Source organism: Faecalibacterium langellae, assembly GCF_002549775.1.
Lineage (GTDB): Bacteria > Bacillota > Clostridia > Oscillospirales > Ruminococcaceae > Faecalibacterium > Faecalibacterium langellae.
In genome coordinates this window covers 227,788-284,264 of the sequence record NZ_NMTR01000021.1, presented here as the reverse complement: position 1 = coordinate 284,264, position 56,477 = coordinate 227,788, and the positions used below count along the sequence as shown (strand labels likewise).

The 56,477-nt window shown below is 61.3% G+C and carries 52 protein-coding genes (1 of these 52 running past the window's edge); 18 read left to right on the top strand and 34 right to left on the bottom strand.

What is annotated here, in order from left to right; all coding sequences use genetic code 11:
• A protein-coding gene (gene pyk / locus CGS49_RS09905; protein ID WP_097801675.1) for a pyruvate kinase crosses the window boundary here: on the top strand, positions 1-749 show its 3' end. 1,006 nt of this gene lie to the left of the window's left edge; the window shows 749 of its 1,755 coding nt (coding positions 1,007-1,755); its start codon lies beyond the left edge, outside the window; it ends in the stop codon at positions 747-749.
• Between the two features lie 18 nt (positions 750-767).
• Positions 768-1,220: an S-ribosylhomocysteine lyase gene (locus tag CGS49_RS09900; RefSeq protein ID WP_097801674.1), complete on the top strand. Its 453-nt coding sequence runs from the start codon at positions 768-770 to the stop codon at positions 1,218-1,220.
• 86 nt (positions 1,221-1,306) lie between these two features.
• Here the strand turns inward: CGS49_RS09900 and CGS49_RS09895 are convergent, their stop codons facing one another.
• The 13 genes from CGS49_RS09895 to CGS49_RS09830 all read right to left on the bottom strand — a co-directional run bounded on the left by CGS49_RS09895 (position 1,307) and on the right by CGS49_RS09830 (position 17,812).
• Positions 1,307-2,074, bottom strand: a complete 768-nt coding sequence (locus tag CGS49_RS09895) for a copper homeostasis protein CutC (protein WP_097801673.1) — start codon at positions 2,072-2,074, stop codon at positions 1,307-1,309.
• Positions 2,075-2,203: 129 nt separating this feature from the next.
• Positions 2,204-3,049, bottom strand: coding sequence for an HAD family hydrolase (locus CGS49_RS09890; RefSeq protein WP_097801672.1), 846 nt, complete (start codon positions 3,047-3,049; stop codon positions 2,204-2,206).
• 12 nt (positions 3,050-3,061) lie between these two features.
• A complete protein-coding gene (locus CGS49_RS09885) occupies positions 3,062-4,051 on the bottom strand; it encodes a LacI family DNA-binding transcriptional regulator (protein WP_097801671.1) in 990 nt (329 codons plus the stop codon).
• 199 nt (positions 4,052-4,250) lie between these two features.
• Positions 4,251-5,036, bottom strand: a complete 786-nt coding sequence (locus CGS49_RS09880) for a hypothetical protein (protein ID WP_097801670.1) — start codon at positions 5,034-5,036, stop codon at positions 4,251-4,253.
• Positions 5,037-5,109: 73 nt separating this feature from the next.
• Positions 5,110-6,153: a hypothetical protein gene (locus CGS49_RS09875; RefSeq protein ID WP_097801669.1), complete on the bottom strand. Its 1,044-nt coding sequence runs from the start codon at positions 6,151-6,153 to the stop codon at positions 5,110-5,112.
• Positions 6,154-6,183: 30 nt separating this feature from the next.
• Positions 6,184-8,346: an ATP-dependent zinc metalloprotease FtsH gene (gene ftsH / locus CGS49_RS09870; RefSeq protein WP_097801668.1), complete on the bottom strand. Its 2,163-nt coding sequence runs from the start codon at positions 8,344-8,346 to the stop codon at positions 6,184-6,186.
• Between the two features lie 34 nt (positions 8,347-8,380).
• On the bottom strand, positions 8,381-8,929 hold the full coding sequence (hpt, locus tag CGS49_RS09865) for a hypoxanthine phosphoribosyltransferase (protein WP_097801667.1): 549 nt from the start codon (positions 8,927-8,929) through the stop codon (positions 8,381-8,383).
• Positions 8,913-10,403 (bottom strand): tRNA lysidine(34) synthetase TilS, encoded by a 1,491-nt coding sequence (gene tilS, locus CGS49_RS09860; RefSeq protein ID WP_097801666.1) that lies wholly within the window; start codon positions 10,401-10,403, stop codon positions 8,913-8,915. The genes hpt and tilS overlap by 17 nt, the downstream gene beginning before the upstream one ends.
• Positions 10,403-11,803, bottom strand: coding sequence for a replicative DNA helicase (gene dnaB / locus CGS49_RS09855; RefSeq protein ID WP_097801665.1), 1,401 nt, complete (start codon positions 11,801-11,803; stop codon positions 10,403-10,405). The genes tilS and dnaB overlap by 1 nt, the downstream gene beginning before the upstream one ends.
• Before the next feature lie 80 nt (positions 11,804-11,883).
• Entirely contained in the window at positions 11,884-12,339 is a 456-nt protein-coding gene (gene rplI, locus CGS49_RS09850) for a 50S ribosomal protein L9 (protein WP_097801664.1), read from the bottom strand.
• Positions 12,340-12,843: 504 nt separating this feature from the next.
• Entirely contained in the window at positions 12,844-13,947 is a 1,104-nt protein-coding gene (gene glf / locus CGS49_RS09840) for a UDP-galactopyranose mutase (RefSeq protein ID WP_097801662.1), read from the bottom strand.
• Between the two features lie 18 nt (positions 13,948-13,965).
• Positions 13,966-15,945, bottom strand: coding sequence for a DHH family phosphoesterase (locus tag CGS49_RS09835; RefSeq protein WP_242975433.1), 1,980 nt, complete (start codon positions 15,943-15,945; stop codon positions 13,966-13,968).
• Between the two features lie 46 nt (positions 15,946-15,991).
• Complete coding sequence (locus CGS49_RS09830; RefSeq protein WP_097801661.1) at positions 15,992-17,812, bottom strand: ribonuclease J; 1,821 nt, start codon at positions 17,810-17,812, stop codon at positions 15,992-15,994.
• A gap of 401 nt (positions 17,813-18,213) precedes the next feature.
• On the opposite strand from CGS49_RS09830, the gene rnhA reads away from it, so the two are divergent.
• Positions 18,214-18,678 carry a ribonuclease HI gene (gene rnhA, locus CGS49_RS09825; RefSeq protein WP_097801660.1) on the top strand — a complete coding sequence of 155 codons (465 nt, stop codon included), beginning with the start codon at positions 18,214-18,216 and terminating at the stop codon, positions 18,676-18,678.
• A complete protein-coding gene (locus tag CGS49_RS09820) occupies positions 18,675-19,205 on the top strand; it encodes a hypothetical protein (protein WP_097801659.1) in 531 nt (176 codons plus the stop codon). Before rnhA ends, CGS49_RS09820 begins: the two co-directional genes overlap by 4 nt.
• A 90-nt stretch (positions 19,206-19,295) precedes the next feature.
• On the opposite strand, the gene CGS49_RS09815 is transcribed toward CGS49_RS09820, so the two are convergent.
• From CGS49_RS09815 to CGS49_RS09770, 10 genes are all read right to left on the bottom strand, one after another.
• Entirely contained in the window at positions 19,296-20,513 is a 1,218-nt protein-coding gene (locus CGS49_RS09815) for a leucine-rich repeat domain-containing protein (RefSeq protein ID WP_097801658.1), read from the bottom strand.
• 233 nt (positions 20,514-20,746) lie between these two features.
• Positions 20,747-21,151 (bottom strand): methylglyoxal synthase, encoded by a 405-nt coding sequence (mgsA, locus tag CGS49_RS09810; protein WP_005939970.1) that lies wholly within the window; start codon positions 21,149-21,151, stop codon positions 20,747-20,749.
• A gap of 178 nt (positions 21,152-21,329) precedes the next feature.
• Entirely contained in the window at positions 21,330-23,651 is a 2,322-nt protein-coding gene (locus tag CGS49_RS09805; RefSeq protein WP_097801657.1) for a peptidoglycan D,D-transpeptidase FtsI family protein, read from the bottom strand.
• Between the two features lie 19 nt (positions 23,652-23,670).
• The gene (gene mreD, locus CGS49_RS09800) at positions 23,671-24,204 is read right to left on the bottom strand and encodes a rod shape-determining protein MreD (RefSeq protein WP_097801656.1); all 534 of its coding nucleotides are present in this window, start codon (positions 24,202-24,204) and stop codon (positions 23,671-23,673) included.
• 13 nt (positions 24,205-24,217) lie between these two features.
• On the bottom strand, positions 24,218-25,048 hold the full coding sequence (gene mreC, locus CGS49_RS09795; RefSeq protein WP_242975432.1) for a rod shape-determining protein MreC: 831 nt from the start codon (positions 25,046-25,048) through the stop codon (positions 24,218-24,220).
• Between the two features lie 141 nt (positions 25,049-25,189).
• On the bottom strand, positions 25,190-26,212 hold the full coding sequence (locus CGS49_RS09790) for a rod shape-determining protein (protein ID WP_097801654.1): 1,023 nt from the start codon (positions 26,210-26,212) through the stop codon (positions 25,190-25,192).
• Positions 26,213-26,367: 155 nt separating this feature from the next.
• Positions 26,368-26,922: a Maf family protein gene (locus CGS49_RS09785; protein WP_097802244.1), complete on the bottom strand. Its 555-nt coding sequence runs from the start codon at positions 26,920-26,922 to the stop codon at positions 26,368-26,370.
• 203 nt (positions 26,923-27,125) lie between these two features.
• Complete coding sequence (gene dut / locus CGS49_RS09780) at positions 27,126-27,572, bottom strand: dUTP diphosphatase (protein WP_097801653.1); 447 nt, start codon at positions 27,570-27,572, stop codon at positions 27,126-27,128.
• 115 nt (positions 27,573-27,687) lie between these two features.
• Positions 27,688-29,763: a U32 family peptidase gene (locus CGS49_RS09775; RefSeq protein ID WP_097801652.1), complete on the bottom strand. Its 2,076-nt coding sequence runs from the start codon at positions 29,761-29,763 to the stop codon at positions 27,688-27,690.
• 25 nt (positions 29,764-29,788) lie between these two features.
• A complete protein-coding gene (locus tag CGS49_RS09770; protein ID WP_097801651.1) occupies positions 29,789-30,211 on the bottom strand; it encodes a cell division protein ZapA in 423 nt (140 codons plus the stop codon).
• A gap of 426 nt (positions 30,212-30,637) precedes the next feature.
• Here CGS49_RS09770 and CGS49_RS09760 point away from each other — a divergent pair, with 426 nt between their 5' ends.
• From CGS49_RS09760 to CGS49_RS09735, 6 genes are all read left to right on the top strand, one after another.
• Complete coding sequence (locus CGS49_RS09760) at positions 30,638-33,043, top strand: glycogen/starch/alpha-glucan phosphorylase (protein ID WP_097801649.1); 2,406 nt, start codon at positions 30,638-30,640, stop codon at positions 33,041-33,043.
• Positions 33,044-33,115: 72 nt separating this feature from the next.
• Positions 33,116-34,972, top strand: coding sequence for a glycoside hydrolase family 13 protein (locus CGS49_RS09755; protein WP_097801648.1), 1,857 nt, complete (start codon positions 33,116-33,118; stop codon positions 34,970-34,972).
• 145 nt (positions 34,973-35,117) lie between these two features.
• Positions 35,118-35,567, top strand: coding sequence for an NfeD family protein (locus CGS49_RS09750; protein WP_097801647.1), 450 nt, complete (start codon positions 35,118-35,120; stop codon positions 35,565-35,567).
• A gap of 48 nt (positions 35,568-35,615) precedes the next feature.
• Positions 35,616-36,521, top strand: coding sequence for an SPFH domain-containing protein (locus CGS49_RS09745; RefSeq protein ID WP_097801646.1), 906 nt, complete (start codon positions 35,616-35,618; stop codon positions 36,519-36,521).
• Positions 36,522-36,842: 321 nt separating this feature from the next.
• Complete coding sequence (locus CGS49_RS09740; RefSeq protein WP_097801645.1) at positions 36,843-37,325, top strand: NanQ anomerase/TabA/YiaL family protein; 483 nt, start codon at positions 36,843-36,845, stop codon at positions 37,323-37,325.
• Positions 37,326-37,340: 15 nt separating this feature from the next.
• Positions 37,341-37,580 (top strand): hypothetical protein, encoded by a 240-nt coding sequence (locus tag CGS49_RS09735; RefSeq protein WP_097801644.1) that lies wholly within the window; start codon positions 37,341-37,343, stop codon positions 37,578-37,580.
• Between the two features lie 58 nt (positions 37,581-37,638).
• Here the strand turns inward: CGS49_RS09735 and CGS49_RS14220 are convergent, their stop codons facing one another.
• The 6 genes from CGS49_RS14220 to dapF all read right to left on the bottom strand — a co-directional run bounded on the left by CGS49_RS14220 (position 37,639) and on the right by dapF (position 41,994).
• Complete coding sequence (locus tag CGS49_RS14220; protein WP_179859062.1) at positions 37,639-37,797, bottom strand: hypothetical protein; 159 nt, start codon at positions 37,795-37,797, stop codon at positions 37,639-37,641.
• Between the two features lies 1 nt (position 37,798).
• Positions 37,799-38,443, bottom strand: a complete 645-nt coding sequence (locus CGS49_RS09730; RefSeq protein ID WP_097801643.1) for an ABC-2 transporter permease — start codon at positions 38,441-38,443, stop codon at positions 37,799-37,801.
• The gene (locus CGS49_RS09725) at positions 38,440-39,285 is read right to left on the bottom strand and encodes an ABC transporter ATP-binding protein (protein ID WP_097801642.1); all 846 of its coding nucleotides are present in this window, start codon (positions 39,283-39,285) and stop codon (positions 38,440-38,442) included. The genes CGS49_RS09730 and CGS49_RS09725 overlap by 4 nt, the downstream gene beginning before the upstream one ends.
• 2 nt (positions 39,286-39,287) lie before the next feature.
• Entirely contained in the window at positions 39,288-39,707 is a 420-nt protein-coding gene (locus CGS49_RS09720) for a GntR family transcriptional regulator (RefSeq protein WP_343215876.1), read from the bottom strand.
• A gap of 96 nt (positions 39,708-39,803) precedes the next feature.
• The gene (locus CGS49_RS09715; protein WP_097801641.1) at positions 39,804-40,991 is read right to left on the bottom strand and encodes an LL-diaminopimelate aminotransferase; all 1,188 of its coding nucleotides are present in this window, start codon (positions 40,989-40,991) and stop codon (positions 39,804-39,806) included.
• Positions 40,992-41,154: 163 nt separating this feature from the next.
• On the bottom strand, positions 41,155-41,994 hold the full coding sequence (gene dapF, locus CGS49_RS09710; RefSeq protein ID WP_097801640.1) for a diaminopimelate epimerase: 840 nt from the start codon (positions 41,992-41,994) through the stop codon (positions 41,155-41,157).
• Between the two features lie 299 nt (positions 41,995-42,293).
• On the opposite strand from dapF, the gene acpP reads away from it, so the two are divergent.
• Complete coding sequence (gene acpP, locus CGS49_RS09705) at positions 42,294-42,530, top strand: acyl carrier protein (protein WP_097801639.1); 237 nt, start codon at positions 42,294-42,296, stop codon at positions 42,528-42,530.
• A 123-nt stretch (positions 42,531-42,653) separates the two neighbouring features.
• Positions 42,654-44,093 carry a proline--tRNA ligase gene (gene proS / locus CGS49_RS09700; protein ID WP_097801638.1) on the top strand — a complete coding sequence of 480 codons (1,440 nt, stop codon included), beginning with the start codon at positions 42,654-42,656 and terminating at the stop codon, positions 44,091-44,093.
• Positions 44,094-44,484: 391 nt separating this feature from the next.
• On the opposite strand, the gene CGS49_RS09695 is transcribed toward proS, so the two are convergent.
• The 3 genes from CGS49_RS09695 to CGS49_RS09685 all read right to left on the bottom strand — a co-directional run bounded on the left by CGS49_RS09695 (position 44,485) and on the right by CGS49_RS09685 (position 47,284).
• Positions 44,485-45,366: an aldose 1-epimerase family protein gene (locus tag CGS49_RS09695; RefSeq protein ID WP_097801637.1), complete on the bottom strand. Its 882-nt coding sequence runs from the start codon at positions 45,364-45,366 to the stop codon at positions 44,485-44,487.
• A gap of 95 nt (positions 45,367-45,461) precedes the next feature.
• A complete protein-coding gene (locus tag CGS49_RS09690) occupies positions 45,462-46,610 on the bottom strand; it encodes a sensor histidine kinase (RefSeq protein WP_097801636.1) in 1,149 nt (382 codons plus the stop codon).
• Complete coding sequence (locus CGS49_RS09685) at positions 46,607-47,284, bottom strand: response regulator transcription factor (protein ID WP_097801635.1); 678 nt, start codon at positions 47,282-47,284, stop codon at positions 46,607-46,609. Before CGS49_RS09685 ends, CGS49_RS09690 begins: the two co-directional genes overlap by 4 nt.
• Positions 47,285-47,436: 152 nt before the next feature.
• On the opposite strand from CGS49_RS09685, the gene CGS49_RS09680 reads away from it, so the two are divergent.
• The 6 genes from CGS49_RS09680 to CGS49_RS09655 all read left to right on the top strand — a co-directional run bounded on the left by CGS49_RS09680 (position 47,437) and on the right by CGS49_RS09655 (position 54,821).
• Positions 47,437-47,580 carry a CD1871A family CXXC motif-containing protein gene (locus CGS49_RS09680; protein WP_337678835.1) on the top strand — a complete coding sequence of 48 codons (144 nt, stop codon included), beginning with the start codon at positions 47,437-47,439 and terminating at the stop codon, positions 47,578-47,580.
• Positions 47,573-48,463 (top strand): 4Fe-4S binding protein, encoded by an 891-nt coding sequence (locus CGS49_RS09675; RefSeq protein WP_179859061.1) that lies wholly within the window; start codon positions 47,573-47,575, stop codon positions 48,461-48,463. Before CGS49_RS09680 ends, CGS49_RS09675 begins: the two co-directional genes overlap by 8 nt.
• A gap of 4 nt (positions 48,464-48,467) precedes the next feature.
• A complete protein-coding gene (locus CGS49_RS09670; protein WP_097801633.1) occupies positions 48,468-49,340 on the top strand; it encodes a TlpA family protein disulfide reductase in 873 nt (290 codons plus the stop codon).
• A gap of 126 nt (positions 49,341-49,466) precedes the next feature.
• Positions 49,467-52,067, top strand: a complete 2,601-nt coding sequence (locus CGS49_RS09665) for a peptidoglycan-binding domain-containing protein (RefSeq protein ID WP_097801632.1) — start codon at positions 49,467-49,469, stop codon at positions 52,065-52,067.
• Between the two features lie 3 nt (positions 52,068-52,070).
• Positions 52,071-52,763, top strand: a complete 693-nt coding sequence (locus CGS49_RS09660) for a peptidoglycan-binding domain-containing protein (RefSeq protein ID WP_097801631.1) — start codon at positions 52,071-52,073, stop codon at positions 52,761-52,763.
• An 894-nt stretch (positions 52,764-53,657) separates the two neighbouring features.
• Entirely contained in the window at positions 53,658-54,821 is a 1,164-nt protein-coding gene (locus tag CGS49_RS09655; protein ID WP_097801630.1) for a pyridoxal phosphate-dependent aminotransferase, read from the top strand.
• A 39-nt stretch (positions 54,822-54,860) separates the two neighbouring features.
• On the opposite strand, the gene CGS49_RS09650 is transcribed toward CGS49_RS09655, so the two are convergent.
• Together CGS49_RS09650 and CGS49_RS09645 are read right to left on the bottom strand one after the other, a co-directional pair.
• The gene (locus tag CGS49_RS09650) at positions 54,861-55,823 is read right to left on the bottom strand and encodes a D-2-hydroxyacid dehydrogenase (protein WP_097801629.1); all 963 of its coding nucleotides are present in this window, start codon (positions 55,821-55,823) and stop codon (positions 54,861-54,863) included.
• 21 nt (positions 55,824-55,844) lie between these two features.
• Positions 55,845-56,471: a hypothetical protein gene (locus CGS49_RS09645; protein WP_097801628.1), complete on the bottom strand. Its 627-nt coding sequence runs from the start codon at positions 56,469-56,471 to the stop codon at positions 55,845-55,847.
• Positions 56,472-56,477 lie beyond the last annotated feature (6 nt).

Genomic DNA, 56,477 nt, shown 5'->3' with positions numbered 1-56,477 from the left:
GCCATTCCCGCTTTGCGCCCCTCACCGAGAACACTGGCAAGATCAGCGTGAGCGACGCAACTGCACACGCTGCCTGCCTGACCGCCAAGGACGTGAACGCCGCCGCCATCGTCACCGTGACCGAGTCCGGCACCACCGCCCGCCTGCTGAGCAAGTACCGTCCGGAGCAGCCCATCATCGCCTGCGTCATGAAGGAGCAGGTACAGCGTCAGCTGGCCCTGAGCTGGGGCATCACCCCGCTGATGATGCCTCTGGCACACAGCACCGATGAGCTGATCGAAATGTCCACCTCTCTGGCCAAGGAGAACGGCTACCTGCACAACGGTGAGCTGGCCGTTGTGACTGCAGGCGTGCCTGTGGGCGTGTCCGGCACCACCAACATGATCAAGATCCACATGGTGGGCAACTGCCTGGCCACCGGTGTGGGCGTCGGCCCCGAGAACGCCGATGTGACCAACGCCACCGGCAAGGCCTGCGTCTGCCGCACGCTGGAAGAAGTGCGCGCCAAGTTCAAGCCCGGCATGGTGCTGGTGGTGCCTTCCACCACCAACGAGATGCTCAGCTTCGTGCGCGACGCCGCCGCTCTGGTGGTGGAGGAGCCCGGCCTGAACAGCCACGCCGCCATTGCCGGCAAGGCCCTGCTCAAGCCCACCGTTGTGGGTGCCGCCGGTGCCACCAGCCACATCCGTGACGGCCTGATGGTCGCCGTGGACTGCGCTCACGGCAGCGTGCAGTGCCTGCAGGCCTAAGCCAAAGGAGAAAAACTCATGGAACGCATTGCAAGCTTCTGTGTTGACCATACCAAACTGGACCGCGGCATGTATCTGAGCCGTCAGGACGGCGATGTGCTCACCTGGGACATCCGCATGAAAAAGCCCAACCAGGGCGATTACCTGACCACCGGCGCAGCCCACACGCTGGAACACCTGTTTGCCACCTATGCGCGCAACAGTGCCTTCAAGGACGGCGTCATCTACGTCGGCCCCATGGGCTGCCGCACCGGTTTTTACCTGCTGACCCGCGGCCTGACCCCGGCACAGGCGCTGGAGCTGACGGTGGAGTCCTTCCGCTTCATGGCCGCATTTGAGGGCGATGTGCCCGGTGCCAGCGAGGTGGAGTGCGGCAACTACCGCGACATGGACCTGCCCGCCGCCAAGGCCGAGGCAGCCGCCATGCTGCCGGTGCTGGAAGCACTGACCGGCAACGACCTGCACTACTAAGCCATTTCCCTTCAAGTTCATCATCATAAAAAAGCGCTCTCCCGCCGGGGTTTCCCGTGGGAGAGCGCTTTCGTTTTGCAATCGTTTCAAAGGGTGTCCAGCGCCTGCCGCGCGGCGCGGATGTTCTGCTCACTGGTCTGCCACACCTCAAACTCCGAGAAGCCGGGCAGCCCCATGGGCACGCCCTCGCGCCGGAAGGTCATGCGGCTTTCCAGCACCTGCTTGCCAGAGAGGTGGAAGGCCCGGGCACCGGTCTGCGCAGCCAGCGCCGGGATGTTCCGGGCCGAGACGCCTGCCCCCGCCAAAATCTCGATGCTGTCCCCCGCCCGCGCCACCAGCTGCCGCAGCAGTTCCGCGCCCTCCGGTGCACTGGCCGCCTGCCCGCTGGTGAGGATGGTGGCAAGTCCCAGAGCCTTTGCCGCTTCCAATGCCGCAAAAGGGTCCCGGCAGACGTCAAAGGCCCGATGCAGGGTGCAGTCCACCGGGCGGCCCGCCTTTTCAGCTGCCCGGCGTGCCGCCGCATAGATGGGCCGCAGGGCGTCCACGTCCAGTTCGCCTTCCGGGGTGAGCACACCGGTCACGATGCCGTCTGCACCGGCTTCCACCAGCTCTGCCGCGCTCTGCTCCATCTGGGCCAGCTCCCAGTGATCGTAGCAGAAATCGCCGAAGCGGGGCCGCAGCAGGGCCCGCACCGGCAGGCCTGTCTCGGCTTTGATCTGGCGCAGCAACGGCAGGCTGGGCGTCGTGCCGCCCACGATCAGGTCGGCGCACAGCTCCAGCCGGTCGGCACCGCCGCGCTTTGCCGCCAGCGCGCTGGCGGTGCTGTCCACACACACTTCCAGAACAGGATGCATCTTGTTTTCTCCTCCGTTTTTGCGTTTTCGGTTTTATTTTAGCACGATTTCCCCATTTGGAAAACCCCTGCACAGCAAAAAAGGCTGCGGCACAGGCTTTTGCCCGTGTCGCAGCCTTTTTGTTTGTCCTCAGATCAGGCCCAGCGCTTCGAATTCTTTCGTGATGCCGTCCTCGTACACCGAGGGTGCAATGCGGTCGCAGCGCTGTTTCAGGGTCTCGGAGCCGTTGCCCATGCACACGCTGATGCCGGCCACATCGGTCATCTGCAGGTCGTTGTCGCTGTCGCCAAAGCCGATGGTATCGGCCAGCGTGCAGCCCAGATGGTCGCAGATGGCCTTGATGCCGGTGCCCTTATCGAACTTGCGGTTGATGAGTTCGCCGTTCACAAAGCCATCGGTCAGGCTGTCCAGCTTGCTCTCGCAGAACACGAACTGGTCGCCGTAAAGCTGCTTTGCTTCGGCAAGGTCGCTCTCGTGGTCGGCGATGAACACGATCTTATACAGCGGTTCGCCCCTGTACTGCTCCACCGGCGTGATGGACATGCCATCCTCCATGGCCTTGCGCCAGCGCTCGGCTTCGCTGTTCATCGCCCCGTCGTTTTTGTGGATAAAACTCCACCGCTCGGCCATTTTGGCCCCGCCAAAGGTAGTGTCCCGGGCTTCCAGTGTGCATTCCACGCCGTGGCGTTCCAGCGCAGCCCGCACTCCGGCGGCCTGCTGCGGCTCCATGGGGATATCCACCAGCACTTTGCCGTCGCACAGCACATAGCCGCCTGCGCTGCACACCGCACCTGCAAAGCAGTCGTGGCGCAGCAGCGGTTCGGTCATGCGGTAATTGCGGCCGGTGCAGAGGAACAGCTTGTGGCCGTTCGCCTTGGCGCGGTACAGCGACTGCAGGGTGCTCTCCGGCACCAGCATGTCGCCCGGCGGCAGCAGGGTGCCGTCGATATCCAGAAAAATCAGCTTTTGTTCCATACCTCTCCTTGTTCAGATGGAGCCGCGCTCCACCACCCGGTAGCCCAGCGTCACCTGACGCACCGGGCCGCCGGGCTCCTTTTCCTCCAGCATCTGCAGCAGCATCCGGGCGGCTTCCTCGCCCACCTGCTTCTGGTAGAACTGCACGGTGGTCAGCCCCGGCTCGGTCACGCTGCCGGCCCAGCTGTCGCCGATCCCGGCCAGGCTCACGTCCGCGACGATCTTCCGGCCCGCCTGCTTGAGGGCACGCATGGCACCAAACGCCACCGTGTCGGTCACGCAGACCACACCGTCCAGCGCCGGGCAGCAGGCCAGCAGTTCCTTCATGCAGCGCTCGCCTTCTTCCATCGTGAAGGCCGTGCAGCAGATGCGCGGCAGTGCGTCGCCATCCAGCCCGGCTGCGTTCAGCGCGTCCTGCACGCCCTCGCGGCGCTGCACGCCGGTGGCCTGGTCCCGCTCGGTGCCTCCGATGTACACGATGTGCCTGCGGCCGCGCTCCAGCATCCGCTGGGCCAGCTCCCGGGCGGCGCTGCGGTCGTCGTTGTACACGCAGGCCACCTCCGGGAAGCGCTGGCCTGTGACCACCACCGGCACGCGGCAGTTTTTCAGCGCCAGGGCCAGCTGCGGGCTGTAATAGCTGCCCAGCAGGATGATGCCCGCCACATGGTTGCGCTGCATGGCGGCCAGATAGCCCAGCTCCCGCTGGGGGTCCAGCTCGGTGTTGCCCAGCAGCAGCAGATAGTTCTGGGCGCCCAGTTCCCCGGCGATGCCCGCCGTGATCTGCCCCACCGACTGGGAGCCGATGCTGGGCGCGATGACGCCCACCTGGTGCACCCGGCCGGTGCGCAGGGTCTGGGCGGCAGAATCCGGGTGGTAGCCGGTCTTTTCCACAACTTCACGGATAGCCGTGCGTTTCTGTTCACTGAGCGGGCCGCCGTTCAGGTAGCGGCTGACCGCCGCGCTGGACACGCCCGCCATTTTTGCAATATCACTGATGGTCATAGCTGCGGTTACTTTCTCTCGTTTGGGATGCATGGTTGTGTGTAAACGTTTTCATCTTTATTATAAAACGCCTTCACGGTTCCTGCAAGGTGCGCTTTCCCGGTTTTCTCCGGGCGGCACCTTTATTTTTCTGGGTACTTTGTCCAAACATCGTACCCTTGCATCCGGCAAAACCGCCTGTTTGTGCAAAACCGTCGGCTCACACAAGGCCCATGGCAAAGGCGCGTGCCAGCAGTCCCAGCGCCACGACCACCAGCACCACCGCGAGGACGGTCTTGTTCTCCTTTGCGCGGCGGGCCTTTTTCTGGTCGGCAGCACATTTGCGGCCCGTGCCGTTCTTCGGGCGGGTGCCGCCTTTGGCGCTGCCCTCGCTGCGGGTGCGGCTGCCGCTCCGGGATGTACGCCCTGCCGTGCGCTGCGGGCTGCGGGCAGGCTTTTCCTCCTCGGCTGCCGGGCGGGCCGAAGCCACCGGCTCCTTTGCCCCGCAGCGGGCCAGATATTCCTCGGCCTGGCGGTAATACCGCGCCAGCTCGTTCTCGCGCAGGGCGGTGCCCGCATAGCCCTCCTCCAGGCTTTCGATCGCCTCGTTGAACAGAATGGCAGCCTGCGCGGCATCCGTGCGGTCGGCGGCATGGGCCGCCTCGTTGCGGGCGGTGCGCACCGCGTTGCAGGCGCGGCGGGCCGCACCCGGGTGCTCGGTGTTGCCCAGCAGGTCCAGGGGCTTGTCCACATCCGTCTCCGGGTCCAGCAACACCCGCATACAGACGGTGGTGTCCAGCTGCTGCCAGCTGTTCTTGCCGGAAAGGTCCGGCATGCGGTCGTAGTATTCCGGGCTCTCCTGGCGGCGCTGGGCAATGTGATCCAGCAATGCGCCCAGGCTGTGGCTGCCGGGCTTGTGCTCCCAGTGCCAGCGCAGCAGGCGGCGGCTGATCTCGTCGCAGGCGGTCTTGATCTCAAATGCTGCCTGCAGTGCTTGTTCGGCCATAAGGGGTCATCCTCTCTTTCTGATACGCAAAAGGCGGAGAAGACTTTGCAGCCTTCTCCGCCGGGGTCTTATCTTACAGCAGGAACTGGTAATAGACGAAGCCGCACAGGGCCACGGCCGCACAGATGATGGCGGTGATGGGCGGCACCCAGCGGATCAGCGCTTCGGCCACGCCGTCGCGCTCGTCTTCGTAATCTTCCTCGTCCTCCTCCACCGGCTGCGGCGGTTCCGGCACAGCGCGGCGGGCGGGTGCGGGCATCACGCGGGTGCCCTCGTCCGGCTCCGTATGCACAGCCTTGCCCGGGAACCGCGTGCGGGTCTCGGCGTCCAGAACACGGGTGTGTTCTTCTGCCGCCTGCGGCTGCGGTTCCGGTGCGGTGTGCGCCGCAGGCACGATCCGGGTGGGTTCCTCCCCGATGGACGCTGCCGGGCGGAAGCTGTTCACCACGCGGGTGGGCTCCTCGCCTGCTGCGGCAGCGTGCAGGGGCTTTGCCGGGGCCGGTTCGGCCTTTGCCGGGGCTTCCGGCTGCAGCAGGGTGTTCAGCGCATTCTGCAGCAGGATGCGGTCACAGCCGCACTCCGAGCAGTAGACGGTGTCTTCCTCCTTCGGGTGGAAGGCACCGCAGGCGCAGTACCAGCCGTTCTCGAACACCTGCGGCTGATATTTCAGCTCACTGCGGTTCATGCGGGCTTCCAGCGCCTTCTGCAGCTCCGGGGGCAGGCGGCGGGGTGCGGGCAGACGCACACGCTTGATGGCGTCCAGGTGCACCACCCGCTTGCCGTTGTACACGTTGCACAGCGAGACATCCACACTGGTGATGGCCTTCGCGGTGACGAACACGGCATCGTCCTGGCCGAACAGCTCACCGGGCTTCACTTCCAGATCCCGGTACTCGAACTGGTCCTCACACAGGATCACGCCATCCACGCCCTTGCACTTGAAGTGGATCTCCAGTGCGGTCAGGGTTACTTTGGAAATGTTCTTGAAGGTCAGACAGACGGCGTGTTCACCGCTGACGTCCCCCTTGAGCAGCTCCACGCAGACGAACTGCACCGGGCTGCCGGGGGTATAATAATTTGCGCGCGTCCGTGCGACCAGATCAAAATTTTCCTCCACGACACTCGCTCCTTTCGTTGGTTGCCGGGATCACTCCTGCGGCTTGTCTGCATCGGCTTCCGGTGCAGGGGCTGCAGGCGTCTCCGGGGCAGTCTCGGCGGGCTGAGCCGCCTCGGCAGTCTCGGCCTGTTCGGCCTGCTCTGCGGGCTCGGCGGTCTCCACCGGGGCAGCCGTCACGGTCTGGGCAGGCTGCTCCGGGGCGTCGCCCTCACGCGGGGGCAGGGTGCCGCCCGCCATCACGGTGTTGAACTCCTGCTCGTTGAGCTTCTCGCGCTCCATCAGGGCCTTGGCCAGTGCATGCAGCTGGTCGATGTGCTCGGTCAGGGTGCGGCGGCAGGTCTCGTAAGCTTCGTCGATGATATCGCGCATCTCGCCGTCGATCTCAGCAGCGGTGGTTTCGCTGTAGCCCTTGCCCTGGCCCAGATCACGGCCCAGGAAGGTCTCCTCCTGGGAGGTGCCGTAGACCACGGGGCCCAGCCGCTCGGAGAAGCCGTACTTGGTGATCATCTGGCGGGCAATGTTGGTGGCCTGCTGCAGGTCGTTGGAGGCACCGGTGGAGATGTCATCCAAAATCAGCTGCTCAGCCACGCGGCCGCCCAAGCTGGAAACGATGTCCTCAAACATCTCGCCCTTGGTCACATAGCTGCGGTCCTTTTCAGGCAGATACATGGTGTAGCCGCCTGCCTGGCCGCGGGGGATAATGGTGATCTCGTGCACGCGGGGGTGATGCTTGCAGTAGAAGCCTGCCACAGCGTGGCCTGCTTCGTGATAAGCCGTGAGCTTCTTTTCCTCGGGGGTGACGACGCGGCTCTTTTTCTCCGGGCCGGCCATAACCTTCATGGACGCTTCCTCAATGTCCTCCATGGTGATGGCCTTGCGGCTGCGGCGTGCAGCCAGCAGAGCAGCCTCGTTGACGAGGTTCTCAAGGTCTGCGCCCGCAAAGCCTGCGGTGCGCTGTGCGATGACCTTCAGGCTCACATCCGGGGCCAGAGGCTTATTCTTCGTATGAACTTTCAGAATTTCCTCGCGGCCCTTTACGTCCGGCAGGCCCACATAGACCTGGCGGTCGAAGCGGCCGGGACGCAGCAGTGCCTTATCCAGAATGTCGGCACGGTTGGTGGCAGCCATGACGATGACGCCGTCGTTGGCCTCAAAGCCGTCCATCTCCACCAGCAGCTGGTTCAGCGTCTGCTCGCGCTCGTCGTGGCCGCCGCCAAGACCTGCGCCGCGCTGGCGGCCCACCGCGTCGATCTCATCAATGAAAATGATGCAGGGCATCGTCTTTTTTGCCTTGTCGAACAGGTCACGCACACGGGATGCGCCCACGCCGACGTACATCTCCACGAAGTCGGAACCGGAGATGGAATAGAAGGGCACGCCGGCCTCACCGGCACAGGCACGGGCCAGCAGGGTCTTGCCGGTGCCCGGAGGGCCCACCAGCAGCACACCGTGGGGGATGCGGGCACCCAGAGAATTGAACTTGTCCGGGCTCTTGAGGAATTCGACGACTTCCTTCAGTTCTTCCTTTTCCTCGTCCTCACCGGCAACGTCGGCAAAGGTGGCGGTCTTTTTGTTCTCGTGCTCGTCCTTCACCTTGGCCTTGCCGACATTCATGATGCCGCCGCCGCCCGCGCCGCCGCGCATCATGGAGAACAGCAGGAAGCCGGTGCAGCCCAGCATACCCAGATAGAACAGGATCTCCATCCAGGGGATGCTCTCCTTGACGGGGGTGTAGTCGTACTCCATCGGGGCGTCGGGGTTTGCCGCATCGTATTCCTCGATGTAGTCGCCCACATACTTGACGAACATCGAAGCATAGGGCAGCTTGTAGCGCATGGTCACGGTGCCGTCGCTGTTCTTCTCAGCGCTTTCGGACTCCGAGGAGGAGGACAGCATACCGCTCAGCAGGCCGCCGGTGGCCTGCGTGGTGCTCTGGGCGGTGGTGTCCGGCAGGGGCAGGTCATTTTTGCCGCCTTCTTTGATGTTCATGGTGATGACGCCGGTGTTCAGGTCCAGCGAGAACTTTGTCACCTGCAGGCTTTCAAAGTAATGCACCACCGTGGAATATTCCACAGACGAGCTGGCAGAGCTGCCGGTGCCGCCCAGCACCGACCACACCATCAGCACCGCGGCCAGCGCAAGCGCCAGCACCAGCGGGTTCAAACGGGGTCTTTTGGATTGCAAAAAAATCAACTCCAGTTCTTGGATGAATTATTGTGAGAGAAGCTCACTTCTCGTAGATTTCAGGCTTCAGCACGCCCACATAAGGCAGGTTGCGGTATTTCTCGTCGTAGTCCAGGCCATAGCCCACCACGAACTCGTCCGGCACCTGGAAGCCCTCGTAGTCGGGCTGAATGGCGGCCTTGCGGCGGCTGGGCTTATCCAGAATGGTGCAGATCTTCACCGAGTTCGGGTTGCGCATCTTGAGCATGGGCACCAGGTTCGACAGGGTGACGCCGGTGTCGAGGATGTCCTCCACGATCAGCACGTCCTTGCCGGACAGATCGCCGTCCAGGTCCTTGATGATCTTCACAAGGCCGCTGGTGGTGGTGTTGCTGCCGCCGTAGCTGGACACCACCATGAAGTCGATGCTGCAGGGGATGCTCACGGCGCGCATCAGGTCGGCCATGAAGACCACCGAGCCCTTCAGGATGGACACCAGCACCAGATTTTTGCCCTCGTAATCCTTGCTGATCTGTGCACCCAGCTGTGCCACTTTTGCTTTCAGTTCTTCTTCGCTGACCAATACGGTCTTGATATCATCGTGCATGCTCATGACATTGTTCCTCCCATAATTCCACGTCTGTTTCCAGCTGCAGGAGCCACTTGCTTTCCGCATCCGGCGCAAGGCCTTCGGCAAAGCCCGCCCCGCAGACCCACAGCACATTGCTGCCGTCTGCCAGCAGCGGCAGGGTGTCCCGCAGCCGGGCAGGGACCCCCGCCTCGTTCATCCATTTGCGCAGTTCCTTGCTCACGCCCCGCCCGGCAGGCCGGAACCGGTCGCCCGGCAGACGGCTGCGCAGCACAAGGCTAGTGTATAACGTAGTTATTCTAGCATAATCCGCCCGATTTTTTAAGTCTTTTTTATGAACGACTTGTATTTTTTCTTCAAAATTGGCCGGAAAAACCTTTGCCGTCACCTTTCCGGCCCCCGGCCACAGGTATTCGGCCTGTTTTTCGGGGCAGAAAGGCTGTGTTTCCGGCGTTTCCGGGGCAGCCGCCCGGGGCTGTTCTTCCCGCCAGAAAAGCCCGTTCCCGGCGCAGAAGCGCACCCGCTCCGTCAGCTGCACTGCACCGCTGCCGCGCCGCACAAGACCGCACAGCAGGCGGATGTATTTTTCCTCGGCGTCCCGCTCCGGGGCCACCAGCGTGTGCAGGGCGGCTTCCAGTACCAGCTCGTCGGCCGCCACAAGAGGTTCCAGCCGCCACACGGGCTGGCCATCCGTTCGTGCAGCCCGCGCCCCGGAAGGCAGGTGCTCTGCCCGGGCAGCGGCCTGCGCCGCCGCAGAAAGCAGCGCGTCTGCCTTCTTATAAAAGTACGCATCCGCCCGGGCGGCTTTCTCGCAGAAGCGGGCAAGGTTCTCCACTGCCGCAGTGTTCGTGCTCTGCAGGGCGGGCAGTGCCGTGCGGCGCACCCGGTTGCGGGCGTAGGCGTCGGTTTCGTTGGTCTCGTCGGTCATCCACGGCTGCCCGGCCGCGCGGCAGAAGGCTTCCGTGTCGGCCCGGGTCAGTTCCAGCAGCGGCCGCAGGTAGCACCCGCGTTTTGGCCGGATGCCCGCCGCGCCGTGCAGCCCGGTGCCCCGGGCCAGCCGCAGCAGCAGGGTCTCGGCCTGGTCATTTGCAGTATGGGCCGTTGCAACGGCGTCTATCCCCTCTTTGCACAAACGCGCAAAGCAGGCATAACGCAGACGGCGGGCCCAGTCCTCGCCCGCGTGTTCCGGCGGCAGGCCCATCTCGTCGGCCAGCTCGGCCGCGTGGAACACCCGCAGTGGCACGCCCAGCCGGGCGCAGGCGTCCCGCACAAAGGCTTCGTCCCGGTCTGCCGTCTCGCCCCGCAGGCCGTGGTTCACATGGCAGGCCGAAAGTTCATAGCCGAACTCCGGCTGCAGCTGCCGTAAAATCAGCAGCAGTGCCATGCTGTCGGCCCCGCCGGACACCGCCGCCGCCAAACGCAGCGGTGTGCCGGGCGTCAGCAGCCCTTCCCGCAGGAAGTATCCGCGCACCTGCGCAAGAATTTCTTCGTTTGTCATCAGCGTTTGAAGTCCACATCCATAAAGCGGGTGTGGGCACCATCCCAGCCCAGCGGCACCGTGCTGGTCTCGCCGTGGCGGTTTTTGGCCACGATGCACTCGGCGGTATCGGCATCCACCTCGGCACCATCCGGGTTCTGGCTGGCGTAGTAGGAATCGCGGTACAGGAACAGAACGCAGTCGGCGTCCTGCTCGATGGAACCGGAGTCGCGCAGGTCGGACAGCTGGGGCCGGTGGCTGGAGTTGTTGCCCTGCTTTTCCACCGCACGGGACAGCTGGGAAAGCGCGATGATGGGCACATTCATTTCCTTGGCCATGATCTTGAGGTTTCGGGTGATGGAGCTGATCTCCTGCACGCGGTTCTCGCTGCGCTGGCCGGTGGTCATCAGCTGCAGATAGTCGATGACGATCAGGCCCACGTTGGGGCGGGAGGGGTCCTGATTCACCCGGCGGATCTTCGCCTTCATCTCGGTGATGGTGATGCCGGAGGTGTCGTCCATATAGATTGGTGCATCGTGCAGTTTTTCGGTGGCGAGGGCCAGATACTCCCAGTCCTCAGCCCGCAGGGCACCGGTGCGGAACGCCTGACTGTCGATGCCGGCTTCTGCCGAGAGGATACGGTTCGTCAGCTGTTCCTTGGTCATTTCGAGGCTGAAGATGGCCACGGGCACCTTTTGCTGCATGGCCACGCGGGTGGCGATGTTCAGCGCGAAACTGGTCTTGCCCATGCCGGGGCGGGCTGCCAGAATGATCAGGTCGCCGCGGCCAAGGCCGGTGAGCACCGTGTCCAGCAGGCGGAAGCCGGTGGGGATGCCTTTGTACTTGTCGGCATCCGGGCCGCTGATTTTCTGCAGATTCGTCAGCGTTTCCACCATGCTGGAAGAAAGCGGCGTCAGGGCGCTGGAATCACGGCCGGAGCGAATTTCATAGATGCGCTGTTCGGCGTTTTCCAGCAGAAGGTCTGCGTCCGGCTCATCGCCCGCGTCCTGCAGGATGTCCTTCGCCACGCCCATCAGCTGGCGCACCAGATATTTCTCCTGCACGATCTGGGCATAGGCCTTCACGTTGGAGATGCTTGGCACCGTCTCGGCAAGGCCGGTCAGGTACACTTTTGCTTCGTCGGCGCTGGCAAATACGCCGTCCGAGATGACGGCGTCCAGCAGGGTAACAAAGTCGATGGTCTGGTCGCTGGTGAACAGGCGCAGCATCTCCGACCAGATCTGCGCATTCTGCCGGGTGTAGAACATTTCCGGCTTGATGATCTCCACCAGATCGGTCAGCGTTTCCGGCTTGAGCAGCACCGCGCCCAGCACGCTCTGCTCCGCCTGCATGTTGTAGGGCAGGTTGATGCCCACACTCTCCAGATTCAGTTCATTGGAATAACGTCGTTCGTTCGGCATGGTAGTTTATCCTTTTGCATCATTTCGCTGAAAAGCCAAAAAGCGCCCCCTGCTTTGAGGGGGCGCAGATGGCACATAGATCAGGCCTGTTCCACTTCCACCATGATCTTGAAAGAAGCGACCACACCAACGTGCAGACGGACCTTGCCGTTGAACACGCCGGCATCCTTGATGTCCTTGGTCTCCAGCTCGATCTTCTTTTTGTCGATGGGAGCACCGGCCAGCACAGCCAGAGCTTCGGCAACTTCCTTGCCGGTGACCTTGCCATGCAGGCGGCCGGAGGCACCGCCCTTGGCCTTGATGGTCACGGTCTTGCCCTCGATCTTTGCAGCCAGAGCCTTGGCAGCGGCCACGGTCTCGGCCTCGTGGAAATCGGCAGCAGCTTCCTTGCTGCGGGCGACATTCACAGCGCTGGCATCTGCCACAGCAGCCAGCTTGCGCGGGAACAGATAGTTGCGGGCGTAGCCGTCCGAGACCTCATGGATCTCGTCCTTCTTGCCAATGCCCTTGATATCCTGCTTGAGAATCACTTTCATGATGTTATCCCTCACTTCTCACCGGAAAACCGGTGCAGTTGTTGTGTTTATAGTATAGCGCATTTGCCGCTTTTGAGCAAGAGGAAGCGCCTGACCATTTAAAATGGCCGCCGCTCCGCTCTGGCCATATTCAGCGGAAATTTTATTTTTAATTTGTAAATCAGAAAAATCTGCGGATTTTTCTGATTTACTTTTTCACAGGAGGGGTCGTAACGGCAAACGGCATATGTTGCTGTCGGCCTGCGGTCGTCGCGCAGCGACTTTAAATCGGCGCAACACAAAAAATCCTTTAGCGCAGCGACTTGGATTTTTTGTATGGAGCCCAACTGCTTTGGGATTATTAAGGGCGTGCAGCCCTTAATTCGTGCCTCCCGCGCCTCGAAAGTAGCGGGTGCTTTTCTGGTTCTCTTTTGGCACGCAAAAGAGAACGTATCCGGCGGAGAGGCTTCTTGCAAAAGGCAAAAAAGCCTGCCCCCACACGACCACATCCTGCCCGGGAAGCGTTTACGCCAGTTCCTTTGCCGCCACGTCCAGCGCCACCTCAATGACCTTGTCCATATCGTAGTACTTGTACTCGCCCAGACGGCCGCCAAAGATGACGCCCGGCTCGGCGTCGGCCAGCTTCTTGTACGCGGCGTACAGAGCACCGTTCTTCTCGTCGTTGACGGGGTAGTACGGCTCGTCGCCCTTCTTCCACTCAGCGCTGTACTCGCGGCTGATGACCGTTTTGGGCTGGGTGCCGAACTCGAAGTGCTTGTGCTCGATGATGCGGGTGTAGGGGGTCTCGGCGTCGGTGTAGTTCACCACCGCGTTGCCCTGATAGTTGTCGGTGTCCAGCACCTCGGTCTCAAAGTGGACACTGCGGTACTGCAGAGCACCCAGCTTGTAGTCAAAGTAAGCGTCCACGGGGCCGGTGTAGACCACCTTTTCGGCCAGTGCGTTCAGCGCGTCGCGGTCGGCCAGATAGTCCATGTTCAGGCGCACTTCGGTGCCGTCCAGCATCTTTTCCACCATGGCGGTATAGCCGCCGTTGGGGATGCCCTGATACAGGGCGTTGAAGTAGTTGTCGTCGTAGGTGAAGCGCACCGGCAGGCGCTTGATGATGAAGGCCGGCAGCTCGGTGCAGGGGCGGCCCCACTGTTTGCCGGTATAGCCCTTGATGAGCTTTTCGTAGATATCGGTGCCCACAAGGCTGATGGCCTGTTCCTCAAGGTTCTGCGGGTCGGTGATACCGGCCTCTGCCTTCTGCTGCTCGATCTTGGCCTTGGCCTCGGCAGGGGTCACCACGCCCCACATCTTGTTGAAGGTGTTCATGTTGAAGGGCAGGTTGTAAATTTCGCCGTGGTAGTTTGCCACCGGGCTGTTGGTGTAGCGGTTGAACTCGGCAAACTGGTTCACATACTGCCACACAGCCTTGTTGTTGGTGTGGAAGATATGCGCGCCGTAGCGGTGCACATTGATGCCCTCCACCGGCTCGGTGTAGATGTTGCCCGCAATGTGGCTGCGCTTGTCGATGACCAGGCACTTTTTGCCCGCCTTCTTGGCTTCGTGGGCGAACACAGCGCCGTACAGGCCTGCACCAACGATCAGATAATCATACTGCTTCATAAAAAGAACCTTTCCCTGTCATTTTTCTGCGGCACTGCTCTTTTTCTGCGATGCCCAGTAGTTGTCGATGGCCGTCTCGATGCGGGAGCGGACCGCTTCCGGCGTGATATGCTTGAGCTGAGCCGCCGCCATGGTCTGATGGCCGCCGCCGCCCAGGCTCTCCATGATCACCTGCACGTTCACCGCGCCCAGGCTGCGGGCCGAAATGTTCACGCCTCCGCTCACCTGCACGGCCACAAAGCTGGCGTCCACGCCCTGGATGCGCAGCAGGTCGTTGGCGGCCTGCGCAATGGCCACACGGGCTTCCGGGGCGATCTCGCCGCCCACGGAGATGGCGCAGTTTTTGTACATCTGTGCCTTTTCCACAAGGTCGGCCTTGGTGTTGTACTCCGTCATGGTCACATCGAACAGCTGGCGCACCCGCTCGGTCTCGGCACCATAACGGCGCAGGGCTGCGGCCGCTTCAAAGGTGCGCACACCGGTGTGCAGGGTGAAGTCCTGGGTGTCCAGCATGATGCCGGAGAGCAGGCCCTCGGCCTCCACCCGGTTGGGCTTGTCGTCGCGGTCGCCGACGTACTGCAAAAGCTCGGTGACCAGCTCACTGGCCGAGGAGGAATAGGGCTCGTGGCAGACCAGCGCGGGGTTTTCAATATAGCCCACGCCCTTGCGGTGGTGGTCGATGACGGCCACCTTGCCGCATTTTTCCAGAATTTCCTTGCTCTCCACAAGGCCCACCTGGTATGTATCCACCACAACGCACAAGGTCTGCTTGGAGATGATGGGCAGCGCCTCTTTCGGGTCAATGAAGTCGTCCCTCTGGCCCGCGCGGCATAGCGCGTCGATCAGGCTGCCCGCCAGTGTGGCGTCCCGTTTGACGGCGATCACCGCCGGGACATCGCAGATCTTGCAGATGCGCAATACGCCCTCGGCGGCACCAATGGCGTCCAGATCGCTCATGCGGTGGCCCATGATGACCACATGGTCTGCTTCCTTGATGAGCTTGACCAGCTGGTCGGCCACGATGCGGCTGCGCACCTTGCTGCGTTTTTCCACGCCGTGGCTCACGCCGCCGTAGAAGGTGAAGCCGTCCGGCGTCATCTCGGCGGCCTGGTCGCCGCCGCGGCCCTGGGCCATGTCCAGCGCCTGCACGGCCATATCCTGCGCTTCCCGCAGGGTCTTGGCCCCGCGGCCGATGCCGATGGAAAGCGAAAGGTTCACACTGGGGTCCAGCGCACGAATTTTATCCAGCACATCATAGCCGCGCTTGGCGAACTGCTCCATCTGGCGTTCTTCCACCACGGCGATGTAGCGGCCGCTGGCCACCCGGCGCAAAAAGCCGCTGCCCCGGCCGATCATATCCTCCAGCGTGCGGTTGATGCCCTCCAGCAGGCGGGCACGCTCACTGTCCAGCATGTCGCCGAACACGTCGTCGTAGCCGTCCACCAGAAAGACCAGATAGCCCGGGCGGCTGGCTTTATATTCCGCCTCGATCTTCCGCAGGGCGGTCTCCTCGTTCAGCACCACAAGGGTCATGCTCTCGGCGTTGCCGGGCACGGTGGAGCTGTGGGCGCTCCACATGCCCTCCGCCAGGGTCAGCAGCTGGCCCTCCTGGGTGCGGCACTGCTGCAGGTCCAGCCCGGGCAGCACCTTCTGCACCCGGCTCACCAGCACATCCTGCCCGCGCAGCAGCCGGTCGCGGAACTGGGCGTTGTACCACAGCACCGTCTCGCCGGAAAGCAGCGCCGCCGGCTGCGAAAGCGGCTCCAGGCTGAACTGCACCTTTGATTTTTCAAACCCTGTGCCGCTCATCCACCGTGCCGTCCACCGGCGCAGCTGGTAACGGAACACCACCATGCAGATGCCCCACAGCACCACCAGCGCTGCCAGCACCGGCCACGCCGTCGGGCGCTGCACCAGCAGCACCAGCACCAGCAGGCCGCACAGCACCGCCAGGCTGGCCGTGAGCATCTCGAGGGTCCATCTCGGTTTCTGTTTCATCAAATCTCCTGCCTTCCGCCGCATTTCCCGCGGCAGTGTGCCCGGCTCAGACCTCCATCAGGATGGGGAGGATCATCGGGCTGCGCTTGGTGCGCCGATAGATATAGCTGCTCAGCGCTTCCCGCACACGGGTCTTGACGCTGTTCCAGTCGCGGACGTTCTCGTCCACGCAGCGCTGCAGCGCGTTTTCCACGATGCTCTGGGCACCGTCCATCAGGCTTTCGTTCTCGCGCACATACACAAAGCCGCGGCTGACGAGGTCCGGCCCGGCCAGCACCTTGCCGCTCTTGCTGTCCACGGTGGCCACGATGATGACCAGGCCGTCTTCCGAGAGGTGCTTGCGGTCCCGCAGGACCACATTGCCCACGTCGCCCACGCCCAGGCCGTCCACCATGACGGCACCGGCGGTGACCGGCTCACCCAGCTTCATCTCGTCCTGGCTGAGGATAACGTTGGAGCCGTTCTCAGCGATCAGGATGTTGCTGGTGGGGATGCCGAGGCTTGCGGCGGTGAGGGCGTGCTTTTTCAGCTGCTTGTACTCGCCGTGCACCGGCAGGAAATACTTGGGTTTGGTCAGGGTGAGCATCAGCTTCTGCTCCTCCTGGCAGGCATGGCCGGAGACGTGCACATCGTACATGCTCTCATAAATGACCTCTGCGCCCAGCAGCAGCAGACCGTTCACGATCTTGGTCACGCTCTTTTCGTTGCCGGGGATGGGGTTTGCAGAAATGATAATGAAATCGCCGGGGCCCACGCGCACCTGACGGTGGCTGCAGGACGCCATGCGGGAAAGGGCGCTCAGGGGCTCGCCCTGGCTGCCGGTGGTGATGAGCACCACCTGCTCCGGCGGGTACTGGTTGAGTTCATCCACGCTGATGAGGGTGCCCTCCGGGATGTGCATATAGCCCAGCTCCTGCGCCATGGCGGTGTTGTTCACCATGCTGCGGCCGCTGAAGGCCACCTTGCGGCCATCCTCCACGGCCAGATCAATGATCTGCTGCACACGGTAGATGTTGGAAGCGAACGTGGCAATGATGATGCGCTTGTTGCGGGCGCGGGCAAACAGGCTGCGCACACCGGCGGCAACCTTCTGCTCGGTGGCGGTAAAGCCCGGGCGCTCCGCGTTGGTGGAGTCGCTCAGCAGGGCCAGCACGCCGCGCTGGCCGTACTCTGCCAGGGTGGACAGGTCGGTGACGCCGCAGGCCAGCGGGGTATAGTCAATTTTGAAGTCGCCGGTCTGGATGATGGTGCCCGCCGGGCTGTCGATGGCAAAGGCCACCGCGTCCGGGATGGAGTGATTCACATGGATGGGCTCGATGGTAAAGCAGCCCAGCTTGATCTTCTGCTTCGGGGTGATCTCCACGAACTTGGTGCGGCCCGCCAAACCGAACTCCTCCAGCTTGTTTTTGATGAGGCCGCAGGTCAGGCGGGTGCCATAGATGGGCAGGTCGATCTTCTGCAGCAGATACGGGATACTGCCAATGTGGTCCTCGTGGCCGTGGGTAATGAGCAGGCCCTTGATCTTATCCTTGTTCTGCACCACGAAGGTGAAGTCCGGGATGACCATGTCCACGCCGTACATGTCGCTGTCCGGGAAGACCAGACCGCAGTCCACGATGATCATATCGCCGTTGCACTCGTAAACGGTCATGTTCTTGCCCACTTCGCCCAGGCCGCCCAGCGGATAGATGTGGATGGGCACAGCGGCCTCTTTGGGCTGCTGCGGACGGCGGCGGCGGTTATAATAAGGGCGGCGGGTGGTGCGGGGGCGCTTTTCGCCTGCCTGTGCGGTGGGTGCACCTGCGTTCTGGCTGGCTGCTGCCTTGCCGCGCGGGGTAACGTTCGTATTTTCTTTTGACTGTGCCATTCTGACCTCCAAAAATCATTGCAGCGCAGGCCGTTCCCTCAAACCGGGAGCAGCCGCGCTGTGCAGGGGAAGCACCTTGGATGTTCGCATCGGCTTCCGTTGGATGCACCGTATAGAATTTTCCTGTCAGCGTGATTTTTGTACACCGCTGTCTGTTCCGTAAGAATCCTTTGTGCCAGATGGGTCCATCTGTTCGATGCGACCGTGGCTTTTCTGTGGAACGCCCGGGCACACGCCTATGGTGCGCCCCTATACGTATTTTGTTAGGATAAGTATAGTATTTCCCGGCGTTTTTGTCAATTCCAAGGTTTGGCAGAACCGGGCCGAAGTATGCATTGGCTCTTGACAGAACGGCGAAAATGGCGCTAAATAGAAGCACTACCTATGATAAGGAGAACCGCATGAAACAGGTCGAAGTTTACACCGACGGCGCATGCAGCGGCAACCCCGGCCCGGGCGGCTGGGGCGCGGTGCTGCGCTATCGTTTCAACGGCAAGGTCTACGAAAAAGAGCTCAGCGGCGGTGACGACAGCACCACCAACAACCGCATGGAGCTGACCGCCTTCATTGAGGCGCTGCGCCAGCTCAAGGAGCCGTGCGAAGTGCGGCTGTGTTCCGACAGCCAGTACGTCATCAACGGGCTGCAGAAGGGCTGGGCCAAAGGCTGGCAGCGCCGGGGCTGGAAAAAATCCGACGGCTCCCCTGCCCTGAACCCGGACCTCTGGGCCCAGGCACTGGAACAGGAAGCCCGACACAAGATCACCTACGTCTGGGTCAAGGGCCACGCAGGCCACCCGGAGAACGAACGCTGCGACCAGCTGGCCGTGGCACAAAGCAAAGCACATGGCGGGAGGCAAGGGACATGAGCGATACTTTTCTGCCCGGGAACGGGTTCGACACCTACGAGAGCCAGGACAAGGTCCTGATCCAGATGGCCGACACCGCCGCCTGCGCCGTGGCGGTGCGCATTCTGCAGCAGCAGGGTTTTGCCGTGGCAGGCGCTGCCGTGCGGCTGGCAGCCGAACAGGCCGCCGAAGCGGAAGCTGCCAAGCAGGCGGCCGAAAAGCTGGGCATTGAGTGCATCGTGCTGAACGCCGAGGCCCTTGCCGGGCAGGACGCCGACGCGCTGGGCGAGGGCGTCAGCCCGCTGTTCGCTGCCCTGCTCACCGCCGCCGACAAGCTGGGGATGCAGTATGTGGCTACGCCCCACCGCGCCCGGGTGGAGACCGCTTCCGACGGTGTGCACACGGTCTGCCCGCCTGCAGGCGTGGGCGCTGACGACAGCGCCGCGCTGGCTGCTCTGCCGCAGGCCGTGCTGGCCCGGCTGATTTTGCCTCTGGGCGATTTTGCCCCGGAAGACGTGGCCGAGATGGCAGCGGACTTCAAAGTTTAAGTTTTTGCAGCAGAAAAGCGCTGTCCGGAACCAAACCGGGCAGCGCTTTTTTTGTTTGGGTACGCTTTTGATATTTTTATTCAGATCGGGTTATTTTGCAGCCGCAAGCTTCTGGGCCTTGTTCCACGCGCGGATGACGCTGACGCGGCTGACAAGGAAATTCGCTTTTCTATGAGCGTCGATCAGCTCATTTTCCACAGCCCAGGCCATTGCCTTCTGCACTTCGTCTGCGTCCGGTGCCAGAGCCGTTTCCGGTTCCGGGCTGCCGGCATTCTGCCACATCAGCTTTGCCAGCTGGCCATAAGTCACCGGGATATCCGCGCCCTCGGGCAGGACGTAATCCAGGTAGACGGTGGTGCCGAACTGATACGCCACGATGGCGGCGCCCGTGCCAATGGCCGCTGCAGCTGCCACCGAGCCCATCCAGGAAGCATCGCCGTCAAAATCGACGTCATCGGGCAGATCGTCGGCAGGGGCGTAGTTGTAATCTACCACGCCTTCCTTCTGCAGGATGCTGTTGTCGCCGCCGCTCTGGCACACCGCCCAGTCGATTGCGATGCTGTTCCACTGTTCTTCCGAACCGGTATAGTGCAGCTTGAATGCATCGTTCGCGGACTGGCTGTCCACTGCAAATGCCGCCGAGTCGATCTCGGTAACACCCGTCGGGAGGATCACTTCTTCCAGTGCCGGGCAGTCACGGAAGACTGCAATGTTGATCTTCTTCACGCTCTCCGGCACGACCACTTTCTGGAGCTTCCGGCAGTGGTCGAACAGACCGCTTTCCAGTTCAGAAAGCTGGATGCCCGCGCCGAATTCAATCGAAGTGACGTTTCCGCACCACTGGAATGCACCGCCGCCGATGCGGGTGACGCTTGCCGGGATCTTCAGTTTCGTCATGCCCCAGACCGAGCCAAATGCGTAGTTGCCGATGGTGGTCAGTCCCTCCGGGAATTCAACATCCTTCAGGCTGTTATTGTTCAGAAACGCGCTCGTTCCGATGGTTTTCAGGGTAGCCGGAAACTCCACCTCGATAACGTTATTTCCCGCAAAGGCATCCTGGCCGATCGCCGTGACGGTATACTGGTTCTCATCGCCGTCATACACCGTCTCTGGGATCTTCAGCGTTCCGGTGATGCCCGTGTTCTTGGCCACTTCGACCGTGGAATCGCTCGTCACCTTATAGTTCAGGGTCTGGCCTTCGTATTCATAGGCAAAGGTCTCCCCCGCCGCTGCCGCAAATGCGCCCACCGGCAGAACAGATGCCGCCATGCACACCGCAAGCAGAAGGCTGATCAGTCTTTTTTTCATGTTGCTTTCCTCCCTTTTTGCGCACTCAAACGGTGGTTGTCACACCCCCGGTTTGTCCCGGCATTTCCGGTCGTTCGAGGGCATTCCTGTTTTTATTTTACCCCCCCCCCCTATGTGGATGTCAAGCTTTTTCGCGTATTTTCACATATTTTTTTGTAAATAAAAAGGCACCGTGCCGTTTTGTGCGGTACAGTGCCTTTTCTTGTTTGTCTTGTTGTTTCTCCGCTTTGCGCTCAGTTCTGCGGGTGGACGATATCGCGCCAATCCAGATCGCCGCGCTCCAGGCCGTGGATGAGCACCTCGGCAGTGGCAATGTTGGTGGCCATGGGGATGTTGTGCACATCGCACAGGCGCAGCAGGGTCATCTCGTTGGGCTCGCTGGGCTTCGCGTTGATGGGGTCGCGGAAGAACAGCAGCAGGTCAATCTCATTGCAGGCAATGCGGGAAGCGATCTGCTGGTCGCCGCCCTGCACACCGGCCAGAAAACGCTGGACCTGCAGGCCGGTCGCCTCGGCGATCAGCTTGCCTGTGGTGCCGGTCGCCACCAGCTTGTGCTGGCTCAGAATGCGGCAATACGCCGTGCAGAACTGAACCATCAGCTCCTTTTTGGAGTCATGCGCAATCAGTGCAATCGTCATCCGTTACCCTCTCCTCTTTCGCTCTATGTGATACACCGTGTGGTAAAAAGTCCCTTTGGTAAAAATAATATCACAAAATCCAATCTATTACAACTGGTTTTTATACAAAATATTCAATTTTGTTTTCTTTTGGTCAAACGCGCGCCAAAAAGCCGCGCGGCTGCGCCCCCGTGCCGGGTCAGCCCGTCTCCTGCGGGACCGTTTCGGGCGCGATGGCGTCCGGGTTATCCTCGGTGTCCGGCTCTGCGGCGGACAGCTCCGTCTCGGCCGCAGCCGGCTGGGCGGCAGGTTCGGTCTGGGTCGGCTGGGCTGTGCCCGAAGTGCCTGCCGTACCGGCTGCATTGGCAGTGCCGGTGGTGGTCTGGGTGCCGTTGGCCGTGCCGGTGGACTGCTGGGTGTCGGCCGCCTGCTGGTCTGCCTGCGACTGCGCGGCTTCCTCCTCGGCCTGTTTTTCCAGCGTGCCGTCCTTCATGGCGAAGTAGGCGTTGGCGATGTCCACCACCAGGTCACCGGCGCGGGCACCGTAGCCGCCGTACTCGATGGAGATGCCGATGGCAATCTCCGGGTCATCCGCCGGGAGGTAGGCCACCATCATGGCGTTCAGATAGTGCTTGCCCGGGGCATAGGTCTCGCTGCGCTGGGGGGTGCCGGTCTTGCAGGCGATGGCGATGGGATAGCTGGAAATTTTGCCGCTGATGGTGCTGGGCACCTGCTTCATGCCCTCACGCACCAGCTCAAAGGTGTTGCCGGTGCCCTCGATCACATCCATCACCTCGGGCTGGGTCTCGCTGAGCACCTCGCCGGTGTTGGTGTCCAGAATGGCCTTGACAAAGTGGGTGCGGTAGCGCACGCCGTTGTTGGCCAGGGTGGCCGCATAGGTGGCCAGCTGGATGGGGGTGACCACCGTGTTGCCCTGACCGATGGCGGCCTGCACGTCCAGCGAGGCGGTGTAGTTGGAATCGTTCTTGGTGGTCAGGCGGCCGGTGGCCTCGCTCACCTCCACGCCGGTGCGCTGGCCCAGGCCCAGCTTGTAGGCGTAGGCGTCGTAGACATCGCTGGTCAGGCGGCGGCCCACATCATAGAAGAAGATGTTGCAGCTCCACTTGATGGCCGTCACCACGTCGATGTTGCCGCTGTGGCCGTGGCGGGTGCACTTGGGGTGGTAATCCTTGAAGTAGTTGTACACGCCGTTGCAGAACACCGTGGAATACTGGTTGATGAGGCCGCTGTCCAGCGCGGCCACTGCCACGGCGGGCTTGAAGGTGGAGCCCGGCGTATACAGGCCCTGCAGGGCCCGGTTGAACAGCGGCAGGCCCGGGTCCGAGCTGTACTCGCTGTAGTTGGTGGCGTAGAGGTTCTGGTCGAAGCTGGGGTAGTTGGAGGCCGCCAGCACGCCGCCGTCCTTCACGTCGATGACCACGGCCGCAGCCGCAGCCGCCTTCATGTCGCCGGTGTTGTAGACGCGGTTGATCATGTCGATGTTCTCCGCCAGCGCCTTGTCCACCGCCCGCTGGAAGTTGCTGTCGATGGTCAGCTGCACGGTGTGGCCCGGTTCCGGCACGGTGGTAAGCTGGGTGTCCACAATGACGCCGTCCGAGTTGCGGGTGATGGTCTCCACGCCGTCCTTGCCGCGCAGCTCGTCTTCATAGGCCGATTCCAGGCCCGAAATGCCCAGAATGTCGTTCATGTTGTAGCCTTTGTCCCGCAGCGGGTAGGTCACGTTGCCGTCCGAATCGGTCACCTTCCACTTTTCGGCGGTGATCTTGCCCACACGGCCCAGCACCGCCGGGATGATGTCGCTCTGCTCGTAGCTGCGGGCGCTGGTCTCCACGATCTCCACGCCGGGCAGCTGCAGGCTGTGCTCCTTGATGGTGGCCACGGTCGCGGCACTGACGTTCTCGGCCATGACAAAGTTGTTCACGTTGGAGAAGGCTTGCCGGTCCATCTCGTAGTGGATGCCGGCCAGCACCCGCTGCCATTCCAGCGAGAAGCCCTGCAGGTTATTCTTCTCCACCAGCATCTCCATCACATCGTCGGCGGTGGCGTACTGCTGCAGGCCGAGGGTGTCCTTCATGTCGGCCAGCTGCTTCTGGTCACTGGTGGACGTATCATCGTCGGTGAATTCATAGTGGCCTGCGGCATCCGGCTGGCCGATGAGCAGGGTGTCGTTCCAGCTCTCGCCGTTTTCCCGCAGCAGCTCCACGATCTGCTGCAGCATGGTGTCCAGGTCGCGGTCACCCATCAGCAGTTTGTTAAGCACCACGTTGTAGCTGGTGGTGCTGGTGGCGATGCGCCGCCCGCTGCTGTCCACGATGTCGCCGCGGGCCGCCGTCACCGTGAAATTATAATCGGTGGTGTTGGTGGCCTGCGCCTTGAAGTCGTCGCCGTTGACCAGCTGCAGAAAGATCAGCCGCAGCACAAACAGCCCCATGACGGCACATGCCGCGGCAATGAGCAAAATCATGCGGCGCACGACGGTTTTTCGTTCGTTCTGATTCATCCGTGTCTCCTCCGGCGGTTCAGACTACGCCGTTGTCGATCTTGAATTCTTCGTGGATGCGCCGCACCAGCCGGAACAGCACCAGCGAGGGCAGCAGCGTCAGCCCAGCCGAGGGCAGCACGAAGGTGAGCCAGCGGCTGCCAGCCCAGCTGTAGCCCGGCATATAGTAGAAAAACAGCCAGTCCAGCGAGAGCACCAGCGCCGCCGTGACCATGCTGATCAGGGCAAAGTTCCAGGTGCTGCCCTGCAGATACAGCTGCACCAGCACCGAGAGGGCAAAGCACATCAGCAGCAGTTCCAGCGCCAGCATACCCACGGTGCGCCCGGCGGTGTAGTCCCACAAGAGGCCGCACACCGCGCCGAACAGCGCGCCCGCGAACTCGCCTTCATACACGGCCACAGCCAGGCACAGCGGCAGGATGAACAACGGCTTTGCCTGCCCCAGCTGGAACAGGCCGGGGGTCGTTTGCAGCGCTGCGCACACGAACAGCGCCAGCACATAGCAGCCCCATTTCAGGATCTGGCTGCGGCTGCGCATGCGGCGTGATTCCATACAAAGCGCCCCCTTAATAATCGGTGATGATGAAGACATGCTTGACGGTGCGGGGGTCGGCACCCGGCTTGATGACCGCAATGGAGGATTTGCCGCTGGCTTCCGGCACCACCTCCTGCACGATGCCCACCAGCAGGTCCGGCGGGTAGACCCCGCCCAGGCCCGTGGTGATGACCTGATCGCCCTTGTGGGTCTCACAGCTGCGTTCGAGGTTCGTCAGGGTGCACAGGCCGTCCCCGGCATACTCGCTGCTGCCGTTGATGATGCCGTTCTCCCGGGTGCGGGACACCACGCCCGCCGCGTTGAAGCTGGGGTGCAGGATGGTCATCACCTTGCAGCTGGTGGTGTCGGCTTCCACCACCACGCCCACGAGGTAGCCCCTATCGCTGATGACGGCGTCGTTCACCGCCACGCCGTCTGCCGTGCCCTTGTCCAGCGTGAAGCCGCCGAACTCGTCCATCGTGTCGCGGCCGATGACAAAGGCCGAAGCATACGTTGCTTCGCTGTTTTTATCCTGGATGCGGGCCAGCGCCTTATAAGCGTCGTTCTCAGCCTTGATGCGGTCATAGTCCACCATCTGCTGGCGCAGCTCGGCGTTCTCGGCTTCCAGCTGTTCGTTCTGGTCCATGACCTCGTCGATGCGGGCATACTTCTCCCACACCGAGCCCACGCCGCCGCTGAGGGCCGCGCTGACCTTCTGGAACGGGGTCAGCACCACGCTGAGCAGCTCCTGCGGGGCGGCGGTCAGGCGGCCGTTGGCACCGGCATAGGCCATGATGCCCACCAGGAACACCGCCACGGCCACCAGGATCTTAAATTTCCATGTGTCAAAAAAATCCTTCAAGGGGTCTCCCTCCTGTCCGGCCTGCAACGCCGGAGCCACGAAAAAAGCGCGGACAGCCGCTGCCATCCGCGCAAGAAACTTTGTTTGCGGCGGAAGACCGCGCAGCTGCGGCGCAGAACTCTTTTCCGCAAAGGCAGCCGTTTACATGTGGCCGCCGTCGGTGTCCAGCACGTCGTGCAGGACATCCACATGATCCAGCACCGCACCGGCACCCTTTGCCACGCAGTCCAGAGGATCTTCCGCAATGTGTACGTCGATGCCGGTCTCGCTCTGGATCAGCTGATCCAGACCGCGCAGCAGTGCGCCGCCGCCGGTCAGGGTGATGCCGCGGTCGATGATGTCGGCGCTCAGTTCCGGCGGGGTGCGCTCCAGCGTCTCCTTGATGGCGCTGGTGATCTTGACAAGGCACTCCAGCAGGGCGGCGCGCACATCCTCGGAGTGGACCACGATGTTCTTGGGCAGACCGTCCACCAGGTTGCGGCCCTTGATCTCCATGGTCAGCTCGGGGTCCAGCGCATAAGCGGAACCGATCTCGATCTTGATCTGCTCGGCGGTGCGCTCACCGATGAGCAGGTTGTACTTGCGCTTGATGAAGGCGATGATGGCCTGATCGAACATGTCACCGGCCATGCGCACGCTGCGGGAGGCCACGATGCCGCCCAGCGAGATGACGGCGATCTCCGCCGTGCCGCCGCCGATGTCCACGATCATGCTGCCGGTGGGCTCACTGATGGGCAGGCCCGCACCGATGGCGGCTGCCATGGGCTCCTCAATGACCGACACCTGACGGGCACCGGCCTTCAGCGTGGCTTCACGCACGGCGCGGCGCTCCACCTCGGTGACGCCCGACGGGATGCAGATGACCACGCGGGGGCGGGAGAACATGCTGTTGCCGCAGGCCTTCTTGAGGAAGTTCTCCAGCATATTGGCGGTGATGTCAAAATCGGCGATGACGCCGTCCTTCAGCGGGCGGACCGCCACGATGCTGCCGGGGGTGCGGCCGATGACAGCCTTTGCCTCGGCACCCACGCAGCGCACCTCGTCGGTCTTGGTGTCCACAGCCACCACCGACGGCTCCCGCATGATGATGCCCTTGCCCTTCATATATACCAGGGTATTGGCGGTACCCAGATCAATGCCTACATCTTTCGAAAACAAGCCCATTGTAAAGTCTCTCCTTCGTCTTCCCTATGATCTATCCAGAGCGTGCGGCAGCCTCACACCTGCTGCCCTGCGCAGAATAACACAGTTCTATTATAGCCGCAAGCCGCTGATTTCTCAAGCGTTTGCGCAAGTTTTCTTCGTTTTTCCCATTTTTCTCACAGAAAATGGCCCAGCAGCTGTACGGTGCGGCTGAGGGGCAGGCCCATGATGGTGTAGTAGTCGCCCTCGATGCGGTCCAGCCACAGCGCCGCGCGGCCCTGGATGGCATAAGCGCCGGCCTTATCATAGGGTTCCTGCGTGGAAGCGTAAAAATCAATTTCCGCTGCGCTCAGCGGGAAGAAGGTGACCCGGCAGCTGTCCACAAAACTCTCGGTGCGTTTGCCGTCCGAGACGCACACACCGGTGTGCACTGCGTGGGTGGCACCGGAGAGGGCGCGCAGCATCCGTTTGGCGTCCTCCACACTGTGGGGCTTGCCGAACACTTCGCCGTTCACGTCCACCACGGTGTCGCAGCCGAGCACCACGTTGCCCGGGTGCTGCGCCGCGACGGCAAGGCACTTGCCCCGGGCCAGTTTTTCCACCAGCCGGGCAGGCGTATCGGCGGTGACGGCGCTTTCGTCAAAGTCGCTGGCGCAGACCGTGAAATCGGTAGTGTATAAGGAAAGCAGTTCCCGCCTGCGCGGGCTGCCGGAAGCTAAGATCAAATTCATAGGTTTCATCTTTCTTTTCAGCATCCTCGCCCTCTCCGTCATTGCTGACGCAATGCCACCTTGTCCCCTTTTTGTCGCTATGCGACATCTTCCCCCGACCGGGGGAAGTCTTTCAAAGGGAGAGGCGAGAAACATAACGGCCAAGTTCTTGGCTCTCCCTTTGGGAGAGCTGGACGCGAAGCGGCCTGAGAGGGCGAACCATTTTATTTACCCGTCGAGCCAAAGCCGCCCTCGCCGCGCTGGGTGCCGCCCAGTTCTTCGGCAGGCACGAAGGCGGCGGTGTACACCGGTGCAATGCACAGCTGGGCCACCCGCTCGCCGGGCTGGATGGTGTAGGCCTCGGTGCCCAGATTGACCATGGGCACCTTCAGTTCGCCTCGGTAGTCGCTGTCCACCACGCCCACGCCGTTGGCCATGCACAGGCCGTGCTTGATGGAAAGGCCGCTGCGGGCATACACCAGCGCCACGCTGTGGGCACCGGGCAGTTCGATGGCAAGGCCGGTGGGCACCAGCACCCGCTCCATGGGCTGGAGGGTGAGCGGCTCATCCAGCACGGCGCACAGGTCGGCGGCAGCAGAGCCGGGGGTGGCGTAGGCGGGCACCTTGGCCCGCTCGTCCAGTACCTTATATTTTACAGTGATGGGTTCCATAGTATACCTCTTTTTGATTTTTAGCGTCCTCGTCCTCTCAGGCCGCTTCGCGTCCAGCTCTCCCAGGGGGGAGAGCTGGCAGCGCGTGAGCGCTGACGGAGAGGGCGATCCCGCTTTAGTTCGTTCCCTTGAAATACAATCCGCGTGTGAAATCTTCTTCAAACGGTGCATGAACGCGGATCATGTCCAGGATCTTCGCTGCTTCGTCCCGGCTTTCCAGCGTGAAGTAAGCCACACCGTAGTCCACCGTCAAAGCGCCCGGCTTATCCCCCATATAAATAGGTACAGGGTTATAGATGGTGCGCACACCAAGGCCGCACCGCACTGGGAACTTCTTGGCCTTGCGGTCGGTCAGCACGCCGGTCTTGTCGCAGTGGGCACAGTCGTGGATGTTCTGCAGCGGGCAGGCGCGGGTGATCATCAGCGGCATGTGGCCGTAGACCAGCACACCGGTGGGCACCGGTTTGCCGTCGTGGGTGGGCGCAATGGTGCTGATGTCGCTGTCCTTCACCTCAGGCAGGATGAGCATGGAGCCAAGGCCGTTGTCCGCGTAGAACTGCGCGGCCAGCTGGTTCGTGATGTTCAGCCCGAAGCTGCCGCTCATGGGCAGACCCCGGCACAGCCGCAGGTGGGCAATGTTGCTGACCTCGTACCCGGCAAAGCCCGCATCCTGCGTGGCTGCAATGCGGCGGGCCGTGTCTTCCTCCAGCCTGCCGAACATGACGCGCGGCAGCTCCAGAAGGGTCTTTGCCCGCCACTCCCGGGGCACCCGGTCGGCCTGCGCGATGGGCAGGGTGAGATATTCCACGCCGTCAAGTGCACGTTCCGGCACCTGGTCCCAGCTCTCGAACCGGGCGCGCAGAGTGCGGTGGGGCGGCAGCGTGCGCAGCGGCAGGGCGGGCACATGCTCGTCCGTCGTGGGCCAGGGGCGCAGCACCTCGCGCTTTTTCAGCAAGGCATCCAGCGCTTCGCGGCGCAGCTCGTTCACGGCGCTGCCCGGAATGAACCACGGCCCGCCGTCCATTTCCACCGTGATGTCGTCATTTTCCACTGCAAAGGGCGTGCCGCCGGTCTTGGCAAGGCTGCGGTGCAGGCTCTCGGCGGGATCGGTGCGGGCGGGCTGCGGCTCGGCGTCGCCGTAGGCAAAGGCCTTGTTGCCGTCGGCATCGGTGACGGTGAGCTTCTCGCCGCCCTCCTCAATTTCCAGCTTCATCTTCACCGGCACGCGGCTGCGCTCGCGGCGGTAGAGCTCCCGCAGGGCGGGCAGGGTCTTTTTGGTCAGCTCGGCGTCTGCTTCGCTGCGCACGCCGAACATGGTGCCGTTGATCTTGCCGTCCAGATAGCCGGAGGTGAAGCCGGAACGGCTGAAGGCGTTTTTCAGCAGGTCCCGGTCGTAGGCGCGGCCCTCGCGGCCTGCCAGGCAGGCGCTGACCGCCGCCGCCACATACTCCGGTGTGCGCAGGCGGCCTTCGATTTTTGCCGATGCCACGCCCAAAGCCTGCAATTTGTCCAGCTTGTCGATGACCGAATTGTCCTTCAGCGACAGGTGGTGCAGGCGGCCCGGCTTGCCCTCCGGCAGGGCGTTTGCTTCAAACGGCAGGCGGCAGGGGCCTGCACAGGAGCCGCGGTTGCCGCTGCGTCCGCCCAGAAAAGCCGACATATAGCACTGGCCGCTGACGCACATGCACAGCGCACCGTGCACAAAACACTCGGTCTCAATGCCGCAGTGCTTCGTGATGTGCTCCACCTCGGGCAGGCTCAGCTCGCGGGCCAGCACCACGCGGGTAAAGCCCAGCTCTTTCAGTTCCAGCGCGCCCTGCAGGCTGTGCACGCTCATCTGGGTGGAGCCGTGGCGGGGCAGCTGGGGCGCGATCTTGCCGATCAGGGTAGCCACGGCCAGGTCCTGGCAGATGACGGCATCGGCACCGGACGCAGCAACGGCCCGGATGGCCTGTTCCAGCGCGGGCAGCTCGCCGCCGTAAACGGTGGTGTTCAGCGCCACATGCACGGCCACGCCCCGGGCATGGCAGAAGCGCACCGCTTCTTTCAGCGTATCGGCGTCAAAATTATTGGCACTGGTGCGGGCGTTGAAGCCCGAAAAGCCCAGATACACCGCGTCGGCCCCGCTGAACACGGCAGCGCGGAGCATTTCTTCATTGCCCACCGGGGCAAGGATCTCGATCTTTGACATACTTCTCCTTTATCCTGTAAACGGCTCACTCCGCCTTGTCTGCTTCCTCTTTGGCTGCGGCCTGCTGGGCGGCCCGTTCTTCCCGGCGGGCCTCCTTATTGCGCATCTTTTCCAGCTGCTCCCGCAGGGCGGCGGCTTCCCGGCGCAGCACCTCGTTCTCGGCCTTGGCCTTGTCCTCGGCCAGCTTTGCCCGGGCTGCGTCAGCGATGTAGTCCTGGATCTGGCTGCGCATGTTCTCGGCGCTGCCGGTGCTCTTGCGGTATTCATCCAGATAATCCATGGCGCAGAACACCGCCGCCTTGGTCACCGAAAGATTTTCGTTGCCGTCCAGCAGCTTCGTGATGTCCTCATCCAGCTTCTTCGCCAGCGTCTGAATGTACTTTTCCGAGTCCGTTGTTGCGATGGCATACGGCGTCCCGGCGATGTTCACCCGTACCTTATTGACCATGTCGATTCCCCTTTTATCCTTTCCGCCCGTCTGCGGGGCGGTTCATTCTGATTTTTCCGGGATTTTTGAGACCGTTCCCGGCACCGTTTTCCTGTCTTGACACCCGCCGAGTGAGTTTCCCGGCTCATTACCCCCGGAGTTTGTCTCCGAAAAAGTTTCGGACAGGGCGATTCCTTCTCCTATTATAATATAAATAAGCTGCAAGAAAAAGTGTATTTCCTGAATTTTCGGCAGATTTATCAGAAACTTCATAGAAAAAATAGTAGTTACGGAAAAAATCCCCTGATTCCTTGCATTTAGCCGCCCACCATATTATAATAGCTTTGTTATGTTGGCCGCAGTGCAAGTGAGGGAAAGTGCCTGTAGACGCCAATTATCTCAATTATTTTAGCAAAGTCAAACACTTATGCGGATAGGAGTACCTTTATGACATCGAAAGAATTTGGTAAAATTCTTCAGGACAAGCTCACCAGTGAGTACGGCGTGGAGCTGAGCGTTGCCTCCAACCAGCAGATCTACCGCTCCCTGGCCCTGATCTGCCGCCAGATGATGAGCGAGAACCACAAGAAGTTCCAGTCCAAGGCCATCGGCACCGGCACCAAGCAGGTCTATTACCTCTGCATGGAGTTCCTGATGGGCCGCAGCCTGAAGACCAGCCTGCTGAACCTGGGCCTGGACGAGGTGGCAAAGAAGGCCCTGTCCGACGCCGATATCAGCATCGACACCATCTTTGAGGAGGAGCCCGATGCAGGCCTGGGCAACGGCGGTCTGGGCCGTCTGGCTGCCTGCTATCTGGACGGTATGGCCACCACCGGCATCTGCGGCACCGGCTACTCCATCCTGTATGAGTACGGCATCTTCAAGCAGAAGATCGTGGACGGCTGGCAGCAGGAGCGCGCCGACAACTGGCTGCCCGGCGGCCAGGTCTGGCTCAAGAGCCACCCGGATCAGGCCGTGGAGGTCCGTTTTGACGGCGAGATCCGCGAGAACTGGGACAACGGCTTCCACTATATCCAGCACACCAACTACAACAGCGTCATGGCCATTCCCTCCGACATGTACGTTCAGGGCTACGACGGAAAGGGCGTTGCCAAGCTGCGTCTGTGGCAGGCAAAGGCACCCGACTTTGACATGTCCAGTTTCTCTCTGGGCAACTACAACACGGCGATGAGCAAGAACGCCAACGCCGAGCTGATCTCCAAGGTGCTGTACCCCAACGATAACCACGTGGAGGGCAAGATCCTGCGCCTGCGCCAGCAGTACTTCCTGTCCGCTGCTTCTATCGGCGATATCGTGCAGAACCACCTGTCCAGCTACGCTACGCTGGAGAACCTGCCCGACAAGGTCGCCATCCAGCTGAACGACACCCACCCCACGCTGGCCATCCCCGAGATGATGCGCATCCTGCTGGACGAGTGCGGCTTTGACTGGGACAAGGCCTTCAGCATCTGCCAGAAGGTCTTCTCCTACACCAACCACACCGTCATGGCAGAAGCTCTGGAAAAGTGGAACGTGGACATCTTCAAGATGACCCTGCCCCGCATCTACCAGATCGTGGTGGAGATGGACCGCCGCGCCCGTGCCGAGCTGGAGAAGGTCTTCCCCGGCGACAAGGGCAAGATCGACTACATGGCACTGATCGGCGACAATCAGGTGCGCATGGCCAACATCTGCGCCTACACCGCCAACAGCATCAACGGCGTGTCCAAGCTGCACAGCGAGATCATCAAGGACAGCGTCTTCCACGATTACTACCTGTTCAAGCCCCAGGCCTTCAAGAACGTGACCAACGGCATCGCTTACCGCCGCTGGCTGCTGGCTTCGAACCCCGGCCTCTGCAAGCTGCTGGACGAGACCATCGGCGACGGCTACAAGCACGACGCTTCCGATCTGACCAAGCTCAACAAGTTTGAGAACGACAAGACCGTTCTGAAGAAGCTGAACGAGATCAAGCTGGCCAACAAGAAGGACTTCGCCAACTATCTGGCCAAGAGCACCGGTCAGGTCATCGACCCGAACTCCATCTTCGACTGCCAGGTCAAGCGCATGCACGAGTACAAGCGCCAGCACCTGAACGCGCTGAACATTGCTGCCCAGTACCTGTACCTGAAGGAGAACCCCAACGCCGACTTCATCCCCAAGACCTATATCTTCGGCGCAAAGGCTGCTCCCGGCTACTATATGGCAAAGCAGATGATCCGCATGATCTGCAAGCTGGGCGACCTGATCAACAACGACCCCGCCGTGCGCGACAAGCTGCGCGTGGTTTATCTGGAGGAGTACTGCGTCTCCCTCAGCGAGCACCTGATGCCCGCCGCTGAAGTGTCTGAGCAGATCTCTCTGGCAGGCACCGAGGCTTCCGGTACCGGCAACATGAAGTTCATGCTGAACGGTGCCATCACCCTGGGCACCCTGGACGGCGCAAACGTCGAGATCGCCGACGCCGCCGGCAAGGAAAACGAGCTGATCTTCGGTATGCTGACCCCCGAGGTGAACAACCTCAAGCAGGTGGGCTACCACCCCAACGCCTTCATCATGGGCGACGATGTTGCCAACAACGCCCTGAACTTCCTGGAGCGCGGCTGGAACGGCGAGAACTTCCACGAAGTCACCGAGAACCTGCGCAGCAGCGACCCGTATATGGTCATGGCCGACTTCAAGGATTACCGCCGTGCACAGGCCGACCTGCAGAAGCTGTATGCCGACCGTGAGAAGTGGGCCCACATGAGCCTGAAGAACATCGCCAACAGCGGCATCTTCAGCGCGGACCGCTCTGTGTTGGATTACGCACATGATATCTGGTACGCTTCCCCCGTGCCCATGGGCAAGTAATCTCCCCTAAAAAATCCATCAGCCCCGGCGGCGTTTGGCCCGCCGGGGCTTTTTTGAGAAAGGACGACCGTTTTGTCTTGTCTGTTCAATAGCTACGACCCCTATTTCAAGCAGCCCTTCGGCGCCGTGCGGGCCGGGCAGACCGTACACCTGACCCTCTGCATCCCGGAAGAACTGGGCTATGTTGACCCGCACCTTGTGCTCCAGAAAGAGGGCCCCTACGATGTGCCGGTGCACTACCGCATGAAGTTCGACGGCCAGACCCCCAAGCAGAACCACTTTTCGGTGGACGTGACCTTGAACGACGTGGGCCTGTACTTCTACTACTTCGACCTCTACACCGACTTCCGCCGCATCGTGCGCGGGCCGGACAACTGCGGCGTGGTCAGCTGGCAGGACGGCGAAAGCTGGCAGATCACGGTCTACGAGCCGGATTTCCGCACGCCGGAATGCATCAAGGGCAAAGTGTTCTATCAGATCTTCCCGGACCGCTTCTGCGAAGGCATTGAGAACAAGCCCATGCCCTTCCCGGACCGGCTCTATCAGGCCGACAAGCACGCCGAACCTTTCTGGCAGCCCAACGAGACCGGCGGCCACCTGAACGAGGACTACTTCGGCGGCGATTTAGAGGGCATCCGCATAAAGCTCCCCTATCTGCGGGAGATGGGCGTGGATTATTTGTACCTGAACCCCATCTTTGAGGCGCACTCCAACCACCGCTACAACACCGCCGACTACCTGAACGTGGACCCGCTGCTGGGCACCAACGAGGAATTCGAGGTGCTCTGTCGCGAGGCCGCCAAGTACGGCATCGGCATCGTGCTGGACGGCGTGTTCAGCCACACCGGCTCCGACAGCCGCTACTTCAACCGCGAGGGCCGCTACGGCGAGGGCGGCGCTTACCGTGACCCCAGCTCCCCCTACCGCAGCTGGTACGACTTCGACCCCAAGTATAAGGGCGGCTACCGCAGCTGGTGGGGTTTCGAGACCCTGCCCGAGGTGAACGAGGAGAACCCCTCCTATGTGGAGTTCATCACCGGCGAAGGCGGCGTCATCGACACCTGGCTGCGCCGCGGTGCGGCGGGCTTCCGGCTGGATGTGGCCGACGAGCTGCCGGATGACTTCATTGAAAAAATTCGTGCTGCTGTCAAGCGGGTCAGCCCGGAAAAGTTTTTGCTGGGCGAAGTGTGGGAGGACGCCACCACCAAATTTGGCTACGGCCAGCGCCGCACCTACCTGCGGGGCAAGGGGCTGGACAGCGTGATGAACTACCCCTTCAAGAACGCTGTGCTGGATTTCGTCAAGGGCAAGCCCGCCGAGCAGGCCATGAACGAGATTTTGTCCATCTGCGAGCACTATCCTGCTCCGGCCATGGACACGGCGCTGAACTTCCTCTCCACCCACGACACCGAGCGCGCCCTGACCGTCATCGCGGACGAGCCCGCCAACGGCCGTGGCCGCGAGTGGCAGAGCGGCCGCTGCGTCACCGGCGACGCCTATGAGGAAGGTATGCTGCGCCTGCGCATGGCCTATGCCATCATCTACACCCTGCCCGGTGTGCCGTGCCTGTACTACGGCGACGAAATTGGAATGCAGGGCTACCGCGACCCCTTCAACCGCGCCTTCTTCCACTGGGACAGCCACGAGGAACGTCTGCGCCCGGTGCTTGCCCAGCTGGCACAGCTGCGCCATACCTGCGAAGCTTTCCGCACCGGCGCACTGCGGGTGCTGCGGGCCCAGGACGGCGTGCTGCACTACCAGCGCATCGGTAAGGCCGAGACTGCGGAGATCATCGTGAACCGCTCTGAACACATCATCGTGGAGCCGCTGGCCAGTGGCAAGCACACCGAGGTAAACCCCATGGGCTTCACCATCGTGGTGGAGGAGAACGGACACAACCCGAACCACAGCTATTACGATATCAAATAATTGAAGTTTAAGCCTTCCCCCTCGGGGGAAGGCTTTTTTATACGCTTTTTATCCTTATTTCGTTTTCTGCGCAACGTTCCAGTAAAAAACGCTTGACCTTCCACCCGGGGGATACTCTATAATAGGGCCATAAGGAGGGAGACCCATGAATCTTATCCCATTCTTCTGGCTGGCAGCCGCCGTGTTCTTTCTGGTGGTGGAGGCTTCCACCGTCAGCATGACAAGCGTCTGGTTCGCCATTGGTGCGACAGCGGCCCTGCTCACCTGCCTGTTCACCGGCTCGCTCCGGGCGCAGGCACTGGTGTTCATCGTGGTCAGCGCGCTGTGCCTGTGGGCGTTCCGTCCGCTGGCCGCAAAGCTGCACCGCAAGGCCGCCCCCACCAACGCTGACCGCAACCTGGGTCGGGAAGCCACCGTGCTCACCCCGGTCACCGCCGAAGTGCCCGGCCGCGTACGGCTGGACGGCGTGGACTGGAACGCCCGCTGCGTGACCCCCGGCGACCGTCTGGAGCCCGGTGAGCGCTGCCGCATCACCGAGATCCACAGCACCCTGCTCCTGGTGGAGCCCGTTCTCACCGAAAGCCGCAAGGCGTGATCTGCGCTTTGCGCTGAAACGTTACACGCATTAAAAAGGAGAACCATCATGATCATGTTTTTTGTGATCCTCGCGCTGGTCTTTATCGTGCTGCTGGTGGTCATCACCAACATCGTCATCGTGCCCCAGTCCAAGGTGTACGTCATCGAGCGGCTGGGCAGCTATTCGGACACATGGTCGGCAGGTCTGCACGTCAAACTGCCCTTCATTGAGCGCATTGCCAAGAAGGTCAGCCTGAAGGAGCAGGTGGCAGACTTTCCCCCTCAGCCCGTCATCACCCGTGACAACGTCACCATGCAGATCGACACGGTGGTGTTCTTTCAGGTCATGGACGCAAAGCTCTACACCTATGGTGTCAACCAGCCCATTGCCGCCATCGAGAGCCTGTCTGCCACCACCCTGCGCAACATCATCGGTGAGATGGAGCTGGACCACACCCTGACCAGCCGTGATGTGATCAACGGCAAGATCACCGCCATCCTCGACGAAGCCACCGACAAGTGGGGCATCAAGGTGAACCGCGTGGAAGTGAAGAACATCATCCCGCCGCGTGAGATCCAGGAAGCCATGGAAAAGCAGATGAAGGCCGAGCGCGAGAAGCGTGCCGTCATCCTGAAGGCCGACGGTGAGAAGCAGGCTGCCATCACCGCCGCCGAAGGCGAAAAGGAAGCCGCCATCCTGCGCGCCGATGCTGTGAAGCAGCAGCGCATTCTGGAGGCCGAGGGCGAGGCACAGGCCATTCTGGCTGTGCAGAAGGCCAACGCCGATGCCATCCGTCTGCTGAACGAGGCCATGCCCAGCGACAAGGTGCTGGCCATCCGCAGCCTTGAAGCGCTGGCGAAGGTTGCCAACGGCAAGGCTACCAAGATCATCATCCCCTCTGAGCTGCAGAATCTGGGCGGCGTTGTGCCCAGCATCAAAGAGCTGCTCACCGACCCGAAGGATGCAGAGTGATTTTGATTTGGAATGCGCTCTGCGCATATTCAGCGGAAATTTTATTTTTACTTGAGCAAATCAGGGCAGACTGTGGTCTGCCCTGATTTGCATTTTCACAAGAAAGGCCGCAATCAGGCACCGCATTTTTCGATTTCAGCCCTATTCGTGAAAAAGCAGCTCGGAAAAATCCGCAGATTTTTCCGAGTTGCAAATTTTAAAATAATTTTCCGCTATCGATGCGCAGAGCGAACGCGGCGCGCATTCCAATGGTTGCATCTTATCCCCGGCTATGATACCATACAAGTATTGGAATGTTTATTGAATGGAGGATTTTTTTCCATGATCTACGATACCCTGAACAACCTGCCCAACTATCTGGGCGTCAGCGACAATCTGGACACGGTCATTGAGTACATCATGGCCCGGGACATCACCACCCTGCCCACCGGGCGCACCCGCATCGACGGCGAAAAGGCGGTCGTTACCGTAAGCACCGTCACGCCCCAGACCTCCGATAAAGCCCTGTTCCAGCGCCACGATGCCCACATCGTGCTGGAGACCGACCTCGACGGCAGCGAGCTGTTTGAGGTGAGCCTTGCAGAGCTCACCCCCACCAAGCCCACCGACGAAGCCGCCGACACCACCGTGGGCACCGCCGGCACCAGCATCGCCGGGATGCTGTGCGAGGGCCGCTTTGCGCTGTATCTGGCCGGGGAGCCGTATAAGTCCGGCCTGAAGGCCCAGGGCTGCGGCAAGCTGAAAAAGGCTGTGTTCAGCATTGAGCTGGACCCGGACGAGCCGGACGACCAGACCGAAAACTGACAGGAGGACATCCGCATGGGATTTCTAGCCGTACTCGCCGCATGTCTCTTTGCCGTGTTCATCTTCACCGTGTTCGGCGGCTACTCGCTGCTGCTCTGGTGCCAGCAGTCTCTTTGGATGGTCGTCCCTCCCGCGCTGGTGCTTGCCGTGCTGATCTGGACCTTCCTCAAAATGGACGATAAGATCACCGCCCTGCAAAAGCGGGTGGACGAGCTGGAAGCCGCGCAGAAAAACGCCGAAAATCCCGAGAAATAAATACAGCGCCGCCCTTACCGGAGAAGCTTTTCCGGCAGGGGCGGCGCATTTTTACACCTTATTTTTTATCCTGCGGGTCATCCAGCCCTTCAAACATCACCATGCCCAAAATTGCAAAGCTGGCACCCAGCGCAAAACCCACTGTTCCCAGTGACACGCTGAACAAAACGCCCATAGCAACACCGAACAGGATGCCCGCGATTTGACTTTTCTTCATCTTACTGCTCTGCCTTTCCGTACCAGGCCACCGACAGCCGCCAAGAGAGGGAGTACAGCCCCAGAACGATCAGTACAATGCCCAGCAGAGCCAGTGGCGGAACGCCCTGCGGCAGAAAGTTCCGGGCCAGGCCGTCCTCATTGGCGGACACGCCAAACCCCATCAGAGCCGCAACCAGGCCGACCATAAGATAAAACGCATATTTTGCCTTTTCGTAGCCAAAACGGTAATTCAACGGCAGCAGAACGGCGCTGTTCAGCAGCGTTGTCATGCCTACCTGCACCAGCGTGGAAACCACAAGTGCATGGTCCACAGCTGTCCAGTGCAGGCTTGCCACGCCAAGGGCTGCGGCGGCGAAGAGTTCCGCCAGCACCAGCCCGCACAGGCCAATGATGTATTTGCTGCCCACCAGCTGTTCTTTTGTCACCGGAAGCACGCCGCTGTACTCGCTGAATTTGCTGGCCTGATCATAGGCCAGCAGGGTCATGGGCATCATGCCCATCAGAAAGCCCGCATATACAATAAAGAAATTGGCCCCATTCATGATGGTAACCACGCCTGCGCCCATCATGACCACGGCGGCCACAATGACACCTTTGGCATAGTGCCATATCTGATAAGCATCCTTTAGCAGCAAGCCTTTCATTCTGCACACTCCTCTTTCACCATCAGCACAAACAATTCCTCAATGCTTACCGGGGCAAGCTCTGCTCCGGCGGGCATTGCGTCCCGGCGCACAAGCGCCTCTGCCCCGTAGGGGGTGACCCGCTTGCCGTACACCGGCGTATCCAGTTCCGCCAGCTGCGCCGCCGTGCCATGCCACAGGGCGTATTCCTCTCGCAGGGCGTCCTTTTCCTCACAGAGCAGCAGTCTGCCCTTGTGCAGGAAGGCGATGGTATCGCACAGCTTTTCCAAGTCGCTGACGATGTGGGAGGAAATGAGGATGGAGTGGTTTTCGTCCCGGGCAAAGTCCAGCAGCAGGTCGGTCACCTCGTCCCGCACCACCGGGTCCAGCCCGTTGGTGGCTTCGTCCAACAGCAGCAGCTTCGGGTGGTGTGCCAGCGCCACGGCGATGCACAGCTTCCTCTGCATTCCAGCGGAGTAATCCTTATACTTTTTGTCCGGCGGCAGGTCAAATTTCCGGCAAAACGCCGTGTAGTCACCAGCGTCCCAGTTGCGGTAGATGCCCGCCATCACCTTGCCCACCTCCACAGCGTTCAGGCACAGGGGGATGCCATCGCTGCCCAGCACCACGCCGATCTCCTCCTTGCTGCGGACAGAAGCGGTGCGGCTGTCCCTGCCGAGGATGGTCACGGTGCCGCCGTCCCGCTGCACCATGTCCAGAATCAGCCGGATGGTGGTGCTTTTGCCCGCTCCGTTTTCGCCGATCAGGCCGCAGATGGTGCCGCCAGGCAGGGTCAGATCCAGCGGCCCAAGGGTAAAGTCCTTATAGTGCTTTGTAAGTCCCCGCAGTTCCAGTGCGTTCATGTTCAGCCCTCCCACAGCAGTTCCAGCATCTCCCGCAGCTCTTCCCTGCTCAGCCCACAGGAGGCGGACAGGCGGACGGCTTCGGTAAGATGTTCTTCAATCTTTTTCAGGTTTTCTTCCCGCAGCAGCTCGGTGTTTTTCGGGGCTACAAAAAAGCCCTTTGCCGGTACTGCGTAAAGAAAGCCCTCTTTTTCCAGTTCATCGTAGGCGCGCTTGGTGGTAATGACGCTGATGCGCAGATCCCGTGCCAGCCCCCGGATGGAGGGCATGGCCTCGTCCGGCTGCAAAGCCCCGCTGATGATCTGCTGCTTGATCTGGTTGTAGATCTGGTCATAGATGGGCGCGCCGCTTTTGTTGTTGATAAACAGTTCCATCGGCTGCTCCTTTGGTACTTGCGTTTCGTCTGTATATGTACAGTATATACAGTAGATACAGATTTGTCAAGAGAGTGCGCAAAAAAAAAAAAAAAAAATACACCCGCCGCCCAAAACGGACAGCGGGTGCAATTTTTATAGGTTTTACAGCGCCTTAATGGCCGCCTTGATGCGCTCGGCGGCCACCTTGGTCTTTTCGGCGTCGCCGAAGGCGGTCAGGCGGAAGTAGCCCTCGCCGCACTCGCCGAAGCCCACGCCCGGGGTGCCGACCACGCCGCAGTTCTCCAGCAGCCAGTCGAAGAACTCCCAGCTTTTCATGTTGCCGGGGCAGCGCAGCCAGATATACGGGCTGTTCTTGCCGCCGCAGTACCACACGCCGCACTCATCCAGTGCGTCGGCGATGACCTTGGCGTTCTTGCGGTAGTAGTCCAGGTTGGCCTGAATTTCAGCCATGCCGCTCTCGGTGAACACTGCGGCCGCAGCGCGCTGCACGACGTAAGGCACACCGTTGAACTTGGTGGTCTGGCGGCGCAGCCACAGCTTATTGATGTTCATTCCCTCGCGCTCCAGCTCCTTGGGCACCACAGTGTAGCCGCAGCGGGTGCCGGTGAAGCCTGCGATCTTGGAGAAGGAGCAGATCTCAATGGCGCACTCGCGGGCACCCTCGATCTCGAAGATGCTGCGGGCCAGGTTCTCGTCCGAGATGAAGCACTCGTATGCAGCGTCATACAGAATGATGGCATCATTCTTGCGGGCATACTCGACCCACTGCTTCAGCTGGTCGCGAGTGTAGGCAGCACCGGTGGGGTTGTTGGGACTGCAGATATAGATGATGTCTGCCTTCACGCTGTTGTCCGGCATGCCCAGGAAGCCGTTCTCCTGGCCGGTGCGGCTGTAGATGATCTTGCGGCCGTCGGTCACGTTGTCATCCACATAGGTGGGGTACACGGGGTCCGGCACCAGCACGGTGTTGTCCACATCGAACAGGCCCAGCACATTGGCCAGGTCGCTCTTGGCACCGTCGGAGATGAAAATTTCATCCTCGGCAAGCTTTGTGCCGCGGCTGGCGTAGTAGCCCTGAATGGCCTGCTTGAGGAAGGGGTAGCCCTGCTCCGGGCCATAGCCGTGGAAGCCCTCCTTGGTGCCCATCTCGTCGGCGGCGTCGTGCATGGCCTTCACCACGCACTTTGCCAGCGGCTGGGTCACATCGCCGATGCCCAGACGGATGATCTCCTTCTCGGGGTGTGCTTCCTGATAAGCGGCCACCTTGTGGGCAATGTCCACGAACAGGTAGCTTGCCTTCAGCTCGTTGTAGTGTTTGTTCATCTTCATGATACTTTCCCTCGCTTTACTTTATAGATTGCTCGCCCTCTCCGTCATTGCTTGCGCAATGCCACCTCTCCCAAAGGGAGAGGCAAAAAACACTCCCGTCAGGTCCTTGGCTCTCCCTTTGGGAGAGCTGCTGAACGAAGTGAAGCTGAGAGGGCGAAGCCGTTTAAACCTCTGTGGTTCCTTCACACACGGTCTCGGCCGCGCCGGTCATGAGCAGCTGCCTGCCGGGCAGCACCCGGATGGTCAGCACACCGCCGCGCAGCTGCACATGGATGTCTTCGCCCGCCGGGCACAGGCCCAGCTCGGTCAGGGCTGCCACGGTGGCGCAGGTGCCGGTACCGCAGGCCCAGGTCTCGCCGCTGCCGCGCTCCCACACCCGCATTTTCAGATGGGTCTTATCCACCACCTGCACGAACTCGGTGTTGATGCGCTCCGGGAAGTTCGCGTGGTGCTCGAACGCCGGGCCGATGTCTTCCAGCTTCAGGCTGTCCACATCCTCCACCACAGTCACGCAGTGCGGGTTGCCCACGCTGATGCAGGTCACGTTCCAATCCTTGCCTTCCACGGTCAGGGGCTTGTTCACGAGGGCATCCTCACCCATATTCACGGCGGGCAGGTCGGCGGGCATGGCGCTGTAAGCGCCCATCTCCACCTGCCACAAGCCCGCGCCCTGATGGGTGACGGTCTTCAGGCCGCTGAGGGTGTCGATGGCCAGCGTCTCCTTCGCGATGCCGTGGGTGTAGAGCCACTCGGCCACACAGCGAATGCCGTTGCCGCACATCTTTCCCTCGCTGCCGTCGGCGTTGAAGATGCGCATCATGGCATCCGCCCCGGCGGTGCGCGGTGCGCAGATGCAGATGATGCCGTCTGCCCCGATGGAAAAATGCCGCCGGGACAGCTTTTCTGAAAGAGCTGCGATGTTCTCCGGCACACCGCTTGCGCGGCAGTCCAGATAGATGTAGTCGTTGGCGCAGCCCTGCATTTTGGTAAATGAAAGCTTCATGCTCATTGCTCCTATTCAAGGGGGCAGTCAGTCCCCATAAACTCGCTACTCTATAATGATAAGAGCCCCGGGGCTTTCTGTCAAGCAAAAAAGCACCTTTCCGGCAATTTTTCGCAAAGGAACCGGCCAGAATGGAAAACAGGGCTTGACAATACGCATGGCATGGGATATAAAAAAAGAGAGCGTTCTGTACAGCTCGGTGGAGCCGCGCAGCATCCGCAGGCGCACCGTCACAGCGCCCGCACCCACGGCCCCAGGGTACAGACCGGCAAAACAACTGCAAAAAGGAGACCACAGGAATGGATACTTTTGAAAAAATCCGTGCATTGCTGGCGGAGCAGCTGGACGTTGATCCGGCAAAGATCACGATGGACAGTGACATCATGAGCGACTTCGAGGCCGACAGCCTGGACATCGTGGACATGGTGATGACGCTGGAAGATGAGTTTGGCATCGAGGTGCCAGACGACGCCATCGAATCCCTGCGCACCGTGGGCGATGTGGTAAAGTTTGTGGACAGCCACGCGCAGAATTAAATTCAGGTAAAAAGCCCCGCCTTTTCTGCACAGCACCCGGCTGTGCTCGTGGGTGGGGCTTTTAATATGGTTCGTGCGGAACGCGAGACGTTTGGCGCACGGCCTTAGGAGGAAAAAACAAAAATGGCAAAAGATTCAAAGAAGCTCGTACAGGCGATCACCAGCCAGGAAGAAAACTTCGCCCAGTGGTACACCGACATCTGCGTCAAGGCAGAGCTGGTGGAGTACTCCAGCGTGAAGGGTTTCATTATCCTGCGCCCCTATGGCCAGGCCATCTGGGAACTGATCCAGAAGGACATGGATGCCCGCTTCAAGGCCACCGGCCATGAGAACGTGGCCATGCCCGTGCTGATCCCGGAAAGCCTGCTGCAGAAGGAAGGCGAGCTGGTCAATGGCTTCGCGCCGGAGGTGGCGTGGGTCACGATGGGCGGCTCCGACAAGTTGGAAGAACGTCTGGCTGTGCGTCCCACCAGCGAGACCATGTTCTGCGACCACTGGTCCCGCGTGCTGCACAGCTACCGCGAGCTTCCCATGAAGTACAACCAGTGGTGCAGCGTGGTGCGCTGGGAAAAGACCACCCGTCCCTTCCTGCGCAGCCGCGAGTTCTGGTGGCAGGAAGGCCACACCATCCACGAGACCTCCGCTGAGGCTGAGGCTGAGACCCAGCAGCAGCTGAACTGCTACGCAGATGTCTGCGAGCAGGATCTGGCCATCCCCGTGGTGAAGGGCCGCAAGACCGATAAAGAGAAGTTTGCCGGTGCCGAAGCCACCTACACCATCGAAGCCATGATGAAGGACGGCAAGGCCCTGCAGAGCGGCACCAGCCACTACTTCGGCGACAAGTTCAGCAAGGCTTACGATGTCACCTTTACCGGCCGCGACAACCAGCTGCATCATCCGTTCCAGACCAGCTGGGGCGTTTCCACCCGTCTGGTGGGTGCCATCATCATGACCCACGGCGACGACGACGGCCTGATCCTGCCCCCGGCCGTGGCTCCCATCCAGGTGGTCGTGGTGCCCATCGCTGCCCACAAGCCTGGCGTCAGCGAGAAGGCTGCCGAGCTGGCCGAGAAGATCAGCAAGTACGCCCGCGTGAAGCTGGACGACAGCGACAATGCCCCGGGCTGGAAGTTCTCCCAGTGGGAGATGAAGGGCGTGCCCCTGCGTCTGGAGATCGGCCCCAAGGATCTGGAGAAGAACCAGTGCGTGCTGGTGCGCCGCGACACCCGCGAGAAGGTGTTCGTGAGCCTGGACGAGCTGGAGACCGCCATTCCCGCCCAGCTGGAGGCCCTGCGCAAGGACCTGTACCAGCGTGCCCTCGCCAACCGCGAGAAGCGCACCTGGGCTGCCACCACCATGGACGAGGTCAAGGAGCTGGCCAAGGCCAACACCGGCTACATCAAGACCATGTGGTGCGGCGATCTTGCCTGCGAGATGAAGATGAAGGAAGAAGCTGGCTTGTCCAGCCGCTGCATGCCCTTCGAGCAGGAGCATCTGAGCGATGTGTGCCCCTGCTGCGGTAAGCCCGCCAAGGCCATGGTCTACTGGGGCGTTGCTTACTAAGCAGCTGCTTTTTTGACCCGATACAAAACCCCCGGAGCATGAAAGTGCTCTGGGGGTTTTACTTGTCATTTGTCGAATTATATGCTATTATAGAATTGCTGCTTCGGCAGCAAGGCACTGCACATAACGGCAGGCGGTTCGGCCCCACTTCCGAAAGGAGGTGAAGCTCATGCCTATTACTTTGACGTTCCATATCTTCGGATTGGTATTTACCATCAAGGTAAAAAGCGAGAACCGCCACCCTGGCCGGTGACGGTTCTTAGTCTTTTAGTATTTAAGAACTTACATCAAAAGGGCTGACCGCTTGTCGCAGTGCCTTTTCTATTTACAGTATACCCACTTTTGAGGTTTCTGTCAAGAGCACGCGGCTTCGTTTCTGCGTGCTTTTTTCTTACCGTTCAAAGGTGGTGCTGAGGGTGGTCTGCCAGCTTTCGCCGGGGGCAAGGCAGGCGGCAGCGGCGCGCTGGCCCCACTCCTGCGGGTCGGTCTCGGCGGCAGGCAGGCTGTGCCACGGCTCAATGCACACAAAGCGCAGGGGCTTTGCGGCGGCGGACCAGATGAGCGAGTAGGGATAACCCTCCACCTTGCAGGTGATATTGCGGCCGGTGTCCTTCTCGCAGATGCCGATGGTTTTGGTGCGCAGGCCCGCCATGCAGAAGCTGTCGTTGTCGAACAGGTCGTCCGTCAGCGGGATGGCCTGCTGGTTCTTCCACTGGTAGTAGCACTTGCCGGAGAGCAGACCGTTCGGGCGGGCATCGAGGATGACCGGGCTTTCCGGCTGGTCGAAGCGGAACTCGTAATCCGTGGTGGTGTGCTCCGCGTCAAAGGGGATGTTGAACGCCGGGTGGTAGCCGATGCCGAAGCGCAGTTCTTCGGTGCCGGAGTTGCTCACTTCCAGCGTGTGGTGCACGGTCCTGCCCTCCAGCCGGAAGGTGCTGGTGAGCACAAAATCGAACGGGAAGCGCTCTGCCTTAATAGTCTCGTCCGACCGCAGTTCCAGCCGGATGGTGTCACCCTCGGCTTTCAGCAGGGTGTGTTCCAGGTCGCGGGCAAAGCCGTGCTGGCCGCCCTTCCAGGTCTTGCCGTCCACCTCAAAGGTGCCACCGGCCAGCTTACCGGTCCAGGGGAACAGGATGGGCGCATGGCGCTTCCACACCGCCGGGTCGGCCTGCCACAGCAGTTCTTCGCCCGCCGCATTTTTCAGGCTGACGGCTTCGGCACCGTGGGTGTCCACGGTCAGGGTCAGGAATTCGTTGTGAATGGTTGCCTGCATTTTCAGTATCTCCTTTGTCCTTCTTATTTTCCGGGGTCTTCTGCTTCCAGTTTACTCCCCCGTGTGCCAAAAATAAAGTCCCAGTCCGCCCAGTTTCAGCAGGGCTGTGCCAGCGGCAGGGTGACGGCAAAGGTAGTGCCGTTTTCGCTGCTGCGTTCCACGGTCACACTGCCGCCATGCAACACGGCAATCTCCCGCACAAGGGCAAGGCCAAGCCCAACGCCGCCCATCTCCCGGCTGCGGGACTTATCCACCCGGAAAAAGGGCTGAAAAATGCTCTCCCGGCAGTCTGCGGGGATACCCGGGCCGGTATCCGTAATGCGCAGTACAGCGGTCTGCTTTTCCTGTTGCAGGGTGACGCGCACCGCACCGCCGGGGCGGTTATACTTGATGCCGTTTTCCACCAGATTGAACACCAGCCGGTAGATCAGCGCATCGCTGCCCACCATGCCAAGCTCCTCGCAGTCCTGCTGCAGAGAGATGTTGTTTTTCTGTGCAAGAGGGGTCAGGTCAGTCAATATCTCCTCCACCAGCGGCGCAAGGGCAATGTGGTCGGTGCGGGAGACCGATTGCAGATTGCTCATTTCCAGCAAAGTGCGCACAAGAGCGGTCAGGCGGTCCAGCTGCTCCCGCAGAGAGCGGATCAGCCCGGCGGTCTCGGCGTCCATGGCCGGGTGCTCCTCTGCAAACAGTTCCAGCTTCGTCTGCAAAATGGCCAGCGGGGTGCGCAGCTCGTGGGCGGCATTGCCCGCAAACTGCCGCTGCAACTCAAAGGACTGCGCCAGACCATCCAGCATCCGGTTCACCGACCGGCTCAACTGCCCGAATTCCTGCACAGTGTTTTCGTCCAGACGGGTGGTGGCAATGCTGTCCTGATCGACCTGCTGTGCCTGCTGCGCAAGCTGCTGTAACGGTTTCAGCGCTCTGCCGCTGACAAAATAAGCGATGGCAGCGCTGACGATGGTGACCACGACGGTGATGCACCAGCCCTTGCGGCCAAAGACCACCTTTGCATCGTAGACTTCCTGCGAAAAATGCGCCAGCAGACTGGACATTTCCTCCTGCGGGATCTCGATGGTCAAGGAATCCGTACTGCCGGGCTGGTACTGCATCATAAAGCCGTTGAGGGCATCCATACCGGTAACGCCGGTGCGGTATAAAAGCAGGTTCATGCACACGCAGGCGCAGGCGATGAGCAGCGCGGTCAGCAGGGTGATGCGCCATTGCAGGGACAAATGTTTCATTGTACCTCGCCTCCGATCTCGTAGCCTTCCCCGATGCGGTTACGGATGGGATCGTAGCCCAGCGCCGCCCGCAGTTTTTTGCGTAGGGCAGAGATATGCACCCGGATGGAGTTGCTGAAGCTGTCCACGCTGCCATCCCAGACGTGCTCGATGAGCTCTTCCTGACTGACCGGGCGGCCCTGATGCAGCAGCAGATATTCCAGTACGCCGCTCTCCTTCCGCGTCAGGGCAAGGGTCTGGCCATCCACCGTGGCAACGCGGCTGCGGGTGTTGAAGCTCAGCCGTCCGCAGCACAGGCAGACATCCTGCTGGATGAACTTGCGCCGGGTCAGGCTGCGCACCCGGGCCTCCAGCTCTGCAAGGTGGAAGGGCTTGGAAAGGTAATCGTTCGCCCCGGCATCCAGCCCTTCCACTTTATCTGCAATTTCACTGCGTGCCGACAGGATCAGTACACAGGTCTCAAGGTCGTGCCGGCGCAGGGTGCGCAGCACCTGCATTCCGTCCACCTTGGGCAGGTTGAGGTCCAGCAGTACAAGGTCGTACCGCTCTGCTGCCAGTGCCTCCAGCGCGGCCTCGCCGTCTGCACAGGCATCCACCTCGTACCCGGACAGCCGCAGCTTTCGGGCAATATCCTCCCGCAGGGAGTGCTCGTCCTCTACCACCAAAAGGCGCATCTTTGTTTTCCACCTTTCCCATAAAAATTGCGTTTTTTTCTTCATTATAACAGATTATAGCAGACGGTGTTAAGATTCGTGTTAAGATTTTCTTAGCAGAGATTTTATCCCGCATGGTGTATACTGATGCCATCAAACAACAGGAGGCTATGATGTTCATGACAAAAAAACAGGCGCAGCTGCTTTTGCTGGCCGCCGGGGTTCTGATGCTGCTGTTCGGCTTATGGCGGGGCGAGGCAGACACCGTATTTTCAAAAGCCATCCGGCTGTGTATGGAGTGTGTGGGCATTGGATAAGAAAAAGAAAAAGCTTTCTCCCCTTGCCCGCTTCCGGGGCTTTATACAAGCCGGGGCTACCCTGCTGACCAATCTCCACCTGCCAAACTTTGCCAAAGGGACGCTGTATCAGGGCGGCGGAAAATACGTCTGCGTCCCGGGGCTGAACTGCTATTCCTGCCCGGGCGCGGCCGGTGCCTGTCCGGTGGGAGCATTCCAGGCGGTGGTGGGCTCCTCCAAATTCCGCTTTTCCTACTACATTACCGGCATCCTCATCCTCTTTGGGGTGCTGCTGGGGCGGTTCATCTGCGGCTTTCTGTGCCCGTTCGGGTGGTTTCAGGAGCTTTTGCACAAGATCCCATCCCCCAAGCTTTCCACCAAAAAGCTGAAGCCGCTGCGCTATTTAAAGTATGCGGTGCTGCTGGTCATGGTGGTGGCGCTGCCATTGCTGGCGGTCAATGAGCTGGGCATGGGCGACCCCTTCTTCTGCAAGTATCTCTGCCCGCAGGGCGTGCTGGAGGGTGCCATTCCCCTCTCCCTGACCAATGCGGGCATCCGCGCTGCGCTGGGCAAGCTGTTCACATGGAAGGCCTGCATCCTGCTGGCGGTCATCGTGGGCAGCGTGGTGTTCTACCGCCCCTTCTGCAAGTGGCTGTGCCCACTGGGCGCGTTCTATGCGCTGCTGAACAAGGTCTCGCTGTTCCAGATGCGCGTAGACACCCACAAATGCGTTTCCTGCGGAGCCTGTGCAAAGGCTTGCAAGATGGACGTAGACATTACCAAGACCCCCAACCACGCCGAATGCATCCGCTGCGGGATGTGCATGAAAGCCTGCCCCACAGATGCCATCCAGTACAAATTCGGGCTGGGAGACCAATCAAACACTGAAACAACAAAGGAGTAAAACCATGAAGCTTAACCGTGTAACCGCACTTTTGCTCAGCCTTGTGCTGGCTTTCAGCCTTGCCGCCTGCGGGCAGGGCGCATCTTCTGCATCCTCTGCTGCCGCTTCCTCTGCGGCAGCAGAAAGCAAAACCGAGGAGCAGCTGCTGGCCGAGGAAAACGAGATCCTTTCCGCAAACGATGCCCTGTGGGAGAAGGTATTCGCCTCTATGGACAAGAACGTGACCGAAACCACGATCAGCGCCAACTACGGCGATTTTCTGCTCAGCGCTGTGGAAAAGGCCAAAGATCAGTTCTCGGACGAGGAGTACAAGGCCCTGACCGCCGATGCAGAAAAGATTCGTGCCATCGAGGAGCAGATCGCCGCTCTTGCCCCCGCAGAGGATGCCGCTTCCAGTGCCGCCGCACAGGGCAACGCCTTCCCCAAGTTTGAGGGCAGCGATTTAGAGGGCAACCCGGTGGACAACAGCCTGTTTGCAGGCAACGCCTTTACGGTGGTGAATTTCTGGTTCAACGGCTGCAAGCCCTGCGTGGAGGAACTGGACGACCTGAACGCCCTGAACGAGAAGGTCAAGGCACAGGGCGGTGAGGTCATCGGCATCAACACCGAGACGCTGGACGGCAACCAGCAGGGCATCGATGCCGCCAAAAAGCTGCTGGAGACAACGGGCGCAAGCTACCGCAACATCTACTTTGCCTCCGGCAGTGAGGCCGGCAAGTTTGCACTGAACATCATGGCCTTCCCCACCACCTATGTGTTTGACCGGGACGGCAATGTTGTGGGCGAGCCGCTGCTGGGCGGCATCGACAAGGAAGAAAACCTTGCCGCCCTGCAAAAAAATATTGACGCCGCCCTTGCCAAGGATAGCGCCAAATAACCCTTTCTCCCCTGCCGCCTTCGGGCGGCTTTTTTATTTGCGGTGTGCATTGCCATGCACGCCCGGGTGCCGGACGGAATACGCTGGGGCAGAAGCATACTTTTACCAGCAAAGGAGCGTATCTCCATGAAAAACACCGGAACTCTCCGCATCCAGACCTTTGCGGCCCGCCAGTCTGCCCCCATGGAGGGGGTGACCGTTGCGGTGCAGGGGGACGGCTTTACCCTGCACTGTATCACCGATGCGACCGGCAGCGCCGCCGATATCCCCGTTGAAGCCCCCGCCTGCACCCTCTCGCTGGACGAGGACAACACCATCCGCCCTTACGCCGTTGTCAGCCTGACCGCCGCAAAATCCGGCTACCGCACCGTGCGCATTGAGGGCATCCAGATCTTTGCCGGGCAGATAACGCTGGCACAGCCTGCGATGATTCCGGTCACGGAGGAAGGCAAAGACATCCCGGACGCGCCCATCGTCATCCCGCCGCACCCTTTGTTTGCGGGCAGCGGCGGCAGCGGTGCACAGCCGGTGGAAAACTGCGTGCCCCGGGTGCTGGACAAGGTGATCATCCCCAAAAACATCACGGTGCATCTGGGCAAACCGGCCGCTTCTGCCCGCAACGTGACCGTGTCCTTCCGGGATTATATCGCCAATGTCGCGTCCAGCGAGGTATACCCCACCTGGCCGGAGCAGGCCCTGCGGGCCAACATCCACTGCCAGATTTCGCTGGCGCTGAACCGCATCTACACCGAGTGGTACCCCAGCAAGGGCTACACCTTCAACATCACCAACTCCACCAGCTACGACCAGTATTACGTCCACGGCCGCACCGTGTTCGACGTAATGGTGAAGATCACCGACGACATCTTCAACACCTATCTGCGCAAGCGCGGCACCGTGAACCCCTACTACTCTGAATACTGCGACGGCAAGTCGGTCACCTGCCCGGGGCTCAAGCAGTGGGGCACCGTCACGCTGGCCAATCAGGGCCGCACCGCGCTGCAGATTTTGAAGTACTACTACGGCAACGACATCGAGATCGTGCGCACCAATAACATCCAGTCCATCCCCCAGAGCTACCCCGGTTCGCCCATCCGGCAGGGCGACAGCGGCACGGCGGTGTTCACCCTGCAGCGGCAGCTGAACCGCATCACCAAGGACTACCCCTTCCTTGGCAAACTGACTGTGGACGGGGTATTCGGCAGCCGGATGGCCGCCACGGTACGGGCGTTCCAGAAGCAGTTCAATCTGACCGCCGACGGCATGGTGGGCCGCCAGACCTGGTATAAGATCAGCTATATCTATGTGTCGGTCAAGGATCTGGCCGAGCTGACCAGCGAGGGCGAGGTGTCCAGCGGCACTCTCTCGGACGGCACATGGGGCGGCACCGTGCTGCGCACCGGCTCTACCGGCAGCGCTGTGGAACAGCTGCAGTTCTGGCTGAATACGCTGGCACAGTATGAGTCTTCCATCCCATCGTTAACCGTGGACGGCGTTTACGGCACCGGAACGGCCAATGCGGTGCGGGCCTTCCAGCGCAAATATGGCCTGACCGTGGACGGCGTGGTGGGCCGTGCCACCTGGACGGAGGTGTACGACCAGTTCCGCAGCATCCAGTCCGACAACGGCACCCCCAACGCCTACCCCGGCACTGCCCTGCGGGAGGGTTCCAGCGGGCAGAACGTGCGGCTGGTGCAGTTCTGGCTCAAGATCGCCCGCACGGTGTACCCGAGCCTTTCCAACGTGACCGTGGACGGCAAGTTCGGCTCTGCCACCACAGCGGCCGTCAAGCGGTTCCAGACCTACTTCGGCCTGACCAGCGACGGCGTTGTCGGCCGCACGACCTGGAACAAGCTGTATGAGGTCTACAACGACATCGCCAACAAGCTGCTTTCGTCCTCCCTGCGCCCCGGCGAGTACCCGGGCGTGCTGCGCAATGGGTCTTCCGGCACGGCGGTGCGGGAGCTGCAGTTCTACCTCTACCTTATGAGCGCCTACGAGAGCAGCATCCCGGCCATTGCCATCGACGGACAGTTTGGTGCTTCCACCGAAGCCGCCGTACGGGCCTACCAGCGCTTTGCGGGGCTGACTGTAGATGGCATCGTGGGACGCACCACATGGAACAGCCTGTACGACAAGGCATCCACCCTGCGGGCATCCGGGCCGGTGGTCACCCTGAAGCGCCTGCCCTACCCCGGCACCCCGCTCACAGTAGGGTCTTCCGGCAGCGCCGTGCTCTACTACAGCCTGCTTTTGCAGCGCATCGCCTACTACTTTACCAGTGTGGTGAGTCCACCCCTCTCCGACCAGTACACCGACGAGACTGCCGCCGCCACCCGCAGCGCACAGGAGCTGCTGAGCCTGCCGGAGACCGGCATTGCGGATGCCGACACATGGACGGCGGTAGAAGCGCTGAGTTTGCAGCTGGCCGCCCACGCCCCGAACCCCGATAGAGACACCCCACCCAGCACCGCTTACCCGGGGCGCGCCATCGCCGAGGGCAGCGCCGGGCAGGAGGTTGGGCAGGTGGAACGCTGGCTCAACCGCCGGGCGCAGCTTTCCTGCGACGAGGACTATGTGGCCGACAATAACCGCTTTGGCGCGGCAGACGCCGCTGCCGTGCGGGCTGTCCAGCAGCAGGCGGGCCTGCTGGTGACCGGCACCGTGAACCGCGAGACCTGGGCCGCCCTGCAGGCCCAGAGCTGCAATTGCGACAAGGAGGAGTGAGCCATGGCACGGCTTCTGATCTACGATGCCTACGAGAACAAGGTATACACCTACGCGAACCTGAACGAGAACGACCCCATGCCCTACAGCACCGGCACCACCCTGCGGGTGCGGGAGTTCCGGGGCAAATCTGCCAGCCCCACCCTGTGGACCACCATTGCGGCCATGGAAGCGTGGAACCTGACCCGCCGCAAGTATGGCCGCGGCATCCCGGTGGGGTATGCTTTCCGCCGCATCTGGGAGGGCGGCCACGGCACCCGCAGCCAGCACTACGCGGGCGTTTCGCTTGACGTGGGGCAGTCGCTTTCCCAGTCCGAGCGCACGGCCATCTACAACGCAGCCCGGAACACCGGGGCCTGGGGCTATGTGGAGCCGCTGAGCCAGACGCCCACCTGGGTGCACATGGACCGCCGCTACGGCACGCCCGCCTGCAGCGGCACCACCTCGGGCTACCCCACCCTGCGCCGGGGCAGCCGGGGCTGCTATGTGATGATCCTGCAGGACGCACTCTCCACGCTGGGCTACCAGACCGGCAGCCGCATCGACGGCGTGTTCGGTGCCCGCACCGAGGAAGCCCTGCGGGGCTACCAGCGGCGCACCAGCCTTAGCGTAGACGGCGTGTGCGGCTGCAACAGCTGGAAGAAGATCAGCACCGCCGTGCTGGGCGTGGGACGCACCAAGACAACGATCGATTAACAATTTAAACTGGCCTCCGCTTGCACTCTGGCCATAATCAGCGGAAAAATTATTTTTAATTTGCAAAGAGGAAAATCCTGCGGGATTTTCCTCTTTGCTTTTTCACGGGAGGGACCGTAACGGCAAACGGCATCCGCTGGCGCTGGCTCCCTGCGGGAGCATTCGCGCCAGCGGAGAGAACGGGCAGCACTCCGGGGCGCAACCCCTCTCAGGCGCTTTGCAACGCCAGCTGTTCCCCTTCTGGCACTTCGTGCCACCTCCCCCGGCCGGGGGAGTCTTTCCCGAAGGGGGAGCCTTTCGCCCTCTCAGTCAAACCCTTCGGGTTTGCCAGCTCTCCCAAGGGGAGAGCCAAGACCGTGGTGGGCACGCTTCTTGCCTCTTTTTTGAAAGGGCACCAAGGGCATACTGGGAGTGCTTCTTGCCTCTCCCTCTGGGAGAGGTGGATGCGACCAACGGGAGCAGACGGAGAGGGCGCTCCCGCTCCCCTGCGGGGAGCTGCCGCCGCAGCGGCTGAGGGGCTTTCAAATCGGAGGAGCGCGAAAAATGCTTTTAGCGAAGCGGCTAGCATTTTTCCGCTTCGACAACTGCTTTGGGGTCTGAAAGGGGCGAGCATCCCCTTTCTCGTTGTGGGGTGGGTGGAGTCCAGAGGAAGGGAGGGGGGAGTCGAAACACCCCTCCCTACCTCTGGCCCAGCGGAGCGTCCTGCGCACTTCGCCGCAAGCGCAGCACTCTCCCCTCTGCAATGAATAAATTCAAACGGCAGCGGCAGAAAGTTGAAACTTTCTCCCCCATCGGCCCTTTTCATTGCACCCGCTGGCAAAACGTGCTAAAATAGCCCTATTGTAAAAATGATTCATGTCAAAAACAAGATGGATTCAAGAGGGGTATCGTATCATGGAATTTTCCAAACGACTGGACCTGTTCGGCGACGAAATCTTCGCCGCGCTGAACGAACGCAAGGTGGCGCTGGAAGCACAGGGCCGCACCATTTACAATCTGAGCGTCGGCACGCCGGACTTTGCCCCTGCTGAGCACATCCGCAAGGCCATGATGGACGCCGCCGCCGACCCGCAGAACTGGAAGTACAGCCTGCGCGATACGCCCGAAATGCTGGACGCCGTGTGCGGCTACTATAAGCGCCGCTTCGGCGTGGAGATCACGCCGGACCAGGTGGCCAGCTGCAACGGCAGTCAGGAAGGCTGCGGCCACATCGGCATGGTGCTGTGCGACGAGGGCGACACCGTGCTGCTGCCCACCCCCTGCTACCCGGTGTTCATTGCGGGCAGCCTGCTGGGCGGCGCAAAGCCCTGGTATTACCCGCTGACGAAAGAACACGGCTTCCTGCCTTACGTCAAAGACATCCCCGAGGACGTGGCCCGCAGGGCCAAGTATATGATCGTCTCGCTGCCTGCAAACCCGGTGGGCAGCGTGGGCACGCCGGAGCTCTATGCGGAACTGGTGGCCTTTGCCAAGAAGTACGACATCCTCATCATCCACGACAACGCCTACAGCGACATCATCTTTGACGGTGCCGTGGGCAACAGCTTCTTCAACACGCCCGGTGCCATGGATGTAGGCGTGGAGTTCTTCAGTCTGTCCAAGAGCTTCAACGTCACCGGTGCCCGCATCAGCTTCCTGGTGGGCCGCCGGGACGTGGTGGCCGCCTTCAAGAAGCTGCGCGGCCAGATCGACTTCGGCATGTTCCTGCCGGTGCAGAAGGCCGCCATCGCCGCCCTGACCGGCCCGCTGGACATGGTCAAGACCCAGTGCGGCCTGTACCAGCAGCGCCGCGACGCCCTGTGCGGCGGTCTGCGTTCCATCGGCTGGAACGTGCCGGACAGCCACGGCAGCATGTTCGTGTGGGCACCCATCCCGGCCAAGTACGCAAAGAGCATGGATTTCTGTCTGGACCTCGTGGAAAAGAGCGGTGTGCTGTGCACCCCGGGTTCCAGCTTCGGCCCTCTGGGCGAAGGCTATGTGCGCTTTGCCCTCACCCTGCCGCCGGAGCGCATTGCTGAGGCGGTAAAGTCTATCAAAGTGAGCGGAATCTTAGATTAAAAAACAACGGGAACGCCGCATGGACGTTCCCGTTGTTTTTTATGCGTTCACGATATTCTCTCCCCTGTCATCCAGCCAGGTACGCAGATTGTTGGTAGTAATGTCCATCAGCCGCTGCAGGGCTTCGTTTGTGGCCCATGCAATGTGCGGCGTCAGCAGGGCGTTGGGCAGGCCGCGCAGCGGGCTTTCCTGCGGCAGCGGCTCGGTGCCAAAAGCATCGGCGCCGTAGAAGTCAAGGCGTCCGCTTTTCAGTGCGTCGGCCACAGCCTGTTCATCCACCAGTGCGCCGCGGGCGGTGTTCAGCAAGATCATGCCGGGCTTTGCCTTGGCCAGCGTCCCGGCGCTGATGAGTCCCCGGGTCGCCGGGGTAGCCGGGCAGTGCAGGCTGAGCACATCGCTGCGGGCCAGCAGGGTGTCAAAATCCACGAACTCCACGCCGTCGGCTTCGTACTCCGGCCGCACCGTGCGGGTGCACACCAGCACCTGCATGCCAAAGGCCTTGGCGATGCGGGCGGTCTGGCGGCCAATGCTGCCGTAGCCGTAGATGCCGAAGGTCTTGCCCAGCAGCTCCACCTGGGGCAGCAGGCCGTAGGCGGCCGGGTCCTCGGTGCGCCACCGGCCGTCCTGCACAAGGCGGTCATACCGGTCGGCACACTGGCAGATGGCCAGCAGCAGGCTGAAGGTCATCTGCGCCACACTATAAGTAGAGTAGCCCGGCACGTTGGCCACGGCCACGCCATGACGGCGGCAGGCTTCGAGGTCCAGGTTATCGGTACCGGTGGCGATGATGCCCACCCACTTCAGGTTCGGGCACCGGGCCAGCACCGCTTCGTCGATGCGGCACTTGTTCAAAAACACGATCTCCGCATCCCCGATGCGCGGCACGACCTGCTCCGGGGCGGTGCGCCCATAAAAGGTGATGTCCGGCACCAGTGCTTCCACGCCGGACCAGTCCAGGTCACCGGGCTGAATGGCGTAATCTTCCAGAACGACTGCTTTCATTTCAACTTTCTCACTTTCCTGTCAGACCGGGTACAGCGCCAGCACGGTACCCTGCGGGCTTTCGCGGCTTTCCAGCGCAGCATAGCCCTTTGCCAGCAGAATGGCCAGATGCACCCGGTCGGTCATCGGCACCCACACCGGCGGCACGTTTTGCCCCAGACAGTCCGCCTGCAGCCAGAAGCAGGGTGCAAGGCTGTCCAGCGGACGGATGGCCCGCAGGGCAAAGCCCTGCTGCAAATAAAACGGCAGCATCTCCTCGGCCGTGCACTCCGCCACCGCCCAGCGCGGGCGATGCCGGGCCAGAGCTTTCTGCCGGGCGGCGGCAGCCTCCAGCAGGTCCGGGAACGCTTCGGCGCGGCCCACCGGCGGGGCCAGAAAATACCCATCTGCCGCATTGCGCCCCCCTACAAAACTGCGCAGGGCTGCAGCGGCAGCGGTATCAGCATCCATGGGCAGCAGAATGCAGGCCGCATCCGGCACACGGCGCGCCCCGCACACGCCCCACACTTCGCCCACCGTGAGCATCCGCAGCACTTCGCTGCGGGGCCGGTACACGCAGCTCACCTCGCTGCGGATCAGCTGGCAGAACTCCTCTGCCGAGAGTCTTCTTGCCTGCCGCGTGCGCGGCGGTTCACAAACCTGGATCATTTCGGT

What these genes read in the sequence shown, in the direction of transcription:
- CGS49_RS09900 (WP_097801674.1), top strand. Translation starts at nt 768, where the DNA reads ATGGAACGCATTGCAAGCTTCTGTGTTGACCATACCAAACTGGACCGC.
- CGS49_RS09895 (WP_097801673.1), bottom strand. Translation starts at nt 2,074, where the DNA reads ATGCATCCTGTTCTGGAAGTGTGTGTGGACAGCACCGCCAGCGCGCTG.
- CGS49_RS09890 (WP_097801672.1), bottom strand. Translation starts at nt 3,049, where the DNA reads ATGGAACAAAAGCTGATTTTTCTGGATATCGACGGCACCCTGCTGCCG.
- CGS49_RS09885 (WP_097801671.1), bottom strand. Translation starts at nt 4,051, where the DNA reads ATGACCATCAGTGATATTGCAAAAATGGCGGGCGTGTCCAGCGCGGCG.
- CGS49_RS09880 (WP_097801670.1), bottom strand. Translation starts at nt 5,036, where the DNA reads ATGGCCGAACAAGCACTGCAGGCAGCATTTGAGATCAAGACCGCCTGC.
- hpt (WP_097801667.1), bottom strand. Translation starts at nt 8,929, where the DNA reads ATGAGCATGCACGATGATATCAAGACCGTATTGGTCAGCGAAGAAGAA.
- tilS (WP_097801666.1), bottom strand. Translation starts at nt 10,403, where the DNA reads ATGACAAACGAAGAAATTCTTGCGCAGGTGCGCGGATACTTCCTGCGG.
- dnaB (WP_097801665.1), bottom strand. Translation starts at nt 11,803, where the DNA reads ATGCCGAACGAACGACGTTATTCCAATGAACTGAATCTGGAGAGTGTG.
- rplI (WP_097801664.1), bottom strand. Translation starts at nt 12,339, where the DNA reads ATGAAAGTGATTCTCAAGCAGGATATCAAGGGCATTGGCAAGAAGGAC.
- glf (WP_097801662.1), bottom strand. Translation starts at nt 13,947, where the DNA reads ATGAAGCAGTATGATTATCTGATCGTTGGTGCAGGCCTGTACGGCGCT.
- CGS49_RS09835 (WP_242975433.1), bottom strand. Translation starts at nt 15,945, where the DNA reads ATGAAACAGAAACCGAGATGGACCCTCGAGATGCTCACGGCCAGCCTG.
- CGS49_RS09830 (WP_097801661.1), bottom strand. Translation starts at nt 17,812, where the DNA reads ATGGCACAGTCAAAAGAAAATACGAACGTTACCCCGCGCGGCAAGGCA.
- rnhA (WP_097801660.1), top strand. Translation starts at nt 18,214, where the DNA reads ATGAAACAGGTCGAAGTTTACACCGACGGCGCATGCAGCGGCAACCCC.
- CGS49_RS09820 (WP_097801659.1), top strand. Translation starts at nt 18,675, where the DNA reads ATGAGCGATACTTTTCTGCCCGGGAACGGGTTCGACACCTACGAGAGC.
- CGS49_RS09815 (WP_097801658.1), bottom strand. Translation starts at nt 20,513, where the DNA reads ATGAAAAAAAGACTGATCAGCCTTCTGCTTGCGGTGTGCATGGCGGCA.
- mgsA (WP_005939970.1), bottom strand. Translation starts at nt 21,151, where the DNA reads ATGACGATTGCACTGATTGCGCATGACTCCAAAAAGGAGCTGATGGTT.
- CGS49_RS09805 (WP_097801657.1), bottom strand. Translation starts at nt 23,651, where the DNA reads ATGAATCAGAACGAACGAAAAACCGTCGTGCGCCGCATGATTTTGCTC.
- mreD (WP_097801656.1), bottom strand. Translation starts at nt 24,204, where the DNA reads ATGGAATCACGCCGCATGCGCAGCCGCAGCCAGATCCTGAAATGGGGC.
- CGS49_RS09790 (WP_097801654.1), bottom strand. Translation starts at nt 26,212, where the DNA reads ATGGGCTTGTTTTCGAAAGATGTAGGCATTGATCTGGGTACCGCCAAT.
- CGS49_RS09785 (WP_097802244.1), bottom strand. Translation starts at nt 26,922, where the DNA reads ATGAATTTGATCTTAGCTTCCGGCAGCCCGCGCAGGCGGGAACTGCTT.
- dut (WP_097801653.1), bottom strand. Translation starts at nt 27,572, where the DNA reads ATGGAACCCATCACTGTAAAATATAAGGTACTGGACGAGCGGGCCAAG.
- CGS49_RS09775 (WP_097801652.1), bottom strand. Translation starts at nt 29,763, where the DNA reads ATGTCAAAGATCGAGATCCTTGCCCCGGTGGGCAATGAAGAAATGCTC.
- CGS49_RS09770 (WP_097801651.1), bottom strand. Translation starts at nt 30,211, where the DNA reads ATGGTCAATAAGGTACGGGTGAACATCGCCGGGACGCCGTATGCCATC.
- CGS49_RS09760 (WP_097801649.1), top strand. Translation starts at nt 30,638, where the DNA reads ATGACATCGAAAGAATTTGGTAAAATTCTTCAGGACAAGCTCACCAGT.
- CGS49_RS09750 (WP_097801647.1), top strand. Translation starts at nt 35,118, where the DNA reads ATGAATCTTATCCCATTCTTCTGGCTGGCAGCCGCCGTGTTCTTTCTG.
- CGS49_RS09745 (WP_097801646.1), top strand. Translation starts at nt 35,616, where the DNA reads ATGATCATGTTTTTTGTGATCCTCGCGCTGGTCTTTATCGTGCTGCTG.
- CGS49_RS09740 (WP_097801645.1), top strand. Translation starts at nt 36,843, where the DNA reads ATGATCTACGATACCCTGAACAACCTGCCCAACTATCTGGGCGTCAGC.
- CGS49_RS09735 (WP_097801644.1), top strand. Translation starts at nt 37,341, where the DNA reads ATGGGATTTCTAGCCGTACTCGCCGCATGTCTCTTTGCCGTGTTCATC.
- CGS49_RS14220 (WP_179859062.1), bottom strand. Translation starts at nt 37,797, where the DNA reads ATGAAGAAAAGTCAAATCGCGGGCATCCTGTTCGGTGTTGCTATGGGC.
- CGS49_RS09730 (WP_097801643.1), bottom strand. Translation starts at nt 38,443, where the DNA reads ATGAAAGGCTTGCTGCTAAAGGATGCTTATCAGATATGGCACTATGCC.
- CGS49_RS09725 (WP_097801642.1), bottom strand. Translation starts at nt 39,285, where the DNA reads ATGAACGCACTGGAACTGCGGGGACTTACAAAGCACTATAAGGACTTT.
- CGS49_RS09715 (WP_097801641.1), bottom strand. Translation starts at nt 40,991, where the DNA reads ATGAAGATGAACAAACACTACAACGAGCTGAAGGCAAGCTACCTGTTC.
- dapF (WP_097801640.1), bottom strand. Translation starts at nt 41,994, where the DNA reads ATGAAGCTTTCATTTACCAAAATGCAGGGCTGCGCCAACGACTACATC.
- acpP (WP_097801639.1), top strand. Translation starts at nt 42,294, where the DNA reads ATGGATACTTTTGAAAAAATCCGTGCATTGCTGGCGGAGCAGCTGGAC.
- proS (WP_097801638.1), top strand. Translation starts at nt 42,654, where the DNA reads ATGGCAAAAGATTCAAAGAAGCTCGTACAGGCGATCACCAGCCAGGAA.
- CGS49_RS09695 (WP_097801637.1), bottom strand. Translation starts at nt 45,366, where the DNA reads ATGCAGGCAACCATTCACAACGAATTCCTGACCCTGACCGTGGACACC.
- CGS49_RS09690 (WP_097801636.1), bottom strand. Translation starts at nt 46,610, where the DNA reads ATGAAACATTTGTCCCTGCAATGGCGCATCACCCTGCTGACCGCGCTG.
- CGS49_RS09685 (WP_097801635.1), bottom strand. Translation starts at nt 47,284, where the DNA reads ATGCGCCTTTTGGTGGTAGAGGACGAGCACTCCCTGCGGGAGGATATT.
- CGS49_RS09680 (WP_337678835.1), top strand. Translation starts at nt 47,437, where the DNA reads ATGTTCATGACAAAAAAACAGGCGCAGCTGCTTTTGCTGGCCGCCGGG.
- CGS49_RS09670 (WP_097801633.1), top strand. Translation starts at nt 48,468, where the DNA reads ATGAAGCTTAACCGTGTAACCGCACTTTTGCTCAGCCTTGTGCTGGCT.
- CGS49_RS09665 (WP_097801632.1), top strand. Translation starts at nt 49,467, where the DNA reads ATGAAAAACACCGGAACTCTCCGCATCCAGACCTTTGCGGCCCGCCAG.
- CGS49_RS09660 (WP_097801631.1), top strand. Translation starts at nt 52,071, where the DNA reads ATGGCACGGCTTCTGATCTACGATGCCTACGAGAACAAGGTATACACC.
- CGS49_RS09655 (WP_097801630.1), top strand. Translation starts at nt 53,658, where the DNA reads ATGGAATTTTCCAAACGACTGGACCTGTTCGGCGACGAAATCTTCGCC.
- CGS49_RS09650 (WP_097801629.1), bottom strand. Translation starts at nt 55,823, where the DNA reads ATGAAAGCAGTCGTTCTGGAAGATTACGCCATTCAGCCCGGTGACCTG.
- CGS49_RS09645 (WP_097801628.1), bottom strand. Translation starts at nt 56,471, where the DNA reads ATGATCCAGGTTTGTGAACCGCCGCGCACGCGGCAGGCAAGAAGACTC.